59 protein-coding genes, 1 rRNA gene and 1 riboswitch (1 of these 61 running past the window's edge) are annotated in these 57671 nt (G+C 39.5%); of the genes, 29 read left to right on the top strand and 31 right to left on the bottom strand.

The window, feature by feature from the left end; translation table 11 throughout:
* The 3 genes from fumC to FTU36_RS10930 all read right to left on the bottom strand — a co-directional run.
* A protein-coding gene (fumC, locus tag FTU36_RS10940) for a class II fumarate hydratase (protein WP_180110934.1) crosses the window boundary here: on the bottom strand, positions 1-82 show its 5' end (the start). The gene continues 1313 nt to the left of window position 1, outside the view; 82 of the gene's 1395 nt are visible here — the first part of the coding sequence; the start codon lies at positions 80-82; the stop codon falls past the left edge of the window.
* A 198-nt stretch (positions 83-280) separates the two neighbouring features.
* Positions 281-1288 (bottom strand): SDR family NAD(P)-dependent oxidoreductase, encoded by a 1008-nt coding sequence (locus FTU36_RS10935; protein ID WP_180117882.1) that lies wholly within the window; start codon positions 1286-1288, stop codon positions 281-283.
* A gap of 516 nt (positions 1289-1804) precedes the next feature.
* Entirely contained in the window at positions 1805-2401 is a 597-nt protein-coding gene (locus FTU36_RS10930; protein ID WP_180022112.1) for a phosphatase PAP2 family protein, read from the bottom strand.
* A gap of 302 nt (positions 2402-2703) precedes the next feature.
* On the opposite strand from FTU36_RS10930, the gene tusD reads away from it, so the two are divergent.
* From tusD to FTU36_RS10910, 4 genes are read left to right on the top strand one after another with little or no spacing between them, the layout of a single operon-like run.
* Positions 2704-3072, top strand: coding sequence for a sulfurtransferase complex subunit TusD (gene tusD, locus FTU36_RS10925; protein ID WP_180035731.1), 369 nt, complete (start codon positions 2704-2706; stop codon positions 3070-3072).
* Positions 3073-3117: 45 nt separating this feature from the next.
* The gene (locus FTU36_RS10920) at positions 3118-3468 is read left to right on the top strand and encodes a hypothetical protein (protein ID WP_168378646.1); all 351 of its coding nucleotides are present in this window, start codon (positions 3118-3120) and stop codon (positions 3466-3468) included.
* Positions 3469-3481: 13 nt separating this feature from the next.
* Entirely contained in the window at positions 3482-3769 is a 288-nt protein-coding gene (locus tag FTU36_RS10915) for a DsrH/TusB family sulfur metabolism protein (RefSeq protein ID WP_078190986.1), read from the top strand.
* Between the two features lie 48 nt (positions 3770-3817).
* Positions 3818-4129 carry a TusE/DsrC/DsvC family sulfur relay protein gene (locus tag FTU36_RS10910; RefSeq protein ID WP_111884335.1) on the top strand — a complete coding sequence of 104 codons (312 nt, stop codon included), beginning with the start codon at positions 3818-3820 and terminating at the stop codon, positions 4127-4129.
* 82 nt (positions 4130-4211) lie between these two features.
* Here the strand turns inward: FTU36_RS10910 and FTU36_RS10905 are convergent, their stop codons facing one another.
* Together FTU36_RS10905 and FTU36_RS10900 are read right to left on the bottom strand one after the other, a co-directional pair.
* A complete protein-coding gene (locus FTU36_RS10905; RefSeq protein ID WP_180007850.1) occupies positions 4212-4691 on the bottom strand; it encodes a helix-turn-helix domain-containing protein in 480 nt (159 codons plus the stop codon).
* Positions 4692-4840: 149 nt separating this feature from the next.
* Positions 4841-5740 (bottom strand): LysR family transcriptional regulator, encoded by a 900-nt coding sequence (locus tag FTU36_RS10900; protein ID WP_180117880.1) that lies wholly within the window; start codon positions 5738-5740, stop codon positions 4841-4843.
* Positions 5741-5837: 97 nt separating this feature from the next.
* On the opposite strand from FTU36_RS10900, the gene FTU36_RS10895 reads away from it, so the two are divergent.
* Both FTU36_RS10895 and FTU36_RS10890 read left to right on the top strand, forming a co-directional pair.
* On the top strand, positions 5838-6290 hold the full coding sequence (locus FTU36_RS10895; RefSeq protein ID WP_180117878.1) for a CidA/LrgA family protein: 453 nt from the start codon (positions 5838-5840) through the stop codon (positions 6288-6290).
* On the top strand, positions 6287-6997 hold the full coding sequence (locus FTU36_RS10890; protein WP_180054855.1) for an LrgB family protein: 711 nt from the start codon (positions 6287-6289) through the stop codon (positions 6995-6997). The genes FTU36_RS10895 and FTU36_RS10890 overlap by 4 nt, the downstream gene beginning before the upstream one ends.
* A 67-nt stretch (positions 6998-7064) precedes the next feature.
* Here the strand turns inward: FTU36_RS10890 and FTU36_RS10885 are convergent, their stop codons facing one another.
* The 15 genes from FTU36_RS10885 to FTU36_RS10815 form a co-directional block, all read right to left on the bottom strand.
* Positions 7065-7811, bottom strand: coding sequence for an adenosylcobinamide-GDP ribazoletransferase (locus tag FTU36_RS10885; protein WP_180022108.1), 747 nt, complete (start codon positions 7809-7811; stop codon positions 7065-7067).
* Positions 7808-8431 carry a histidine phosphatase family protein gene (locus FTU36_RS10880; protein ID WP_180117876.1) on the bottom strand — a complete coding sequence of 208 codons (624 nt, stop codon included), beginning with the start codon at positions 8429-8431 and terminating at the stop codon, positions 7808-7810. The genes FTU36_RS10885 and FTU36_RS10880 overlap by 4 nt, the downstream gene beginning before the upstream one ends.
* Positions 8432-9484, bottom strand: a complete 1053-nt coding sequence (cobT, locus tag FTU36_RS10875) for a nicotinate-nucleotide--dimethylbenzimidazole phosphoribosyltransferase (protein WP_180117875.1) — start codon at positions 9482-9484, stop codon at positions 8432-8434.
* On the bottom strand, positions 9481-10002 hold the full coding sequence (gene cobU, locus FTU36_RS10870; protein WP_180117873.1) for a bifunctional adenosylcobinamide kinase/adenosylcobinamide-phosphate guanylyltransferase: 522 nt from the start codon (positions 10000-10002) through the stop codon (positions 9481-9483). The genes cobT and cobU overlap by 4 nt, the downstream gene beginning before the upstream one ends.
* Positions 9999-10673, bottom strand: coding sequence for a 2'-5' RNA ligase family protein (locus tag FTU36_RS10865; RefSeq protein ID WP_180117872.1), 675 nt, complete (start codon positions 10671-10673; stop codon positions 9999-10001). Before FTU36_RS10865 ends, cobU begins: the two co-directional genes overlap by 4 nt.
* 192 nt (positions 10674-10865) lie before the next feature.
* Positions 10866-13028 (bottom strand): bifunctional mannitol-1-phosphate dehydrogenase/phosphatase, encoded by a 2163-nt coding sequence (gene mtlD, locus FTU36_RS10860; RefSeq protein WP_180117870.1) that lies wholly within the window; start codon positions 13026-13028, stop codon positions 10866-10868.
* 234 nt (positions 13029-13262) lie between these two features.
* Positions 13263-14483 carry an MFS transporter gene (locus FTU36_RS10855; protein ID WP_180117868.1) on the bottom strand — a complete coding sequence of 407 codons (1221 nt, stop codon included), beginning with the start codon at positions 14481-14483 and terminating at the stop codon, positions 13263-13265.
* A 111-nt stretch (positions 14484-14594) separates the two neighbouring features.
* Positions 14595-16862 (bottom strand): TonB-dependent receptor, encoded by a 2268-nt coding sequence (locus FTU36_RS10850; protein ID WP_180117866.1) that lies wholly within the window; start codon positions 16860-16862, stop codon positions 14595-14597.
* A 15-nt stretch (positions 16863-16877) separates the two neighbouring features.
* The gene (locus tag FTU36_RS10845; RefSeq protein WP_257224838.1) at positions 16878-18149 is read right to left on the bottom strand and encodes an MFS transporter; all 1272 of its coding nucleotides are present in this window, start codon (positions 18147-18149) and stop codon (positions 16878-16880) included.
* Positions 18125-18517: a hypothetical protein gene (locus tag FTU36_RS10840; RefSeq protein ID WP_078190999.1), complete on the bottom strand. Its 393-nt coding sequence runs from the start codon at positions 18515-18517 to the stop codon at positions 18125-18127. Before FTU36_RS10840 ends, FTU36_RS10845 begins: the two co-directional genes overlap by 25 nt.
* Entirely contained in the window at positions 18514-19146 is a 633-nt protein-coding gene (locus FTU36_RS10835; protein ID WP_180117862.1) for a GNAT family N-acetyltransferase, read from the bottom strand. Before FTU36_RS10835 ends, FTU36_RS10840 begins: the two co-directional genes overlap by 4 nt.
* A 54-nt stretch (positions 19147-19200) precedes the next feature.
* A complete protein-coding gene (locus tag FTU36_RS10830) occupies positions 19201-21036 on the bottom strand; it encodes an IucA/IucC family siderophore biosynthesis protein (protein ID WP_180117860.1) in 1836 nt (611 codons plus the stop codon).
* A complete protein-coding gene (locus FTU36_RS10825) occupies positions 21036-22493 on the bottom strand; it encodes a lysine N(6)-hydroxylase/L-ornithine N(5)-oxygenase family protein (RefSeq protein ID WP_180117858.1) in 1458 nt (485 codons plus the stop codon). The genes FTU36_RS10830 and FTU36_RS10825 overlap by 1 nt, the downstream gene beginning before the upstream one ends.
* Entirely contained in the window at positions 22486-24270 is a 1785-nt protein-coding gene (locus FTU36_RS10820) for an IucA/IucC family siderophore biosynthesis protein (protein WP_180117856.1), read from the bottom strand. Before FTU36_RS10820 ends, FTU36_RS10825 begins: the two co-directional genes overlap by 8 nt.
* A gap of 584 nt (positions 24271-24854) precedes the next feature.
* Positions 24855-25124, bottom strand: a complete 270-nt coding sequence (locus FTU36_RS10815; RefSeq protein WP_180089929.1) for a hypothetical protein — start codon at positions 25122-25124, stop codon at positions 24855-24857.
* A 537-nt stretch (positions 25125-25661) separates the two neighbouring features.
* Here FTU36_RS10815 and FTU36_RS10810 point away from each other — a divergent pair.
* Genes FTU36_RS10810 through FTU36_RS10800 form a run of 3 tightly spaced genes read left to right on the top strand, consistent with a single transcriptional unit; the run spans position 25662 to position 27290 of the window.
* Positions 25662-26204: a PAAR domain-containing protein gene (locus FTU36_RS10810; RefSeq protein WP_171525891.1), complete on the top strand. Its 543-nt coding sequence runs from the start codon at positions 25662-25664 to the stop codon at positions 26202-26204.
* A 5-nt stretch (positions 26205-26209) separates the two neighbouring features.
* A complete protein-coding gene (locus FTU36_RS10805) occupies positions 26210-26806 on the top strand; it encodes a hypothetical protein (protein ID WP_168378664.1) in 597 nt (198 codons plus the stop codon).
* The gene (locus tag FTU36_RS10800) at positions 26799-27290 is read left to right on the top strand and encodes a hypothetical protein (RefSeq protein WP_168378665.1); all 492 of its coding nucleotides are present in this window, start codon (positions 26799-26801) and stop codon (positions 27288-27290) included. The genes FTU36_RS10805 and FTU36_RS10800 overlap by 8 nt, the downstream gene beginning before the upstream one ends.
* Before the next feature lie 125 nt (positions 27291-27415).
* Here the strand turns inward: FTU36_RS10800 and ybaK are convergent, their stop codons facing one another.
* Positions 27416-27883 carry a Cys-tRNA(Pro) deacylase gene (ybaK, locus tag FTU36_RS10795; RefSeq protein ID WP_180117890.1) on the bottom strand — a complete coding sequence of 156 codons (468 nt, stop codon included), beginning with the start codon at positions 27881-27883 and terminating at the stop codon, positions 27416-27418.
* A 153-nt stretch (positions 27884-28036) separates the two neighbouring features.
* On the opposite strand from ybaK, the gene FTU36_RS10790 reads away from it, so the two are divergent.
* The 7 genes from FTU36_RS10790 to FTU36_RS10760 all read left to right on the top strand — a co-directional run bounded on the left by FTU36_RS10790 (position 28037) and on the right by FTU36_RS10760 (position 34910).
* Positions 28037-28930 carry an acyl-CoA thioesterase II gene (locus tag FTU36_RS10790; RefSeq protein WP_180117854.1) on the top strand — a complete coding sequence of 298 codons (894 nt, stop codon included), beginning with the start codon at positions 28037-28039 and terminating at the stop codon, positions 28928-28930.
* A gap of 90 nt (positions 28931-29020) precedes the next feature.
* A complete protein-coding gene (locus tag FTU36_RS10785) occupies positions 29021-29656 on the top strand; it encodes a CDP-alcohol phosphatidyltransferase family protein (RefSeq protein ID WP_168378667.1) in 636 nt (211 codons plus the stop codon).
* 47 nt (positions 29657-29703) lie between these two features.
* Positions 29704-31458 carry a bifunctional alpha/beta hydrolase/class I SAM-dependent methyltransferase gene (locus FTU36_RS10780; protein ID WP_180117852.1) on the top strand — a complete coding sequence of 585 codons (1755 nt, stop codon included), beginning with the start codon at positions 29704-29706 and terminating at the stop codon, positions 31456-31458.
* Positions 31459-31476: 18 nt separating this feature from the next.
* Positions 31477-32829, top strand: coding sequence for a phosphatase PAP2/dual specificity phosphatase family protein (locus FTU36_RS10775; protein WP_180117851.1), 1353 nt, complete (start codon positions 31477-31479; stop codon positions 32827-32829).
* A complete protein-coding gene (locus FTU36_RS10770) occupies positions 32826-33254 on the top strand; it encodes a hypothetical protein (protein WP_180007868.1) in 429 nt (142 codons plus the stop codon). Before FTU36_RS10775 ends, FTU36_RS10770 begins: the two co-directional genes overlap by 4 nt.
* Positions 33255-33315: 61 nt before the next feature.
* A complete protein-coding gene (locus FTU36_RS10765) occupies positions 33316-33966 on the top strand; it encodes a 1-acyl-sn-glycerol-3-phosphate acyltransferase (protein ID WP_180117888.1) in 651 nt (216 codons plus the stop codon).
* On the top strand, positions 33966-34910 hold the full coding sequence (locus FTU36_RS10760) for a phosphatidate cytidylyltransferase (RefSeq protein WP_180107193.1): 945 nt from the start codon (positions 33966-33968) through the stop codon (positions 34908-34910). The genes FTU36_RS10765 and FTU36_RS10760 overlap by 1 nt, the downstream gene beginning before the upstream one ends.
* Positions 34911-35369: 459 nt before the next feature.
* On the opposite strand, the gene FTU36_RS10755 is transcribed toward FTU36_RS10760, so the two are convergent.
* Positions 35370-36575, bottom strand: a complete 1206-nt coding sequence (locus tag FTU36_RS10755; protein WP_180117849.1) for an alkane 1-monooxygenase — start codon at positions 36573-36575, stop codon at positions 35370-35372.
* 181 nt (positions 36576-36756) lie between these two features.
* Here FTU36_RS10755 and FTU36_RS10750 point away from each other — a divergent pair, with 181 nt between their 5' ends.
* The gene (locus FTU36_RS10750) at positions 36757-37707 is read left to right on the top strand and encodes an AraC family transcriptional regulator (RefSeq protein ID WP_180117847.1); all 951 of its coding nucleotides are present in this window, start codon (positions 36757-36759) and stop codon (positions 37705-37707) included.
* A 370-nt stretch (positions 37708-38077) separates the two neighbouring features.
* Here FTU36_RS10750 and lpxB read toward each other — a convergent pair whose 3' ends face one another.
* Complete coding sequence (lpxB, locus tag FTU36_RS10745; protein WP_180117845.1) at positions 38078-39250, bottom strand: lipid-A-disaccharide synthase; 1173 nt, start codon at positions 39248-39250, stop codon at positions 38078-38080.
* Positions 39251-39356: 106 nt separating this feature from the next.
* Positions 39357-39617 carry a helix-turn-helix domain-containing protein gene (locus FTU36_RS10740; RefSeq protein ID WP_180009501.1) on the bottom strand — a complete coding sequence of 87 codons (261 nt, stop codon included), beginning with the start codon at positions 39615-39617 and terminating at the stop codon, positions 39357-39359.
* Between the two features lie 389 nt (positions 39618-40006).
* Between FTU36_RS10740 and FTU36_RS10735 the strand changes: the two genes are divergently transcribed.
* From FTU36_RS10735 to FTU36_RS10725, 3 genes are all read left to right on the top strand, one after another.
* Positions 40007-40903: a sulfite exporter TauE/SafE family protein gene (locus FTU36_RS10735; RefSeq protein WP_180117843.1), complete on the top strand. Its 897-nt coding sequence runs from the start codon at positions 40007-40009 to the stop codon at positions 40901-40903.
* A 127-nt stretch (positions 40904-41030) separates the two neighbouring features.
* Positions 41031-42122: a 3-deoxy-7-phosphoheptulonate synthase gene (locus FTU36_RS10730; RefSeq protein WP_143221612.1), complete on the top strand. Its 1092-nt coding sequence runs from the start codon at positions 41031-41033 to the stop codon at positions 42120-42122.
* Between the two features lie 57 nt (positions 42123-42179).
* Entirely contained in the window at positions 42180-42704 is a 525-nt protein-coding gene (locus FTU36_RS10725) for a protein tyrosine phosphatase family protein (protein ID WP_180022778.1), read from the top strand.
* Here the strand turns inward: FTU36_RS10725 and ispF are convergent.
* Entirely contained in the window at positions 42692-43180 is a 489-nt protein-coding gene (ispF, locus tag FTU36_RS10720) for a 2-C-methyl-D-erythritol 2,4-cyclodiphosphate synthase (protein ID WP_168378679.1), read from the bottom strand. The two genes, FTU36_RS10725 and ispF, sit on opposite strands and share 13 nt — an antisense overlap.
* A gap of 100 nt (positions 43181-43280) precedes the next feature.
* Here ispF and FTU36_RS10715 point away from each other — a divergent pair, with 100 nt between their 5' ends.
* Complete coding sequence (locus tag FTU36_RS10715) at positions 43281-43931, top strand: hypothetical protein (protein ID WP_180022779.1); 651 nt, start codon at positions 43281-43283, stop codon at positions 43929-43931.
* Between the two features lie 76 nt (positions 43932-44007).
* Here the strand turns inward: FTU36_RS10715 and FTU36_RS10710 are convergent, their stop codons facing one another.
* The gene (locus FTU36_RS10710) at positions 44008-45249 is read right to left on the bottom strand and encodes a D-amino acid dehydrogenase (RefSeq protein ID WP_180117841.1); all 1242 of its coding nucleotides are present in this window, start codon (positions 45247-45249) and stop codon (positions 44008-44010) included.
* Positions 45250-45383: 134 nt separating this feature from the next.
* Positions 45384-45474: riboswitch (glycine riboswitch) on the bottom strand.
* A gap of 230 nt (positions 45475-45704) precedes the next feature.
* On the opposite strand from FTU36_RS10710, the gene FTU36_RS10705 reads away from it, so the two are divergent.
* Positions 45705-46478, top strand: coding sequence for a hypothetical protein (locus tag FTU36_RS10705; protein ID WP_180117839.1), 774 nt, complete (start codon positions 45705-45707; stop codon positions 46476-46478).
* Positions 46479-46651: 173 nt separating this feature from the next.
* The gene (locus FTU36_RS10700) at positions 46652-47179 is read left to right on the top strand and encodes a hypothetical protein (protein ID WP_180117837.1); all 528 of its coding nucleotides are present in this window, start codon (positions 46652-46654) and stop codon (positions 47177-47179) included.
* A gap of 102 nt (positions 47180-47281) precedes the next feature.
* On the opposite strand, the gene FTU36_RS10695 is transcribed toward FTU36_RS10700, so the two are convergent.
* From FTU36_RS10695 to prmB, 3 genes are all read right to left on the bottom strand, one after another.
* Positions 47282-47797: a GNAT family N-acetyltransferase gene (locus FTU36_RS10695; RefSeq protein ID WP_180005575.1), complete on the bottom strand. Its 516-nt coding sequence runs from the start codon at positions 47795-47797 to the stop codon at positions 47282-47284.
* A gap of 473 nt (positions 47798-48270) precedes the next feature.
* Entirely contained in the window at positions 48271-49365 is a 1095-nt protein-coding gene (gene aroC / locus FTU36_RS10690) for a chorismate synthase (RefSeq protein ID WP_180009499.1), read from the bottom strand.
* A gap of 13 nt (positions 49366-49378) precedes the next feature.
* Positions 49379-50389 (bottom strand): 50S ribosomal protein L3 N(5)-glutamine methyltransferase, encoded by a 1011-nt coding sequence (prmB, locus tag FTU36_RS10685; protein WP_180009498.1) that lies wholly within the window; start codon positions 50387-50389, stop codon positions 49379-49381.
* 311 nt (positions 50390-50700) lie between these two features.
* On the opposite strand from prmB, the gene FTU36_RS10680 reads away from it, so the two are divergent.
* The 6 genes from FTU36_RS10680 to FTU36_RS10655 all read left to right on the top strand — a co-directional run bounded on the left by FTU36_RS10680 (position 50701) and on the right by FTU36_RS10655 (position 56787).
* A complete protein-coding gene (locus tag FTU36_RS10680; protein ID WP_180117835.1) occupies positions 50701-51006 on the top strand; it encodes a hypothetical protein in 306 nt (101 codons plus the stop codon).
* A gap of 157 nt (positions 51007-51163) precedes the next feature.
* Positions 51164-52537 carry an AarF/ABC1/UbiB kinase family protein gene (locus tag FTU36_RS10675; RefSeq protein WP_180022785.1) on the top strand — a complete coding sequence of 458 codons (1374 nt, stop codon included), beginning with the start codon at positions 51164-51166 and terminating at the stop codon, positions 52535-52537.
* Between the two features lie 241 nt (positions 52538-52778).
* Positions 52779-54065 (top strand): acyl-CoA dehydrogenase family protein, encoded by a 1287-nt coding sequence (locus FTU36_RS10670; protein WP_180117886.1) that lies wholly within the window; start codon positions 52779-52781, stop codon positions 54063-54065.
* Positions 54066-54094: 29 nt separating this feature from the next.
* The gene (locus tag FTU36_RS10665) at positions 54095-55294 is read left to right on the top strand and encodes an acyl-CoA dehydrogenase family protein (protein ID WP_180009497.1); all 1200 of its coding nucleotides are present in this window, start codon (positions 54095-54097) and stop codon (positions 55292-55294) included.
* A gap of 88 nt (positions 55295-55382) precedes the next feature.
* Positions 55383-55868: a GNAT family N-acetyltransferase gene (locus tag FTU36_RS10660; RefSeq protein ID WP_180009505.1), complete on the top strand. Its 486-nt coding sequence runs from the start codon at positions 55383-55385 to the stop codon at positions 55866-55868.
* Between the two features lie 334 nt (positions 55869-56202).
* Entirely contained in the window at positions 56203-56787 is a 585-nt protein-coding gene (locus FTU36_RS10655) for a lytic transglycosylase domain-containing protein (RefSeq protein ID WP_180005579.1), read from the top strand.
* An 84-nt stretch (positions 56788-56871) separates the two neighbouring features.
* On the opposite strand, the gene FTU36_RS10650 is transcribed toward FTU36_RS10655, so the two are convergent.
* Complete coding sequence (locus FTU36_RS10650) at positions 56872-57312, bottom strand: hypothetical protein (RefSeq protein ID WP_180009496.1); 441 nt, start codon at positions 57310-57312, stop codon at positions 56872-56874.
* A 252-nt stretch (positions 57313-57564) separates the two neighbouring features.
* Positions 57565-57671 (bottom strand): 5S ribosomal RNA (gene rrf, locus FTU36_RS10645); the annotation flags it as partial.

Genomic DNA, 57671 nt, shown 5'->3' with positions numbered 1-57671 from the left:
TACGCTGTGTTTGTGCACCCCACATCGCATCGCTAGGTACTTCAACATCGCCCATTGTGTCATGTTCAATACGTGTTTGCATAAATGACCTCATATCCTTATCTATAAACTTGAACGTCTGTGCAGAATCAAACTCTGCTGATAAATACAGTTTAGGTAACTTGCTTAGATTTGTAAATAATAACCATTATCAATTATAAGTGGTTTATTTGATAATCTTTATCGTGATTTTATAAAGAAAATCATGCACGACGATTAAATTTACCCAATACAAGACGAGTTAATTCCCTCTTAATGTTTGTTGATAGAAACGCCATTCATCTTCTAGCATTTTCTTTAAATCTTGTTCAGGCTGCCAATCAAAAGTACTTTTCGCTTTCTGTGTACTTGCCCCAAGCTGGTCATATTCATGGCTTGGGTAAAAACTAGATTCGACCGTCTTAATCTCCGCCTGTGTCACTTCTGAAAGCGTATCCAACAGTTGCTGTATCGAAACCAATTCACCTGAAATATTAAAGGCCTCACAGCTGAATTGTTGCTGCGACAACCATTGCAAACATTGCCACACCGCCTTACAACAGTCGAGTACATGCAAGAAACTCCGTTCCACAGTACCATCTTCAGTTTTGGCTTGTTTGCGAAGTTCAATAAAATCTCGTTGTAAAGCCCCGACTTGCATCGCTAGCGGCACGATATTTTTTGGCAATGGCGCAACAAACTCACCTAAAACTGCATGTTCGAAAGCACCTGCGACGTTTCCTAAACGCAAAATCGCAATTTTCCACTCATTATCCGTACGTGCCGTATCCCGTATAATTTCTTCCACCATTTGTTGAGATTTCACGTAGGGATTTGGATAGGTAAAATTGATTTCTGTGTCTTCTGTTAATTCTGCCGACGACTGACCATATACCGCTAAACTTGATAAATGGATCAGTGTTCGTACACCTGTTCGCTGCATGGCACGCAGCAAACTCATGATACAACTGACATTATCATTATAATATTCAAGTGGTTTAAGGACGGATTCTTCCAATGACTTAAAGCCTGCCGTATGAATGACAGCATCGACGGTATATTGTTCAAATACTTTATTGAGTGCGGGAGTATTGCGAATATCGAGTTTGACAAAAGGCACATACATGCCTGAAATAAATTCTAGTCGTTCAAGTGTTTGTAAATTTGCATTGGATAAATTATCCACAATAATGACTTCTTGACCTTGAGCCATTAAACTCAAGGCTATATGTGAGCCTATAAAGCCTAAACCACCAGTCACTAAAATCATTGTTTAGATACTCCTTATAGTTATCAAGCTTTTACAAGTCTTTGGCATCATCTTGGTGTCGTCACCAACTTATCTACAGATCTAAATTTTGAAACTTCGCCTCAGCATTTTTCATGAGCCGAATAATCTGCAAGAGCATTCTAGTTTTATCTTACTGCTTTAGAATTTTGACTGTGTTGCAGTTATGGATATTAACTGTATTTGATTTACGACAAATGACCTCGCTAGCGATCAATTTTGAAGACATCACAAGTTTTCGTGGCATTTGAGTTGAAGGGTTTTTGAAGAAGATATTTAATAATAGTTACATTGCGAAGCATGTTAGACAGCAACAAAATATTAGAAATGATCTTATCGAATGAGCAAATTGAATTGAGCAGTCTGACTATTTTTGAGGTGGAGAAGCAGGATGTGAACGCCAGATGAATCATCAGAAATATTCATCTGGCAAGATGTTGCCAATGTAACTATAGCAGCAGCAAAAGTTTGAAATCGCAAATATCTAGCAAACTTAATTTAGCGGATATAGCCTTTTTTAATCATGGCTGAGAATAGGAACTCGTAAACTTTTAAGATCATGCTCACCAAATAAGACCCATATTTTCGCCATAAAGACAGTCCAACAAAATTCAGCAAAACCGCAATGATCAGCGCTCCCGCCATATCCATTGGATAATGCAAACCTAAATAGACTCTCGACCACGCCACAAGAAAAGCGAAAGCTAGAAATACATAGCCGACAGCTTTTTGCTTTGAAAAAATATAAGAAAATGCAATCGTACTAAAAAACAGCATATGATCACTCGGGAATGATCCATTCGGTGAATGTTCTATAATCGTGCGTCCAACATCCAAGACAAAGGGTCTAGGATAGTAAAAGAAACTTGAAATCACTTGGCTGATAAGAAAAGCGACGATAGTAAACACAGTGGCTTTAACGATTTGTTTTTTGATATCAAAATTGCCTTTAAACCAAGCCAAAAACATCAAAAGAATCACGATATAAAATAGATCATTGGCTATAAATATGGCAAAAGAAATGGTGAAATCTAAAGCATTGTCCGAAGCATTGATTGAATTAAATAAACTTAAGTTAAATTTCTCTATATTCATGAGTTGGTTTAAAAAATGAAAAGATCATAGCACTCTGTAAAATCAAAAATTGCGTTTTATTCATACAAAGATTTTTCAGTATGTAACCGCACAGTTTATTTATGAAAAGCTGACGGCTTGAAGCTGAATCCAAAATAAACCAAAAGTTATATTTGAAGAAAAATTGGCAATGACTTCGCCGCCCAAATAAGCAAAACTTTGCAAATATTCAGATCATTGAGTAAATCATTGTATACTAGCTTTTTCTTCTGAACTCAGAACAAACTGTCGATCTAGACCGTTTATTCATTTAGTGAATTTCGATGAGTACTCTATTACTAATTACCTCCTCACCCACTTCGATATTGGCTTGGCATGCTTTGGGCCTTGCCCAAGCGCTGAAGCAGAAAGGCGAAAACTTTCGGGTTTTTTTCTATCAAGATGGTGTAAATGTGGCAAATGCCCTGCAATGGGTGCCAGATGATCAACGCAAACTCAGTAGTGAATGGCAAAAACTCAGCATTCGCTTACCTGTTTGTGTAAGTGCAGCGCTCGCACGTGGGATCACAGATCAGGAAAATGCTCAGCGTCATAATATTCAGCAACATAATCTAGCTGAACAATTTGAACTTGTGGGCCTAGGCGAACTTGCCGATGCTGTACAAGCTGCTGACCGCTTATTGCAATTCTAAGTGTTTTGATTGCCGCGCATTTGTAGCATTGAAAAGGAAAATTACGTGAAATCTGTACTGGTTGTTTTAACCCATGCAAATCTTGCAAACTTACAAGTACATGAAAGTCTTTCTGCGACCATGGTGCTTGCAACCTTCGGTTGTGACGTTAAAGTGTTGCTCAAAGATGCTGCGCTGAGCTTACTTCAGGCAGAACAAGAGTTTAGTCAGCTCAAGCATGCGTTTAAACTCGCTTCCAACATGGTTGATAGCTTTGAGTTTTACGATCTCACCCCGATTTATATTGAACAAAAAAATTCACAGCATCCTTTTGTGATCAACAGTGAACAAGAACTAGAGTTTGTTCAATTCAATACTGAATTGATTCAACAATTTGATCATGTGTTGTATTGGTAAAAGAGGAATGATGATGTCAAATTCTACGCTGTATTTAGTCCAAGCCAGCTATGCCAATACCCTACAGCACATCCAGCAGTTAGCCAGTTTAATCAACCCTGAAGATGCAATCATCCTGATGGGTGAAGCAGTCTTACATATTGCAGATGAACAAATTCAGCAATTTGGCACATGTTATGTACTTGAAAATGATGCTGAAATTTTAGGTAAAAGTATGAATTATAGTCATATGAAAGTGATCGACTATGCCGCTTTTGCTGATCTATGCCTCAGATTTAAAAGATGTATTTCACTCAAATAATTTGAGTGAAAGCGATCCATTTCTACAATCTTCTCTTTTGGAACGAATATGAATCTTGAATTAGACCAAGATGGCCATTTGGTGGATTACACTATTTGGAATGAAGCTGTTGCCCAAGAACTGGCTAAAAGTTTAGAACTTGAGTTAAGCCCTTGGCATTTTGAAGTTTTACAAGCTGTGCGACAGTTTTATCAACAGTTTGGTCACTCGCCGGCAACTCGCCCACTCATTAAATTTTTAATGAAAACCGTGAGTGCAGATATTAATAATGCAGTATTACAAGACAAATTTAATACGGGCTTGGTCGCTCGACATTTAAGTCGTTTAGCGGGAATTCCTAAACCTGCAAATTGTTTGTAATTTTAAAGTAATCTAAATACTGCTTAGGCTATTTTGGCTATATGGATGCAAATCAGCATCTTGAAGAAAGCCATAAAACAGCTTAGGCAGGTTTTAATTGATTGAGAGCGATGTAATAGGCTTGGGTAAAAACTGGTTTGACCTGTTTGGCTTGGATCGGTTCTGCACAACATGAACACACTAAAACGGGTTTAAACTTTTCACCACATGTCTGATGGACATATTCAACAGGTGATCCCAAGCCCTGATCCATATATTGATCGGCCCAATGCGTCATGGCTAGAAGAATTGGATACAAGTCTAAGCCTTTTTGAGTCAGTCGATATTCAAAACGTTCCTGACGCTCGACATAAGCAACTTTGGTCAAAATACCTTCTTCGACCAAACGCTTTAGGCGGTCAGATAACACATGTCGAGTCACACCCAAATTTTGTTGAAAATCATCAAAACGTCGGATGCCCATAAATGCATTACGGATAATCAACATGGTCCAACGGTCCCCTAGCACAGAAAGCGCACGAGCGATTGAACACGGTTGTTGACCAATATCATCCCATTTCATTTTATGAACCATCAAAAATAACGACCAACACCCAATTTAATTCATGCATGTTGATTTTGCAAAATCCTTTTCAATAATCTTTGATGTACAAATCGTAAATCCACCTCCATTTCCAATCTTTTATTTCATCGACTTGATCTGTGAATGAACTAAAAATGTATTTTGTCTTTATTGTCTTCAATGATTTCTAGCCATGCACGCGTTGCGGGACTCATGGCAACAGTGGTATTCCAGGCCATGCTGAGTTTCCAGTCTAAGTTCGGATTTTCTAATTCAGCCACATGGTATTTTACCGCATCAAGTTGTTCACAATAAATTTTAGGCAGGAGTGCAATCCCAACATTTGAATCCACCATTTTGGCGATGAAGTCCCACTGGCTGCTTTTACATACCACATTGGGCTCAAATCCGACGTAATTTGCCGCCTGTATGATGATGTCATTGAGTGTGAAGGTATCGTCATACAATAAAAATGACTCTTCTTTTAATTCAATCAACGAAACGGTTTTTCGCTTTCGCCATTGTGAGTTTTTTTTGGATAATAAGCACAAAGGTGATTCCATGACTGGTATACCGCTTAATACCGGTTTCAAGTGCCCCAAAATAATTCCGACATCGACCTGTTTTTTTAAAATGGCACTTTCAATACCCGTCGCCCCTACCTCAAAAAAGCTCAGTTCAATATTGGGGTATTTTTTATGAAACAGCGCAATTAACTGACTGAACAATACCGATGCCAATGGCGGTAAACCTAGAGTCAATTTACCTTGTTTTAAGGCGCGAACTTGGGTGACAGTATCAAGCATCCGTTGTTGTTCATTCAAAATCACTAAAGCATGCTGATAAATCTGCTCTCCCATATAGGTGAGCTGTGCTTCCCTTTTTCGACCTGCTTCTCCTTTATGAAATAAAGGCACGCCGATCTCATCTTCTAACTGACGAATTAATTTACTAATGGTCGGCTGAGTGACAAAAAGCGCTTCAGCTGCATGACTGAAACTCTGTTTTTGTACGATGGTCACAAAGACTTTTAGGCTTTTAATGTCCATTATTATTCCATTTAAGCATAATTAATAATTAATTATTCATAATTATACAGGGTATGCACTTTTAAAATAGCGTCATCTCCTATTCTACTGTCGTCTCATGGATACGTTTCCACAATCTACTTCCAAATTTACCCAGTTTCTTAAAACTTTAGCGCAGCTAAGTTTATTGATATTGATCTGGTGGATCGGCTCTTGCATTCAATCATGGTTTAACTTGCCGATCTCTGCTGGCGTGATTGGTTTATTGCTGCTATTAGCTGCATTGTTGAGTGGTTTATTTAAAATGCAGTGGGTCAAACAAGGCTCAGATTTTATTTTGGCTGAACTGGTTCTATTCTTTATCCCCTGTGTAGTTGGATTAATTAAATATCAAGATTTATTACTCAGCTCTGGCTGGCAGTTAATTTTAGCCGTGGTACTGGGTACTGTCTGTGTCATGGTGTTTACAGCATTTACGGTTTATTGGGGCTTTAAACTCGAGGCAAAACTTAAAGCTAAACACCAAACTGCGATAGATCATGATGTCAACACAGCAGGAAAAACCTTATGAACGATTTTGGGTTGAACAGCATCTCTGTATTGTTTTTCGTCCTGACCCTAATCGGTTATATTTTGGCGAAAAAGCTACATCGTAAGTTACCGTATATGGTTCTTTCCCCTGCACTATTCGTCCCGTTTGTGCTGATTATACTCATGCTTTGCTTTCATATTTCATATGACACCTATATGCAAGAAAGCCAATGGATTGTATGGATGCTCGGCCCGGCCACTGTGGCCTTTGCTATCCCCATCTATGAATATCGACAAATTATCCGTCAGCATGCGCTGAGTATTAGTTTAGGCATCGTGATTGGCATGTTAGCTGGGATTATTAGTGCTTTTTATTTGGCACAGTTATTTCAATTTGACCAAGAAACGTCTTATAGCTTGATGGCACGTTCCATTTCTACGCCATTTGCCATGGAACTTACCTCAAATATTGGGGGCTCAGTAGAATTGGTGATTCTATTTACCATGATTACTGGGATTGCCGGCGTGGCTTTGGCTGACCTAGTTTTGGCTGGGCTTAAATTGCATTCACGCTTTGCGCAAGGTGCGGCTCTTGGCAATGCCGCACATGGATTTGGTACAAGTAAAGCATTATCACGTCATAAAGAAGAAGGTGTTGCAGCCTGCTTGAGCATGGTACTTGCTGGGGTCTTTATGGTATTGCTTGGGCCATCGCTTATTCATTTGGTCATTTATCTGTTGGGATAAAATAAAAAGCCCAGTGCAATAGCTGGGCTTTTTTTAAATCAGGAGTTAAGTCATTTCACTGTAAAAACTAAGCAATTACATAATGTAGTGCTATGACAAACGCTAAGAGACTCGACACTTCTGTAATTTCAATCGCTGCACCAATTGTATCTCCCGTTACGCCACCTATACGCTGAATAAATTTCCATCGCAAATACAGTAAAGTACAAATAAACGCGAATATACTCACCACTCCAGTCCAGCTAAAATACAAACATGCACTTAGGCAGAGTATAAAGACCAGGTATGCCGACTTTCGTGGAATAGTTGCTGCTATCGATGAGCCCAAGCCTTTTTCACGAACATACTGAGTTGTTAAAAACAAAAATAAAGGGGCTAAACGACCTAATACTGGAAATACAATTAATGCCAAATACATTTGCTGTTGTAGCAAAACATAAAGCGCCGACCATTTGAGTAAGCAAATCACGACGAGGCTCAACACACCAATCGGCCCACATGCAGGGTCTTTCATGATTTTAAGTGTACGTTCGGCATCACCAAAGCCACCGACCCATGCATCTGCCGTATCGGCTAAACCATCTAGATGTAACCCACCTGTGAGCCAAATCCAAACCACAAGCAAAATGCTACTGAGTAAGATGATTGGCAGGCTGTGAAATGTAAAAGCAAGCAAGGCAAGAATGCCACCGATCAGCAATCCCACCACTGGATAAAACAGTAAAGACTGTCCATTTTGCTGTTTCGATGGCATCGCTTTAAGTTGAATCGGAAAAGTCGTGAGAAACTGTAGAGCAATCCAAAAAGGTGTCATTCACTTTGCTCCAAAAGACGGATATTTGCGCGATTTTGAACAAGAAATGAATTTAATTGTCCCAATTCAGCCGTCATTTTTAATAAATCATCTAAGTGACTTTGCTGTGCCATACATTTTAATAATTTAATCACGCCGCCATGGGAAACCAATAAAACGCGGTGCCAATGATGCTGTTGAGCCTGCAAGACTAACTCATCTAGACCGCTTAATATCCGATGTTGAAATTGCTGAAGACTTTCTGCATTCGGTGGCGTAAATGTGCTGGGACTTTGCCAAAACTGTGCGAGTAACTCTGGAGTGTTTTCATAGATATGCTTGGTTGATACCGCTTCCCAGTCGCCAAAATGAATTTCTTGAAACTTCGCATTTTCAAACATTGGACATTTGAGTTGTTGAGATAAATCTAAAGCAAATAAACGGCAGCGCTGTAAGTCAGAAGTAATGATGACATCCCAGCTCGCTAAACCGTGTGTATGTATGACGTTCAATACATCATCTATGGTCTGCTGCATCTGCTGCCAACCTTTTTGCGTCAAAGTATCATCTGTAGAGCCACGTAAGGTATGGCTCAGTTCAGTCTCACCATGACGCAATATATCTAAACGGAAATGTTCCATTTAAACTTTTTCACCAATCACAGCAGCTTGCGCGAAAGTTGCCATGTTGTTATGTAAACGACATGCCAAACGAATTAAACCTAATGCCGCACCGGCACCGCTACCTTCACCTAAACGTAAATTCAACTTCAAAAGTGGTTCAGCTTCAAGGGCTTGGAGTAAACGTTGGTGCCCATATTCAGCCGATTGATGACCAAAAAGCATCCACTCACGTACAGCAGGATTTAAACGAACAGCGACCAAGGCAGAAACCGTACTAATAAATCCATCCACGACCATTGCTAGCCCCAATTGTGCACAGCGAATGTATGCTCCAACCATCGCGGCAATTTCCAAGCCACCAACAGCACAAAGAGCTTTAAAGACATCTTGGCCAACATAGTCCTGATGTAAAGCCAAGGCCTGATCAATCACTTGTTTCTTATGTGCCAATTGTTCAGCACGAATACCTGTACCAACACCTGTCAGTTTTTCGGCCGGCTCATTAAATAAAAAACATGCAACAGCAGAAGCCGAACAGGTATTACCAATGCCCATTTCCCCTGCGACATAAATAGACGCACCTGCAGCGATAGCATCTTCAACACTTTTACGACCAAGATTCATCGCTTCAATACATTGTGATTCGCTCATCGCAACAGTTTTAGCAAAATTTGCTGTACCCGCTGCAATACAGTAGCGCTCAACCCCTGCATATTCATAGGCTTCACCTACAGAGCCACAGTCAATCACTTGTAGTTTGGCTTGATACTCACGTGCAATGACACTAATACATGCACCACCGGTCGTGAAGTTTTGTAGCATTTGGCGTGTGACAGCTTGTGGGTAGGCCGAAATATTTTCTTCCATCACGCCATGATCACCTGCAAAGATGGTGATCCATGGAAAATCCATATTAGGCTGATCTGTATTTTGTAATGATGCAAGTTGCACCGCAACATTTTCAAGTTCTGAAAGCGAGCCCGTAGGTTTGGTTAGCTGTAACTGGTGATTTGACGCCTGTTGCTTAGCTTCGATACTTGGATTTTGACAGGGTTCTTGCCACCAGTTCATGCTTTATCTCCTTTTAATATCATTGGAAAACCTGCAACACAAAACACCACATGGTCAGCGATTTGACCAATTTGTTGATGTAAGCGCCCAGATTCATCGACGAATTTTCGACTGATTTGTCCCATGGGAACAACGCCTAGTCCAGTTTCGTTACTGACTAAAATAATGTCTGACTTTAATGTTGTCAGCACCGTAAGTAATTTTTGGCATTGATGCTGTTGAAAGTCTGCTTGTTCATGCATCAATAAATTACTCATCCACAGCGTTAAACAATCGATAAGAATGGTTTGATGAGCTTGGTCTATTTCAACTAAGCGATCGGATAAATACAAAGGCTCTTCAATCAGCCTCCAATGGTCAGGACGGTCTGCTTGATGATGCTGAATTCGCTCCTGCATTTCCTCATCATATGCTTGTGCTGTAGCCACATAGATCACGGCTTGAGCACTTTCTTTGGCTTTTTGTTCTGCAAGTCGGCTCTTACCTGAACGTGCCCCACCCAATATGAAATGAATCATGACTGTGCCATCTCTATATTTTGTCTAAACTGATGTTGATAATAAGGAGTCAACGTCCCTTGTAGTACTTGAGCCTGATAATGACCAAAAGTCAGTTGCTCGCTTTCAAAATCAAAGCTGTGCTGTTCAACTTGTTGGATTCTTTCAAAAATATCATCGCTATTCCATGCCTGTTTATACAAGCCCAATGTGATATGCGGACAATATTCGATCGGTGCAATTTCATTCGAACTTAAATTAAAAGCTTGACGTAGATGCTCTAACTTACGATCTAAATCCACAATTTCAATAAACAGCGCGCTTTGAAAGCTATTGATCTGACCTGTACGTAACCGAATATTAGATAGCGATAACTGTCGAAGTTGTTGTTGGTGCAGTGCCAATTCATCTGCTGAAAAATTATCATTCCATCGTTGTTCAGAATGATCGATTAATTGGGTTTTATTTAACTCTTCAAAAAAGCCACAAATAAACACAGTGATATGAAATTGGCGCGTATTCGGCGTGTATAAAAGATCTGAAAACTGCGCTTGAAGTGCTGTGAGATATGCCAATAATTCAGGATCCTGTATTTCTAGATACCACAAAGCATAGTGCTGACGACCTTGATGCCAATCGGGATAATCCTGATTGAGCGTCGGTACGACTTGCGTTGAAGGTTTTAAAAACACAGATAAATCACTTTAAATTCAATCTGCTTTATTAAAGCATGAATCAAAACAGACTTTGCCCAATTTTGATTTAGTAATATTCAGTTAGAACTGAAATTCATTCATCTAAGACATTTTTTTAAGAAAAAAAATGCCGAGTGATACTCAGCATTTTTGATTCAATATATATTGCATGCAGTTAAGCATTATATTTTAGGCCAATTTCGCTGCGCCTTTCTGCTCTTGCGTTTCAGTATGGTTGACCCGTGGATCGTTTAACTGTTCAGCACACTGCTGCAACTGTGTCATTACATTGGCCTCAATCTGATCAATCCGTTGCAGTTGTTCAAGCTCGTTGGTCTTTTTCAGTTCTGAAAATTGCAACTGGATAAAGTTGATAGCCTGATCCATCGAACATTGATTAACACTCACGGCATACATCAAACCATAGACAATACCTTGCTGTAGGTGCGTTGTCTCCAGTCCATATTTCACATTGGTCGCCAACGAGCCCAACACTCGTTCATTAATTGCAAGTTTACGTAAAGGATCTCGTGCCACACGCGCACATGGATCTTTATACGCATGTTCACAAGAGTTTATAAAGCTTTCTGCCAGTCGTGTTAGATCAAAAGCACGATTTGGTAAGCGTCGTGCTAAACCAGCCTGCACCTCGTCAATAAGTTCATGCATAAATTGATCAACCCGATTATCTGCAAGTGCCACACCTATGGTTTGATGATTGAACAGTGCTGATTGCCAAGCCAACATGGCATGTACGCCATTCCATAAGCGATTTTTAATTAATTGAATATCTTCAATATGATCGACCAAAATCATTTGACGCATTTTTTCTAACAAAGGACTGTTATTTTCTACATAGATCGGCATGTCAGATTCTGCGTTAAATAAAATTAAATCCATGCTTTGCAATATATGACTTGGGTGGAAATTTCGGCGCATATCCTCAACATATAAAGTGGCTTGACGTTCCTGATCAGGATTTAATTTCGTCGCATCTTCTAAGTCTAATTGAGCATTCACTTCAACTTCATCTAATTGAAATTGTTTGAAGATATTATATTTTATACGGAGCTGACGATATAAGTTTTGGTCACTTAACTTAGATACCATGCGGTTGACCACGGTATCGCAAAAATAGTGTTGTTGCATGATTTTCTCTGCAACAACCGCTCCAGCAAGCTCAGTTAAAGCCTGTTTTAAATGTGACATTAATAATTGTTTTGCTCCGACTTTGTTCAAAATGATCAGCATCGTTAGAGGTTCGATGGCTTTCTCATCATGTGCAATATGTCGTGCATACAGGCCTTGTGCAATGGTTTTGGCCTCTTCTGCAATCGCTTTTTCAGGCAAACAGATGGCAACCAAACTTGACTCTGTGTACATCTCTTGCATCTGCTGAATATTTTCAGCATCAATGACTGCCATGTTTTCAATGCGTTCGTCATAAGACAATTGACCATAGCGAATACAGTAGGTACCAAATGCATTGACCGCAGAGCGATATAGAGGGTTACGAGTCGATGCATAAATTTTTTTCGGGCGAGTATAACCATCCCAATGCGACAAAATTTGTGCTAAATAACCACCACCAATCGCCCCAAAACCATGAATACCAACAGTGAGCTGATTAAGGGTTTGTGGAAAAGCCTCTTGCACATGCGGCATCTCTAAATGCGCAGTGAACGGGTCAAGTTCCGTCAAACAGTCATACATACATTCATAATAATATTTGGATTTGGACAGCATGTTTTGATTGGGCGATTTAATATCTTTAAACAGTACGGTAATACCGCCAGCGTCAAAGGCCGAAGTCACACCATTTTCCGAGTCTTCAAACATCAAACAATCAGCAGGATTTAAATTCAGCTTTGCGGCAGCACGCATAAATATTTCAGGATGTGGCTTACCATTTTCAACTTCATCGCCACAGACTAAGACATCAAAGAACTTATACACATTGGCATTGATGAGATATTCTTCTGCGATTGCACGGCGACTCGATGTTGCCACGGCCATCCTCAGTCCTGACTTGCGTAAGCGTTCTAATACTTGAACCAAGCCTTTTTTGATCGGTACACCAAACTGACGAACATGCTCCAACTCTAATTCATCTGCGCGTTTGCGAATATCTGCGTATGGAATGTTTTCATCATATTCGGCTTGGGCCAATCGATGCGCGCTTTGTGCACTTAACCCCAAACAATTCATTAGATATGATTCGGAAAACTCAACACCGATCAATTCAAGAGATGCCTGTTTCAATGTTTGAAACCGTAAACGTTCAGTATCAAACATTGTTCCATCCATATCAAAAATGGCGCCCAGAACCAAATCATTATTAAATTTAAGCATTTAACCTCCGTTATTTTTTATGTGAAAAGAATAACGGAGAAAACTATTGATTCAGTACTTTGAGAATTAATGAAACAATTGTGGTTATTTTTTAATCAAAAAGCTTGCTTTTAAAATCTATTTTGTAAAATCAATCGCTGATCAAGTAACATCATGTAATCAAAACCCACTGTTGTCAGGATGGTACGGTCTACACAGTGATCTATTGCTGTAAATATACAATTCACTGCAATTTCACTCAGTAACTCGCTTCACGGTTTGAGTTTTGGTTTGAAATAAAAAGAATACGATTAAACCAAGCATCACTAAAAATAAAAAATAATACGGAAATTCTTTGTGCCACTGATATAAACCCGTACTAATCAGTGGCCCGACAACAAAGCTCAAAGCCTGAGTGGCTGTACACCAACTTGCCACCTTAGTCTGTAACGCACTGGGCGCCGTTTGCGCTGCACCCGTTGTAAATGCAGGGATTAAACATGCAACCGATATACCATATAAAAGATATGTAGCTTGAAATATCTGTAATTCAGTGGTGAAAACCGAAATCAGCAAGGCTGCTGCCATGCTAAACAGCCCAACCCACAGTAAGCGATATACGGACCAATTTAAATACTTAGAAATCAGCGTTTGCATAATCACCAAAGCAATACCTACGACGAGAGAACATTCTGCAAAATGCACTGCGCCTTCTGCAGCAGTCATATTAAAGCGGTCTTGAATATAAAACCCGGCCGTTAAATTCACGGTCACGATGGCAAGATAGAGACTGAATCCCAACATTAACCATGGATAGCATTGCTGAATGCTCAAATCTGTAGATGGTGACTCATGCTTTTCTGTCACTGGCTTTTCAACGCTATGCTGTTCTGTATGTCGGTCAAAGCTGAACACCAAGACCACAGAAATCAACGCTAAAATAATGATTGCTGCCCAAAGCGGCGTCATGATTCCACCAAAGCCCAGCAGCAAGGTGGTTAGAAATGGACCAATGATCACGCCTGCACTATTTAATGCACCGAATTTTGACATTGCTTGTGAACGCTGCTGCTCATTGCTAAAACGGGTCATCACATAAGTTTGCAAGGCAATCTGTGGCATCGCCATAAATACCCCAGTCGCTGCGCGTGACAACATTAATAAACTAAATAGCAGCAACATCCCTATATGAACAGTAAGGCCATACATCAACACGGCTGTAAATAGCCCCCATGTCACAGCCATGCCCACAAAACCGATACTCAAGAGTTGATAAATCGAAAACTTAGATTGATTTTTTGAAATGTAAATGGCACCAACAGCCATCAGCAGCGCACCGACGGAAACCATCGCACCGCCTTGTAGTTCAGAAAGTTTTAACTCACGAACCAATGGCGCCAACAGCGGCAATATCATCGAGAAACTTGCACCATTGGCAAGACTGGCAGCAATAAACAGTTTATTATTTCGATCCATTATTTTTGTTATCCATTTTTAATGGCTACGTTATAAACAATAGAGGTGACTTAAGCCACCTCTATTTTGTAAGTCACGATACCGTGCTTTAAACCCGATTCAGGATTTAAATTAGTATTTCACTGTATAACTTAAACCGTAGGTACGACCTTGAGCTGCTAGGCTAGAAATTGGGCCATAGACAGTTTCAACCGACTGGCTGTATACCGACTTATAATCCGTATTCCACACGTTGTAGACACCAAAGCCCACATTACCCGGTCCTACTTTTGCATTGGCAATCACGTCCATCGTTGCAAAGCCTTTAATTGCCGCTGCTGGAGCAGACCCATATTTCACAGCGTCTTTTTGGGCTTTGTCTGTACCGCCAATCGCTAAAGCTTGTACACGTAGGCTCATATCATTATCAAATTGCCATTCTGAAAATGCTGTTCCTTTTAAAGGTGCTACACGAATGGCATCCAATTCTTGCCAATCACCTTGGGTATTTTTAAATTGGCCCGTGGTATATGCAACTGTGCCCCCAACTGTCCAATTTGGTTGAACTTCATAACTGGCATTGGCTTCGACACCATAGATACGTTCATCGGTATCAATAACATCAATGGTGTAATTCGGCGCACCAAATTTCAGGCTTTTATCTGAGTCATTATAAAAAGCTGTCACTCCTGCATTTAAACCACCGGCATTTTGTACACGCCAACCGAGTTCATAGTTATTGACTTTAATCGGGTCAATGGTTTGGCTATTAATCACAGAATTTGCCGGCACATCGCGCAGCATACGTTGCACATCTGGCAAGTTTGAACCTTGTGAGAAATTGGCAAAGACTTGCTGTGCATCTGTTAAGTGATACACCGCGCCCACATTAAACAGCGTTGCATCATGTTTTACTTTGCCTCCATTCAGCGTTTTCGCCACATAGCCTGGGGTTAAGTCTGCAGTAATGGCTTCCATATAAGGCACAGATGAATCGACATCACTTTCTACCCGCTCATGGCGAATACCAGCTTGTAAGCCAAGTCGGTCAGTTAATTCATATTGTGCTTGAGCAAATACGCCGAGTTTTTCTGTTTCCACATCTGGGCCAAAAGCATAGTAGTTAAACGGTTTATAACTCAGACCATTACTTTGAATAAACGTTGCGCTGTCATACATTTGGATATTTTGTTGATCTTTTTCATTTTCATAGTCCACACCATAGGTTAGCCCCAGTTCACGACCATTTAAGTTAAGATCTTTTTGTAGAGCAACACGTGCGCCTAAAACATCAATATCGGTTTCTGACTGATACACCAAGAAGAGTTCAGGTGCCATTTGACGTGCCGATGGGAACCAACGCGCCTTTTCATTTCGATAATACGTTTCAGCGTTTAGACGATGCCCTAAAATATCCTGATTTTCATATTGCGCATTGACGCTATAACGTTCAGTTTGTGGTTGTTCAGCGAGTTGTAAGCCTTTTACCGCATTTAAAGACAACGGCAGCTTTCCACCCACGGGCTGCGAGCGCAGCGCATTTAAATTTGGACCATAGTCAGGGCCATAGTCACTATCTTGTTCATCATTATAATATTGCGCACCGAAACTCAGCGTTTGACCATCGGCAATTTTCCAACTGACACGACCATTTAGATCTAAAGTGTCGGTATCTTGACGGTCTGTTTGCGCAATTTCAGGTCCAATACGATTGCCATGACTATCTTGTATTTCACCACGTTTGGTATAGCTTGCACCTAAAGTTCCGCGTAAATTGCCTTGATTAAAGTTCATGGTTTGTGCAGCTTCATAAGCCAGCGCATCGGACTTAAAGTTATTACCAGAAGTGACACCGACTTTCGTTTCAAAACTCAGCGGCTCAGATCCACCACGTTTGGTGATGATATTGATAATACCGCCTGTCGCACCTGAACCATAAATACTACTTGCGCCAGAGACCACTTCAATTCGTTCAATCATCGACGGGCTAATACTCGCCAGTTGTCGAGATCCATCACGATATCCCGTTTGCGGCACACCATCGATCATGTATTGCACCACACGTCCACGCATGGTCATCCCATAGTTAGACGTTGTACCACTTGATGGAGTCAGTGATGGCACCAATAAACCGACAATATCAGCTGTGCTTTTACCTGCATTGGCTTGTTTTTCAATTTCTTCTTTAGGAATGCTGTACACCGTACCCGCAATATCTGCAATGCTTTTCGCAGAACGAGTTGCCGTCACAACAATCGGTGCCATTTTAGTAGCTTCTGCAGTTTGTGTTTCAACTGCAGTATTTTGTGCAGTGTCTGTCGTGACGTCTTGCGCATAAAGCTGAGTGCAAATTGCTAAGCTGAGACAAGTCAGTTGCATCGGTAGAGCTAAACGTTTCATATTCTTTTCCATTTCTTAGAGTTCCGATTGAGTCGGAAGTCTTTGAGTTTTAAAATTTTGTGTTTTTAAAACAATGCGCTGACTAATTAAGACGCTGATTACTGAGCCAATTGCCAATACCAAGTAAAAATGTCCATAGCCTAATGATTTTGCGAGAAAGCCTGAAAATGCACCGCCAATGAAGTAAACGAGCAATTCAAAGCACACTAATATGGTGAAATCGGTACCCGCCTGTTCTTTAGAACTGGTCTGCATGAAATAGGCATAGAGTGATGTCATGGCGATATAACGAATGGCTAGCATCAACACGACAAATAGACCTAAAAGCAGATGCCATTGATTCAACCACCCCAATACAACGGATGCCCCAATGACGGCATATAGCAATGTACGTAACCATCCTGCCCAGACCAACAATTGCGTTGCTTTGATTTTTTTCAGCAACATAGCTGCACTAACGGCTGCAATCAGACCGACACCGGCACCCACCACAGACATCAACACCCCAATCTGAGACAGTGACCATTTTTGATCGATCAACATGGGATTCAGCATTGCCATAGCGGGTGCTTCCACCACGCGATAACAAACGATGAGCAGCAAAGCCCAACGAATTTCAGGTCGTTTAAACGCTTGTCGTAGGCTTGGTTTGGCTTTGGTAATTTGAGTTTCTGGCTCTTCTTGAATAAAAAACACCGCAAACATGGTTAAAAATGTCAGCAGCGCTAAAGTTGTGAGCGCTGACTGCCAACCCCAATATTGGTAAATCCATAAAGTCGCAGCGCCACCGAGCATACTACCGACGGCTACCCCAATACTTTGTGCCATACTGCCCAGACGATAATTGCCTTCGGTAAATTTCTCAACGGTATAACCATCAATTGCAATATCTTGCGTTGCCGCAAACGTTGAAATCCATAAACCAACAATGACAAATAAAGTCAGCCCATAAGAAAACTGCGTAAAGGCTAAAACCAGTACCCCCAGTACCAATGCGATTTGCGTAAACAACAGCCATGTTTTACGTTTACCGAGTTTTTTGACATAGAGCTGATCGATCCAAGGCGCCCAAAAAAACTTGAATGCCCATGGAATGTAAAGCAGCGATAACATGCCGATCCAGCGTAAATCTACCCCTTGATGTCGTAAAATGGCAGGCAAAGCCACATTGTAAAAATACAAAGGCAATGCATGTGCTAAGTACAAAATAATCACGACGCTCAAACTCAGGACTGAAATTTGAGATGGTGAAATTGCATGATTTAATTTTCTTGAGTGTTGTTGCATATCCACCTCTGCACTGCCCATTGCAGCGCATCAGACTGTTCTAATGAAACGTAATAAGGCACACGCCACGCTGCATGCAGCGCGGGTGTATTTAAACGTTTGAAGTCATCTGGATCTTGCGCAATACGCACCAGACCCAAACAATATTGAAAAAAGAGATGTTTAAACTTCTTGTACCAAACGGCCTGTATTTGCCGATATTCTTCAGGAAAAGTCGTTCCCTCAGCCGTTTGCATAACCAAAACAAAGGGCTGACTTTTCAGAAAAAAGCGCTCAACTTGAGTCAACCATTGTTCAAACTCTTCCACTGAAACATGCGCTGAAAAGCGCATGTCCAGTATGTGCATGTGGGTGCAGCGATAACTCATGACACCGCCTTAGCTAGTTGCTGATGCTGAAATGCCTTGGAGTCGTTTAAGTAATGACCGAATTTTGCATAAAATGTTTCTCTAAAGCAGTAATACAACATGGCGGTCTTTTCAGGCATTGGGATTAGGCGCTGCGCTTCATAGCACATGTCTTCAACTACGACGGCATAAGGCTTCACACTATGATCAGGCTCTCCCACAATCTTGGCTGATGCAGCATTTTCAAAGATATAAAAACTCAATAAACGCATGACGGGACGTAAATAGCCTTTACCAAAAACGGACTTTTCACCAAATAACAAATGCCAACCTAGATCAAGCTCATCACCGTCGTAGTACAAACCTAATCGATCCCGTTTTCCCTCGTAAATCTCTGTGTAGCCCACATCTTCACCATTTACCCCCACAATCAAAATTCGGTGATGATCATCTGCCAGCATTTTTTCGTAATACACTTTTAGTTCAGTTTCTGACTTATTGAGCTGCCACTGTGGAATAACATGCGGTTCATGCATCCATTTATGAACCAAAGCCATATCTTCTGGATATTGCATTTGTCGTAAGTAGTATTGCGTCTCATTCTCATGGTATTCATAAAAATCAGGTAGTTGTCGTGATAACGTTGTCATGATGTCGTCCTTTAAATTTGTTTAATCTTTTCTGTTCTTAGCTCAAAAATCTGTTTATGACGCAATACGATTAGTTGTCGTTTTCTGTTCGGCGGTATGCTGTTGTTTCGCCCACTGATTTAAAGTGCTTGGACTCACAGGGTTTGCAATAGGATCTAAAAATACAGGTACTGGTCGTTCTGCTTCGTCGTTATAACTGGTGGTAAACAGTCGAACGCGGTTCAGACAAATTTTCTCGAAATTTGGACGGAACATACTGAATTTTTCAATACGATCTGCCAAATCAGGATGCGCCTGATGAAATTCATCGATCACGCTGGAGATGGTCTGCCAAAATTCAAGTTCTGTATGCTCTGGATAATCTTCAAGGAAGACATTACAGATATAGCGGTAATGCACCATGAATAAACCTGTAAAGATAAAGTGACTAAGTTCTTCAGCAGGATGGCGCAGTAAAATTTGCCCTTCAGGTGGTAAATTTTCGAGTTCAGGAAAATCTTCATCCACTAAATTGACATCATCAATAAAGTCCTTCAGCACCATTTTTTTCGGTAAGCCATTTTCATGGATCAACATGGTGTTTTCACCGTGCGGAGAAAAAGCCAAACCATATTTGTATAAGCAAATCAGTAACGGTGTTACACAAACTTCGGCAAAACGCTTCAGCCACTGCAAAGGCGTCAAACCTGAAGCCTGAATCAACACATATAAAATAGACTGACCATTTAGATCTCGATGCAACAAAGCTGCTTGGGAAAGCGCTAACTGATGTTCACCGATGTAAGGCTCTACACTTTCACGCCATAAGCAACCAAACAATTCTTTAAATTGATAAGGCGCACCGTCTATCTGATCAAAACACGGCTGTTGTAAAGTTAAACTTGCAACTTCCCCCAGAAATGCCACCTGTGTTTTTTGCAGGTCTACATCATGATGTTGAATGTCCTTCAGCCAAGCGGTCACCGCAGGTGCAGCTAAATTTCGTTTTGAAGGCAAACCTCGATAGACCGCGGTATTAAAGATACTGACGGGTAACTTCACATAATGCCGTTCAGGATGACTGGTATTGCATAAGGTACGAATTGATTGCATTGGCACATAATCATCTTGTCCAATGTCCAGCTCTACAATGCGCTGATCGACGATTTCATTGGCATAGGTCGGGATTAACCACTGATGCCACTGCCATGCATGTACAGGAATAAAGAAATACTCAGCAGCATCTAAGGCATTGTCCGCTAATTGCTGTTGAAAATCGTGTAATTGTGCAGAGTTCAACTCATGGCGATATAAGCTTTGCGCATCCCAAGCCTCGGTCGAACGAAACTCAGCTAAATCACGATGAACAGCTAACCATAAGACTTTGACTGTTGGAGAAATCTCTGGTGCGGAGCTTAAATAATCATCATAGCCAAAACCCATACGGCCTTTACTCATAATGAGCCATGGGTGTCCACGCAACATGCCTTCAATTTGATAGTGTGGCGCTGACAGCACAGCCTGACTCAGCAATCTTTGCTCATCAAAAACATGGGCTTCTGCTAACCATGTATTGTTCATTTCTTTAATCAAATAGGCCTTGGTAAATGGTTTCACCTCAGCTTGATTTGAAAAGGCACGAATAAATTCATGTAGATTCCATGCAGGCTCTGTTGTCGATTCACTTAAATCTCGAACACTCCCTTCAACAATATGCCAATGCCCAAGCAGAAACTGAGTCGCTTCAAATTGATACGTTTTGTCATCTAGTTTAAGTTGCCAAGTGTTATTTTCCACTGGCTGAATCTGAATAATTTCTTCATATAAAAATTCAGCAATCGCCATTTCAATCAGTCTTTGCCCTGCACGGCGCCACTGTGTTTGATTTATCTGTAATTTTGCAAATGTCATTATAATTTCTCGAGTTTAACCGTATTCTGTTCTTGCTTATTCGGCATGGTCGTATTGCGGTTCATTGCATAGTTGGCAATGGTTTTTTTAACGGATAAAGGTCTTTGGATATTGGTTGGCGCTGATTTCTTCACAATGCCCATACTGTGCATTTCAGCATTTTCACTGGGTGAAAAATGTTGGAAACTTTGAGCTTGATCACTCAAATCGTATAAGTTAAAACCCAATAATTGATTGGCAATGACTGCTGCACGGTGAGCACCCAACCCTAAATCTGGAGTTCCTACACCGTGGCTGTGCATTTCCTGATTTTGAACAAAAATTTCACCGACAGCGTCATGCTGTACGCGGTAGTCCTGACTGATTTTCCAGCGGCCGAATTCATCACATTGAATCAGTGGTTTTAGATATTTGAGATATTGCCACTCTGGACTGTGATATCCCGTTGAAGCCACGACTAAGTCCGCATCTAGATAGAACTGTTCTGCCGTGACTTTATGCTGAAACTGCAAACGGATGCCCGCGCCATGCGGCTCGGCAGCAACCAAACCCACCTGAGCATGTAAATGCGTCTGTTGAATATTTTGACCAATGCTCCGATAATATAGTTTTTGGTAAATATCACGGATGGTTTTTGCACTGATGCCCTTATATAACAAGCCTTGTTGCTTCAGTTGTTCGGCTTTATTTTCGGGACTTAGTTGATATAAATGCGCGGTATAATCTGGACTAAAATGCTCCAATCCAAGTGGTGCATATTCCATCGGGAAAAACCCACTCGAGCGGGTCAGCCAATGCAACTTAAACTGCGCTGTTGTGGTCTGATCCTGCAAATATTGACGATCAAACAGATCCATAAAGACTTCGGCCGAAGACTGGCCAGACCCCAGTACAACCACATTACCTTTCAAGTGATTTAACTCAGCATTGCAATAATTTGCAGAATGTAAGCAGCGCTCCGGATATTGCTGTTGTATGTCTTTTAGACACTGTGGTAAATGCGGAACATTCCCCGAACCAATGACCAGATTTCGGCATTGATAACGTCGAAAACGTCCATCTTGCTCAACCATGACCTCAAAGCCTTGCTCTTGGGCATAAATGGCTTTTACGGTTGATTGATATTGAATATGCTCTAGTTGATCTGCAACCCACTGACAATAATGATTATATTCACGTCTAGGAATCTGCGCTTGTTCTAAAAAATAGAATTTGTATAAACGTTGCTGCGTCTTTAAATAGTTTAAAAAACTAAAAGGACTGGTTGGATCGACCATGGAAACCAGATCGGCCATGAACGGCACTTGCAGCACTGTATTGGGCAATTGCATACCCGCATGCCAGTCGAACTGTGGTTTCTTTTCAAAAAATTGATACTGCAAATGATTTTGCTTATGTAGCAAACTCGCCAAACTAAGATTAAATGGCCCTAAGCCTATCCCAATAAAATCAAGCATATTGCACATCCTTCTGTTCCACACATAAAGGATTTGGCAACTGTACATAAACCGATTGCTGATCGACTGGGGCAATCAATTCATCCAGCTCGTACAAGCGCGTCAACAGATTGCCCTTATACGGCAAGGTTGGCTGATACAGTAATGAATGAATCAATGAACTTTCTGGATAAGCCTGATGTAAGGCCAACAGTTCATTTTGCAATATCGATATCAACACTTGCTCTGTGACATACCCAGTTGCACCGATTGCATTGATGATGCCGAATAAAGTATTACCAAAGAAATAATAGCTAAAGCGCTCATCGACAAAGGCTTTGGAACCCACGGCATGCGCTTTTTCTTCCAACTCTGGAAACGCTGTTAAGACTTCACCTGCAAGTTCTTCAATATAGTAAAAGCCTTGATTGTCACGCAGCCATAGATATTTAGGCATTGCATGTTCAAGCTCAAGCAAGACATTTTGCTGATGTGATTCAAAAGCCATTCCGTATTGGTGATACAAATACATCAGTGGTTTTAGACTGATAGCTAAGAATTGTTTAAACCAATTGATCGCAATGGCACTTTGATCAAGTTCAGGTTGTTGCTTTGCAATCTGTTCAAATAAGGCATTAAAACGGTTTTTCGGCTGTGCAGGATGATCTTGGCATAATGATGCAATACAACTCACCTGCTGCTTTTCACTAAAAGGCTGATCACGGAAGATACAAATCGTTTCTTCGACGATTTCATCATCTATGTTCAATGCCATCCAAGCAGAATCATTCACCGCTTTGAGCGTTGGGCATTGTTGTAAAATATGTTCACCGAGGCTTGAATGCCAAAGTCGATGGGTCATTTCACCACGGTGGCATTCTTTGGCCAGATTGACTCTAATTGAATTGGTGATCATTACCGATAGCGATGGTTTCAACATCCACGGTGCTGCAAAACTTGCCATGGTGCGTACCGAAGTTGTTGGGGAAAATGCCCAACCTTTCTCGCCAAAATCGATAATTTTTAATTTGGTTTTTAAGTTTTTAAACCATGTTTTTGACTGTAAATAACGTGCTTGCCAAGGATGCAAAGGCAATAACTTATAATGCGAATAAGCATTCAGTAGCGCTTGATCTGTTTCTGATAAATGCCATTGCAATTCGCTTTTCAATTGCGCTGATACAGCTTGATCTAAAGCAGAACCTTCTTGAATATATTCTGGAGCTACCAACCAATAATGCAGTTGGCTGAGACCTTTGGCTTCTGGTGAATACCTTTCCCAATCTTCATGCACAAAACCAACCCGACTTTTCGGTGCAGGATGCATGCTGTGCCCTAAAATTAAGGCCTGTTCTGATTCAATGAAACTTTGTTCCGCTTGGACCAAGGCCTCTAAATCATGTTCACGTAGTGTCAAAAATTGTGTAAGCGCTTCACGACTTTCGATCCAACGCTCTAATAATGATGAAGCATCCAGTGTATGACCTGACTCTTGTACGAGCTGTTCAAGCAATAAACTCGCGATCGCGGTGATACTAAATGACAGTTTCTGTCCTTTATTAAAAACGTATGGGAGATCTGCAAGACGATGTCTACCAACAAGGCTGACATAAGATAGTGGTACAAATAACTGTGATTGAATGCAATCTAAAGGGATGCATAACAACGTCAAGCCTTGGCTAAACGTCAATTGTGATGAATTCTGTTGATACTTTTCCAGCAAAATACCTTTACCGGTTTCTTGTGAGTATGCATTGACAAGATGCTGCATCGCCAAGCGATTAGCAAGCTCTTTCATCTGACCATATCCTCTATTTTTAAGCTTTTCCAAGCTTTGTCATGTAATTATGTTTCTTTAACTGTGCAAGTCATGCTTAGTACGCTGGCCAGCGTGAAACTATGTTAATGATAATCATTATTGTTAATAATTGCATTTTTGTGAAGATTTGCTACAGGATTGCAAATTTGGTCTTATCTCTATGTATTTAAAAATTAATTTTTTTAATATGAACTTTTCTGTTTTTATTTATACAATTTTCTGAAATGGAACTAAATGATAATTTTCTCATTTAGCATTGAACAAATAAATCATATTGCTTATTTTTTAGCCGAATTATCACATTGTGCAACTTAAACTAAAAACCCATGTCTTTTACATGGGTTTTTATATTCTGCTTTGAACCAAGCTTTTATTTAAATCAAGGAACGAAATGTGCAGTTAAATTTTAATCATTGAAGACTTTACTAACACCATACTGGCCATACATCCTTATTGCCAATTAGCATGTATTTCATAACAAACATCTACTGATTTCTGATCTATATCTTCTATTCAGACTGGTTATACAGCATGAATTATGTACTCCAACGATTTGGTTGAAATCAATCAATTGATTTAACAACCCAATCCAAAAACTTGTGCTTATCAAAAAAGTCAGGCGCAGCATTCGCAAATACACTTTTTTCTCTGTTGTTAAAGATTCCTTTGTAATAAAAAGACCTATCTGCGGTAAATTTTGACTCATCCCCTTCATGCAATTCTCTAAAGAAAATCGATAACTGCATAAATCGACTTTTAGACGCTAAACCATGTTTTTCTAATACAAAATTATAGATTTGCTCAATAATCGCTTTAGTATTTGAATAAGGCATTTTGTTGTCTCTTTATTAGATCGCACTTTCAAATTACAGCTTTTAAATTAAAATACAACTGTTTTAGTCGGATTTTAAATACCTATTTTTATAGGTATTTTTTACGTTTAAATATAATTAAGCACTGTTAATGAATTAACCTCTAACATGAAGTTTTACTAAATTTTACTTCTGTAACTTCATGCATTTTCGTTATTCAAAGCTAAATCTGAAAACAACAAAAAAGCCCACATTACTTTGAGCTCTAATGTGCAACGCTTCTAAAGTCGGGAGTGTCACAAGTTTCCTTGCTAAACTGATCCGCAACGCTGGTTGCCAGCTTAATATTATTCTATCGTATATTTTATACAAAAAATCCACTTTTGGGACGAGCTTTTGAACTTAATGAATGAGTATCAATTCATCCACTATTGCAGATACCCTGTACAAGCTCAACTCTTATCGAAATTTTACAAAAACCAAAAAGAACTAACTAAATCTAACAGATAACATTCACTTTCTATTTTTTAATTTCGATATAAAAACGAGTCATACATAATGCAAGCCGTAATAACAATTGGCGATAAAACTACTCATGGCGGAATTGTAACCGAAGTAGATAATACTTTTGTTATCCAAGGAAAAGCCTCACATCTTCAGGGCATGAAACACTTCTGTCCTAAATGCAAAACAATAGTTACAGCAATAGCAAGCAATAACCTTGTTGTTATTAATGGCAAGGCCATGATAGTTGCAGGAGATAAAACTACCTGTGGTGCTACATTTTTACCTAGTCAAAATTTAGTTGGAAAACAAAATGGCGGAATTAATAGTTCAATATTAAGTTATAACTCTACTACATCTAACAACAGCTTTATGGATAGTCAACAAGTTTATACAGCCCAATTTGAATTTAAAAATGAAACTTCTAGAGATCCATTAAGTAATTATTTTTATATATTAACGCTCCCAAATGGTGAAAAGATTGAAAACTTTACTGGTAGTGATGGTAAAACATTAGTTCATGAGATCGGTTATGAACCATCTGAAGTGCAGATTGAAACCTTTGATTTATCAAAACCTATGAAACCATTTGAGTAAATTTTATGAGTGATACATTAGGACCAAATACTGATTCAGTTCCAGGAAATGCTAAAGCTTGGTCCGGCTTTCCTGATAAGGTTGAAAGCTGTTCGGTTAGACAACCATTTTGTTTATTAGAGTTTAATAGAAAGATAGTACAACCGTATAACTTTATGATGCCAAGTCATATGTGGGAACATGTATATAATACAAATAAATTAGAATATGCTTTAGCCATTCGTTTCGGATTAGAAAATGATGTCTCAGATGTTGAAAACTTAATATCCACTACTGGATACCACACTCGAATGTACGTCTTATTTCAGAAATATTTAAGAAAACACATTGTTAAAGAAGCAGCACTTATCGTTGCAGAGTTTAAGAGCAATGAGTTCAAAACTAGATTTGGTACAACGTTTGCTATTCAGGATTTAGTTGGTTTAAAAGGCACATTAGATGATCTTAATATAGGGGAAGTATTAGCTGGTGCTGCCAAACTACAGATGCTCAGAGGTGGTGAAAAGATCAACCGCAATATGTACAAAATGCTTTTTAACCAAGATTACAATCCTAAAATGTTAAAAGTTTTAGCTGAACAAGGAATTCACCCAGATGCGTAACAAAATTTTAAAGTTTATAAGTATTCTCATTTTTAGTAGTATTTTAACAACAGGATGTAAATCTTCACCGTCTCCTCAGCAAGAATTAGATATACAGGCAAACTTTTTCCCGTCTATGTTGAGAATTGATGGAAATCTCTTTGCCCTTGCTAATCAAACACCTCCTAACGATTTAACTATGGAATTATTTAAATCAACACTACTCAAAGCAACTATGCTGAGAAAATACGAAGTTGAAGCTAAAAATAATTTTAGTTTAGAAAAAAATAGAAATCCAATTGAGCTGAATTCAATGTGTTTGATGACTAAATTTCTTCTAAATAAATCATATATTCAAAAAGCTAATCTCAATCCTGAATTTTATGAAGATATTTATAGTTGGATTAAAACAAAGAATAGTTCTTGGGAAAACTTACTTAAAGAGACTAAACCCGGAGAGTTCGAGTATTCATGTGTGATTTCTCCTTCAAATATCCCTAATTAAGATGTGTCATCGAACTACAAAGCCGCTCAATGCGGCTTTTGTTATTTTAGTGGTTTGGGAATAGTGGATAATATTGTAAGTAACACCGTAAAATTCAATTGATTTTAGGGAATCATAAACTCCGTTTAGACATCTATCACATCAGCAAAGTTTGCACCCAAAACTTTTGCTAAATCTTCGGGTTTTAAACCAATATCCAAACCACGCTTACCGCCACTCACATAGATTTTAGCTAAGTTCTGTGCAGAAACATCGATCACAGTTTTTAAGCGTTTTTTCTGTCCAACTGGACTAATACCACCAACCAAATAACCGGTTAAACGCTCTGCATCTTTTGGGTCTGCCATTTTTAGTTTTTTACAGCCAAATGCTGTGGCCACTTTTTTCAAATTCAGCTGATATTCCACTGGCAATACGGCAACAAAGTAATTTTTATCGTCCGTAACCATCAAGGTTTTAAACACTTCTTCGGCGGTTAAACCAAGTTTTTCCGCAGCTTCTAAACCAAAACTTTTTGCTTCTGGGTCATGATCATATTCATGAATTGTAAAGTCGATTTTATTAGATTTTAAGAGTTTACATGCAGGTGTCATTGCTTTTTCGTCATTCCATTCGGACAACTAGGAAAACTCGATTATAAGCCTATTCTAGAAAGACCGGCGAACACTTTTATATTTTTCAAGTACACGACTTGTGTAATAAGTTTGAGTTGAATACATTTAAACAAAGCAAAAATTTTAAAAAATATGACAACACTGACTCAAGACCTCATCCAATTATTATCTGTAGTGCCCAAAGATCAGGGCTACTTTTTGGCACAGAGCAAACCTCTGTTTAGTGACCATATTTTTGGCGGACAATTACTTGGTCAGAGCATAATCAGTGCATCCTATACCTGCACACTCCCACTTCACTCTTTACATGCCAACTTTATTTCTGCGGGTCATGCAAATCAGCCCGTATTATTTAAAGTCGAAAATTTACGTGATAGCCATAGTTTTTCTACACGACAATTGACCGCCATACAGCATGGCAAACCAATATATATGGTGATGTTGTCCTATATGAATAACGAAACGGGTATGGAGTATCAAATACCTGAACCAGATCTGATCCAACAGTTTCCACCAAGTATGCTCAAAGAGGAGCAATTCTATAAATCGCAAATCCAATCATCTATTTCACCTGAATATCTATCCACATTTTTACAGCCTTTTCAGCTTCTATCTAAACCAATTGAATACGTGCTGACAGATTTTCCACCCTCCGGTCAAGCTTCTGTCTTAAATCAAAATCAATATGCAGAATATTTAAAACTCCATGATGCCTTGGATGCACAATTTGACCAACTTCATATACATCAGGCCATTGCAGCATATTATTCAGACTATAATTTATATTCTGCGGCGCTCAAAACACATGGTTTAAATTATCGGTCTCCTGAACTCTTCGCAACTAGCCTTGATCATTCGATGTATTTTCATCATGCCTTTCGGGTGGATGATTGGGTTTTCTATGACATTAATACCACCCGAACCTCCCAATCACGTGGGCTTAGTCATGGGCAAATGTGGCAAGATGGAAAATTAGTCGCAAGTACTACACAAGAAAACCTAATGCGTTATACAGGCGAATATTGAGGCCTGTGACAATCTTTAACATTCAAATTCTTGTTAAGTTAAGCATCAAGCGTATAAAATTCATGCAAATCATACCGCTATAACAATAATATGCCTTCGATCTACCAACTTAAGCCTGCATTTCAAAACCTGCTTCGACCTTTGGTTAAATCACTTCATCATCTTGGTATTACAGCAAATCAAGTAACACTACTGGCAATGTTCATTTCGCTAGCTGTGGCATTTTTTATTTATATCTATTTTTCTCACAACGGTATTGGCATTTTACTGTTGATTTTCCCCGTGTGGATGCTTATTCGTATGGGTTTCAATGCTATAGATGGCATGCTGGCACGTGAGTTCAACCAACAATCCAAACTCGGTGCTTTTTATAATGAATTATGTGATGTGATTTCTGACTCAGCACTCTATTTTAGTTTAATTTGTTTTGCTTTTATTCAAGCTGAATTACTTATTTTAACCTGTTTTCTCGCCATACTTGCCGAATATACCGGTGTGATGGCGCCATTAGTGGGGCAAGAACGTCGTTACGATGGTCCAATGGGAAAAAGTGACCGCGCTTTTGTATTTAGCATCATCTGCGTCATCATCGTGACCTCTTCTATATTGAATGTTGGCTTAAATACATTGTCTCTTATCTGCAATAGTATTTTGATTATTACCATCTTTTTATTATTTATTACGATTTATAACCGCATTAAAAATAGCATTATCAACCCACAATAAATTTCAGTTTAGATCGTCAGTCGATTCATTATTTTGAGAACAACACAATGTATAACAATACTCAGCATACCTTTACGAGCCATGATGGAACATCCTTGTTTTATCAACATTGGGAAAATAGCAGTTTAAAAAGCAACCGTAAGAAAAAAGCGGTGATCTTATTTCATCGTGGCCATGAACATTCGGGACGAATGGCGCATTTGGTCAATGAATTGAATTTGCCTGATTTTGATTTTTTCGCTTGGGATGCGCGAGGTCACGGTAATACTCCTGGTGAACGAGGAGATGCACCGAGCTTTTCTGCATGCGTTCAAGACATTCAATATTTTGTTCAGCATATAGAACAAAATTACCAAATTCGATCAGAAAATATAGCAATTGTAGCTCAAAGCGTTGGTGCTGTTTTAGCCGCGACCTGGGTGCATGATTATGCCCCTAAAATTCGTGCTTTATGCCTTGCCTCGCCTGCATTTGACATCAAACTCTATGTGCCTTTTGCAAAACCTGGCTTAACACTCCTCAACAAATTCGCTGGCAACTTTTTTATTAATAGTTATGTCAAAGCCAAAATGTTGACGCACGATACTGCACGTGCGCAAAGTTATGACACAGACCCAAAAATCGCTCGAGCCATTTCAGTCCGGATGCTGCTGGGGCTATACGCAGCTTCAGATCGAATCGTTAAAGATGCACAAAATATTTTTGTTCCTACTCAAGTCTTATGTTCAGGATCTGACTTCGTGGTGCATCAAAAACCGCAATTGGCGTTTTATCAAAAACTCCCTCATCCATTGAAGGAATTTCACGTCTTAGATGGTTTTTATCATGATACTTTGGGTGAAAAACATCGCAAAATCGCCACAGATAAAATCCATCGCTTTATTCAACAATGTTTTAAACAACCCTATTCCGCACCTAAACTTTTAGATGCAGATAAAATTGGCCCGAGCTGTGCTGTAGCAGAAACCTTAAGTTCAACGCTTCCAAAACACTCTTTAAAACATGCATTTTGGAGCTTAACCAAACAAAATCTTAAAATTGGTAGTCTCTTTTCCAAGGGCTTAAAAATTGGTGAAGAGACAGGATATGACTCTGGCAGCACCTTAGATTTTGTTTATCGAGATCAATCAGAAAGCCAAAATGCTCTTGGTAACATCATCGATCGACAGTATTTAAATGCGATTGGTTGGCGTGGCATTCGCCTTAGAAAACAAAATATTGAAGCGCTATTAACGAAATATGCTTCTAAGTTACATGATGACCAACACGCGGTACGGATTATGGATATTGCTGCAGGCCATGGCCGATATATTTTAGATGCTGTACAAAAACTGCCTGAGCATCCTGAATCCATCCTGCTTAGAGACTATAGCTCGATCAATGTACAAGCAGGTCAAGTAATGATTGAGCAAAGAGGTTTAAGCCAGATTGCCAAATTTGTAGAAGCGGATGCCTTTGATACCACATCACTAGCCAGTGTTGAACCTAAACCGACTTTAGCCGTGGTCTCAGGTTTATACGAATTATTTAGTGATAATGATTTGCTTAGACAGTCTTTAACCGGCTTAAGTCAGGCCATTGAGAAAGATGGTTATCTCATCTACACAGGTCAAATTTGGCATCCGCAACAAGAGTTTATCGCCCGTGCCCTGACCTCACATCGCCAAGGAGATGCATGGGTGATGCGTTTACGCTCACAAGCAGAAATGGATACATTAGTTGAGCAAGCTGGTTTCAAAAAAATCGATCAAGTTATTGATGAGTTTGGTATTTTCACCGTTTCCGTTGCACAAAAAATTTAAGCTTGGACGGTCAATCTTATGCATAAACTGGATACTGAAAAAGGAACTTGGAAATACGGCCTACTGTGTTTGACATTTCTGGCACCTTTTTTCTTCTTAAGTTATGGTTTTGCCAATCAATACGCTGCGGGCTTAGCTTCCGTACCTGTTATCGTCTTTGAATGGGAAAAATATATTCCACTTTGGCCATGGAGTATTGTGCCTTATTGGTCGATTGATCTGTTCTATGGTTTGTCTTTATTACTTTGTTGGAATAAGTTTGAATTAAAACAACATGTACTGCGACTATTTTCAGCACAAATCCTTTCAATCAGCTGCTTTTTACTTTTCCCGCTACGTTTTAGCTTTGAGCGCCCCGAACTCACAGGTTTTTTCGGGCTGTGGTTTGATGTCTTGATGGGCTTTGATAAACCGTTTAATCAAGCACCTTCCCTGCACATTGTGCTACTGGTGATACTTTGGGATTTTTTCCGTCGGCATAGCACAGGTAAGCTAAAATATCTGGTAGATGGTTGGTCCTTTTTGATTGGTCTCTCAGTTCTAACCACTTGGCAGCACCATTTTATAGATATTCCAACAGGTTTATTGGTCGGTGCCTTTTGTTTATGGCTATTCCCGATGGCTGGCTCTGCGCCATGGGTTCAAAATAAACAAAGTCGGCTAAGCTTAAAGCACATTAAAATCGGGATCCTTTATCTGTTTGCTGCCTTATTTTGTAGCGCAATCGCACATGCAAAAGGTTGGTGGCTTTGGCTGCTCTATCCTGCAAGCAGTCTGCTTTTAGTTTCGTTTGCATATTTATTCAATCGACCCCATTTTTTTCAAAAACTCAGTCATGGTGATATGACCATTGCTGCAAAAATATTGTTTGCGCCTTACTTTGTATTTGCTTGGATCAATAGCCGAATCTGGACTTATCGCCATCCTGAAGATTCTAAAATCATCAAAATCAATCAGAGTTATATTTATTTAGGTCGCTATCCGTCCAAACAGGTCATGCAACAATATGATGCTTTACTCGATTGTTGCGCAGAATTGCCCACTTATCCAAAGTGCTCATATGCCCAAAACTTGAGTTTAGACCTGATTCCTTTACAGGCCAATCAGCTGCATCATGCTGTAGAGTCTTTAGAACTATTATTGAACTCTAAAAAAAGTGATGAAGCACAAAACATCTTGGTCTTCTGTGCTTTGGGATATTCACGAAGTAGTGCTGTAGTGGCCGCATTATTATTGAAACAACATCCTGAATATTCAGTCGAAGATGTTTTAAGGATTATTCGCCATAACCGCCCTTGGGTCGTGCTTAAAACACCGCAAATAAAACATTTAAATACTTATCGTTTAAAACTTAAAGGACTTGCACCATGAATTTACAACTTGTGGTGCTATCAAAGTTGTTGCAATCCACCACTGGATTGCTCATTTCAGCTTATGTAGCAGCGATCCTCACGCTCTGGCTCATTATCCAGTTTGGTAATGTGATGCTATTCGATTTGCTATATATATTAATTTGTCTAGTTTTGCTCGGAATACAACATTATTTAAGCCTGAGAATCAAATTTGATTCGGCACTTTTAGCCACTGTCGCTGAATACAGCCAAACTCAAAACCTTGAACAAACCACCAAAGAGTTGGACTTAAGTTTAATCAATCTAAAATTAATGCCTGCAAATAAATGTGGTCGCGCATGGGAGCTGCGTGAATTAGGTTGTCTGGCTTTATTTAAATGGCAGATCTTTGTGCTTTGCTTGCAATACATCGCATTCATCTGCATATTTTTACTGTATAAATAATTCACAATAATTTGAAACCATGCCAAATCCATTAGACACTTCAGGGAATGCTCACTCACCAATGAAAGGTAATTTTTTAAGCCGTTCAATTGCTCGCTATATTGCCTTTCTCACTCGTCGTGGTGCGCGGCTGCTCACGGGTGCGCGGAGTCTATGGGTCGGGTGCAAACCGGTTATGAAACAGCGTATTTATTATGCAAATCATAATAGCCATATCGATTTTATTTTGCTTTGGTCATCACTGCCGACAGATCTCAGACGGAGGACCCGTCCTGTAGCAGCATCAGATTATTGGCTAAAAGATGGCTTTCGACGTTTTCTCATTCAAGATACGTTTACTGGCGTCACTATTCAACGAAATCGAGAGCAAAATCAAGATCCCTTAGAACCGATCAAAACCGTTTTAGCGCAAGGTGACTCAATTATTTTCTTTCCTGAGGGTACTCGAAATTTAAATGATGACGTTGAATTATTAGAGTTTAAAAGCGGCTTATTTCATCTCAAAAATCAATTTCCTGATGTTGAAATCGTACCGGTATGGATCTCAAATTTAAAACGTGTCATGCCTAAAGGCGCGCTTATACCACTCCCCCTATTATCTACCGTTATATTTGGTAAGCCTTTAGAAGCCCATAATGAACAGAGTAAAACTGAGTTTTTAAACTACGCTCAGGATGAATTACTCAAATTAAAAGCATTGGAGTATCAATAATGGAATTCACCAATGCGCAAATGACCTATGTATTGTTTGGTATTTTTGCAGTTATTTTGATTATTGCCTCAACCATTGGCTCAATACTAAAATTTAAAGCGGGTTATGCACCTGCACCAGTTATCGACAATTTAAATGCACGGATCAATGCATGGTGGGTCATGCTGTTGGTACTTGGTGTAGCAATTTCATTAGGCAAAATCGCCTTTGTGATGCTGTTTGCGTTGATTTCACTCTTTGCTTTACGTGAATTTATCAGCTTGCTCCCAACCCGTCGCGGTGATTATCTTCCTTTGCTGATCGCTTTTTATTTTGTCATTCCTTACCAGTATTACTTGGTGTATATCGACTGGTACGGGCTATATTCTATTTTTATTCCGCTGTATGTATTTCTTCTTATCCCTATTGCTACACTTAAAGCCGAAGATACCACGCGATTTTTAGAGCGCAGTTCAAAAATTCAATGGGGTCTGATGATCAGCGTATTCTGTATTTCGCATGTGCCTGCGCTATTAAATCTTAAACTTCCCGGATTTGAAGGTGAAAAAATTTGGCTAGCGATCTGGCTGATCATGGTGGTACAAGCCTCCGATGTCTTACAATATGTCTGTGGCAAGCTATTTGGAAAACACAAAGTCGCACCGATACTTTCACCATCTAAGACCGTAGAAGGATTAATCGGAGGCATTGCTTTAGCCACTGCATTAGGCGTTGCTATGTCATGGCTTACACCCTTTAGCTATCTACAGGCTGCATGTATTGGTTTTATTGTTTGTATATTTGGTTTCTTTGGTGGACTTGTCATGTCAGCCATTAAACGCGATCGTGGTGTAAAAGATTGGGGACAGCTCATCCAAGGCCATGGTGGCATGCTCGACCGAATTGATTCCATCTGCTTTTCAGCACCGATTTTTTTCCACATTTTGCGCTATTGGTGGTCTTAAGAAATGACTAAGTTTTAAACAGAAAATTTGGGATTTTAAATGATGTTACGCACGTAGAATTACTTTTACATTTTAAAGATGATTTTTAAGTCTATTCGACGGAGTCATACATCTAAGGATTGAATAAAGATCTTAGCCTTCGGCTGGAGATACTCTTACGAAGCGTTGTTTCTTATTCGGCAAAATGAGAAGCGTGCTTCATAAGGAAACCATCTTGCGGAGCATTGCTCCTCACCGTAAAAATAGTTCACTAGCGGCAAATTATTCAAAGTATCGCAGAAACATTTTTGATTACAATAAGTCTTGTCTCAAACAATTGCGGATGATGTTGCCGTGTATCGTTCTTTTATTTGAATCAACGTGCGCTTCTGATGTTACTGCGTAGCATCGGTTAATAATACACACAATAAAAAAATCCCAAGCAAACAAGCTTGGGATTCTTCTCATCAGGTATTCGATTTAAACGACTGAAATTGCAAACTTTTTAAAAATACTTGCACGACGTTTAGGATGAATATTGGCTTTAGTTAAATCACCTTGATAGTGATCATAGACACGTTTATCCATCATCTTAAACCAAATAGAGGGTACTAAAGCAGGAATTAGCATAGTGGCATAGCCGCTAGGCAACTCTGGCGCTTCGTCAAAATGTCTTAAAGCCTGAAATGGACGAGTCGGATATGCATGATGGTCTGAATGTCGCTGTAATTGATACAAAAATAGATTGGTCACAATATTATTGTTATTCCAACTATGTTCAGGCATGGTTCGCGCATAACTTCCATCCGGTTTTTGCTCACGCTTCAGGCCATAATGTTCAATATAATTAATAATTTCAAAAAGGCTGATTCCATAAAAGGCCTGTGTAACTAAATACGGTGTCACGCCTTTACCAAACATTTTCAGCATCGAGGCATGAAAACCTGCACTCATCGCCCAACCATGAAACAGTTCATTTTCCTTCGAAAAGAAACTTAAACCTTTACGTTTTAAACGTTGTTTCTCAATCTGCACCGCCGATTTAATTCCACCAAATACAGTGCGTGACCAAAACTCATAAAAAGTTTCGCCCATTTTTGAAGATGCAGGATCTTCAGGCGTTGCCGCACGTTTATGGTGCCCATAAGGATGTTCAATGCGGAAATGGCTATAACCCAAAGGCGCGAGAGTCGCATGTGCCCAATAATGGTCTTTTTTATGTGGTCGATGGCAAAGTTCATGTGCTGTATTTACACCAACACCATTGATGGCACCCATCGAAATCCCAAGTAGAACTTGATCTAATAATGAAACATCTTTACGGGTAACCACATAGCCAGCAAAAGCATTCGCTGCCATTTGCAGTGGAATAAATAATTTGACGATCCGATCATAATAGGGATCATTCACTAAAACTTTGATGTCATCATCTGTCGGGTTATTGGCATCATCACCGATCAGTGCATCTAGTGCAGGAATAATGACATGCAGTAGAAGCGGCCCGCCCATGGCAAATAGTTTTTTTGTCGGTTTTGGACCAAAATGATAACCCGCCAAGATCCCCATACCAATGACTGGTAAACCTGGACTCAATAGCCAACCATAACGTTTTTTATCTAAAACACTACCGATTTTGCTTTCTAACTGAGCGAGCTGCTGTTCATTTAATTTTACTGGTGCATTCATGCGCTAGACTTCCCTAATTACTTCTTCTGTGTTTATATTCGTAAAATATGGGCAGCCAGAACAGTTTTAAGCGTCCAAAAAAACTATGTGATCGTCTTTGGCATTTAAGGATAAATGTTGACCTTTAAGCACATAGTGACCATCTATAAATACAAAATTGATATGAGTAAATATTTGAAATATGGATGCTTTAAGTAAAATTTTTGATGATATTCATCTCCACCGATCTGAATATATTTATTTGAGATCAAAGCATCCTTGGGCTTTTCATTTTCAAGATCACAATGCCATGGTTGCGTATGTGGTGATTCAAGGTCAGTGTGTTTTGCATATAGATCAAGAGCAGGTTTTGCTTGAAGCTGGCGATCTTTGCCTTATTCCCTCAGGGCAAAACCACCACTGCAAATCTATACAGTCTGATGTCTTGGTCGAATCAATAAACATCACGCCACTGTTTCAAGAGCAACGAAATAAAACCATTGAATTAAATTCTGCCGAATCTCATGAAGCAGAAGAATTATTTGTACTAGCGATCCGTGGACATGTCGACAGCATTATGGCAAAGCCTTTAGTGAATGCCCTCCCCACGCTGTTACATACATCACATATCATGAGCAGTACCGCACCGGAATGGTTGCAAATTGGCTTACATTTTCTGGCCGTTGAAGCGCATCAGATCCGTCCAGGCCGTGACAAAATTTTGGATCATTTGGTGAGTATTTTATTTATCGAATGTGTGCGTGATTATATTGCAGCCTTGTCAGATTCAAGCAGTTGGTTGCATGCCTTGAGTCATCCTGAATTATCCAACGCTTTGGCCGCGATTCATGAACAACCGCAGCATGCTTGGACCGTCGAAAGTTTGGCAGAACAATGTTGTATGTCGCGTTCTAAATTTGCCAGTTTATTTACTCAAATGCTCGGTGAATCACCACTCGCCTATTTGCAGCAACATCGTTTGCGACTGGCAACACAGCACTTACAAATGGGGCAACTCACTATTCAGCAAATTGCCCATCGTATAGGTTACTCATCTGAAACGGCATTTAGCCAAACTTTTAAAAAGTTTTACGATTTCACACCGAGCCAGTATCGACAGCAGCATCAGCTCGCAAAAACTGAGTCACCTTAGAGGTTTATTTAACTGACGTTACGCACATAAAAGTAATTTTGCATTTTTAAAATGATTTTTAATTTTATTCGACGGAGTCTTACATCTAGGGATTGAATAAAGGGATTAGCCTTCGGCTGGAGGTACTCTTACGAAACGTTGTTTCTCATTCGGCAAAATGAGAAGCGAAGCTTCGCAAGGAAACCATCTTACGGTGCAATGCACCTCACCAACAAAACTCGTTCACTAGCGTCAAATTACTCAAAGTATCGCAAAAACTTTTTTGATTAGAAGTAGTCCTGCGTCGAACAGTTGCGGATGACGTTACCGTGTATCATACTTTTATTTAAATTAAATTACGCTCCTGATGTTACTGCGTAACATCAGTTATTTAATTTAAAAGCTTTAAAATCGCTTCCACAGGGTTTTCACTGTTGCCTGAAAGCAGTTGTTTATGCATGGTGATGTGCTGCATCACTTGAATTTGCGATTTTTCAACATCCATCAAGCTTTCAATTTCTGCTGCTAATTTTTCAGGCGTTGCATCATGTTGGATGAGTTCCTGAATCACCTTTTTGCCCGCAATAATATTTGGCAATGAATAATACGGAATTTTGATCAGCAATTTCACCACATGGTAAGTCAGCCAATTTAACTTATAAAAGGTCACCATTGGACGGTGTAAAAGCATCGCTTCTAAAGTCGCTGTACCCGAAGCCAAAGCGACAATATTCGATGCGTTCATCACCTGACGGCCAATTTTAGATTCGGTATCGTTGTTTTCCATCAAGCGAACTTTGGCTTGTAATGCTTCAGGGTACTGCTTGAGCAACAATTCGATTTGCTGTTTACGTGCATCATTGATTGCAGGAATCAGGAACACATAGTCTGGATGCTGCTCCGTCAAAATCTGTGCGGCGGACAGTACCAAAGGCCCTAAGCGCTCAATTTCACCGCGACGGCTGCCCGGAAGTACTGCAATGTGTTTTTGATGCTCATCTAAGCCTAACTCGTGTTTAGCCGCAACGAGTGGATTATCTAAAGGCAACTGACTTGCCAATGGATGTCCGACAAATGCAGCCGGAACTTGCCATTTTTGGAAAAACGCTTTTTCGAAAGGAAATAAGCAAAGGACTAAATCGATACTCGCCTTGATGCCATGTACACGGCCTTGTCGCCATGCCCACACAGAAGGGCTGACATATTGCACTGTTTTAATTGGTAGCTGTTTTTGCTTTAAGCTCTTAGATAAACGCAAATTAAAATCCGGTGCATCTATCCCTACAAAAACATCGACAGGGTTTTCAGTCCATTTTTCAACCAGACCATCGCGTACAGCAAAGAGTTTTTTAATATCTTTTAAGACCTCAACAATCCCCATTACCGATAAAATATCCATCGGATAATAGCTATTAAAACCTTCTGCAATCATTTGCGGACCGCCGATGCCTTCAAATTCCGCATCAATCCCTTGCTCTCGAAAACTGCGGATAAGCTTGGCGCCTAATGTATCCCCGGATACTTCCCCAACCACGATGCCAATTTTCAGTTTCCGATTTTGCAAAAGTCTGTCCTTTTAACTCAATGTTCTTTAGCTATAGATTCTATACGAGTCCTTCACAAAGTTAATAGATTTCCAAAAAAAAGCTGCACGTTTTTAATTCAACATTTTAGGAATATTCATCACTGCTATTTAGCTGCTGATTAAAATTTTTCCGCCAATGGTTCGGATTTGTGCCGTATTTATTCTTAAACAATTTACGAAATAGCACTGCGGTATTAAAACCTGCGCTTTCCGCAATTTTATCAATCGAATAATCTGTCACTTCAAGCAATTCAGCCGCATATCGCAGTCTTTCATTGTTTAACCAAGTGACAATAGGCAGCCCTGTTGCATGTTTAAAATGTCTGGTCAGTGTCCTTCTACTCATATTGGAATAATGGCGAAACCTTATCTTTTTAAGGAGTATTAGATTTTGCAGGAATGGACTTTAAGTTCACAGTCGCCTATATCGATAAATAACAAATTGAAGATTAGGAATATAAAATCTACGGTGCGTTTTAGACATTGGATATCTATTTTCAGATCGTCACTCCTTTATATTCTTAATACATGATTTCACTGCAGCATAATCTCCATTTGAACTATCCCCCACGTGAGAAAGCCGAAATCAATAACTTAGCTTATTTAAAATCCATTATTTTCCAAATTAAAACCACTCTTTATCTATTTTTTTCACAAGCAAATCACTAATCGAGACAACGACTTATATCAATTAGTCATAAGATATGCACGTTTTTTGATATTTGGCATTCAGCGATGGTCGGTCCTTTAGAGTTCATTCTGGCAGGTGTAATTGTAGGTTTCTGCGTAGGTATTACCGGCGTTGGCGGTGGTTCATTGATGACCCCGATCCTGATCAGCCTGTATAAAATTGAACCCCATATTGCGATTGGCACAGACCTACTATATGCCGCAATTTCAAAATTTTGTGGTTCTTTAGTTCATGCACGTAAAATGAATATTGTATGGACCATTGTTATTTGGCTTGCAGTCGGCAGTATCCCTGCGTCTTTTGCGACCCATTGGGTACTTGAAAACTTTCTGAGCCAATCGACACATTACAAAACCGTCTTAACCATGTTTTTAGGTTTTATGCTGACGATTACTGGGATCTCAATTATTTTCCGTGGTCATATCGAAAAATTCTTTAATAAATTTCGAAAAACTGATCAGTTGGATGATATGAGTGCTGATCTGGAGCGTATCAATTTCCAAGCTAAAAATAAGCGTGCATATATCATCATCATGGGGATTATTTTAGGCGTATTCGTTACTCTATCGTCTGTTGGTGCAGGTGCCTTCGGTATTATGGCTTTGGTGCTTATGTTCCCGAACTTACCGATGATTCGTATTATCGGCTCTGACGTCGTACATGCCGTGCTTCTTACACTGGTTGCAGGCTTGGGTCATATGAGCTCAGGTAATGTCGATTTTCATTTATTGGGTTGGTTATTGGTGGGTTCTATTCCTGCAATTGTGGTCGGAACTTTAATCAGCTCACGTTTACCTGAAAAAGTCATTCGTAAAGTCTTAGGCATTACCTTGTTTGTTTTAGGCATGAATTTCATCATTAATCCAGTAAAATCAAAACCTGTCGAAAAACCAACAACTGCAATGTTGATCGCACCGACAGTGAATAGTCAGCAGGTTTAAATTAACTGCCCGATTCATCACTTTTTTTTCAGAGACTTATTGATCTTTTTTATAACATTTGAATGCTATATTCATGTTATATTCGGCTCACGAAACAACCTTTTGTATAATCAAACCAGTGACGGCAATGAATACTTTACAGTCAAATTCTATTACCCAAAACGACATTGATGACGTGAATGTAAAAAGCATTCAGCCTCTTGTTACTCCTGCAGAACTAAAAAAAGAGCTACCTCTGACTGAAACTGCCTATCAAACAGTCCTTAAGGGCCGTGAAACTGTACGTAATATTTTAGATGGAAATGACAAACGTCTTTTTGTTGTCATTGGTCCATGTTCAATTCACGACACAGTCGCTGCACATGATTATGCTGACCGTTTAAAAGTTTTAAGCGACAAAATCCAAGATACGATCTATGTCGTGATGCGAGTGTATTTTGAAAAACCACGTACCACTGTGGGTTGGAAAGGTTTAATTAATGACCCTGACATGAACGATTCTTTCAACATCGAAAAAGGCTTACGTATTGGTCGTAAACTTTTACTTGAATTGAATGAAAAAGGTTTGCCTTGTGCAACTGAAGCACTCGATCCAAACTCACCACAGTACTACCAAGATCTTATCTCTTGGTCAGCGATTGGTGCGCGTACCACTGAAAGCCAAACACATCGTGAAATGTCTTCTGGCCTTTCTTCACCTGTGGGCTTTAAAAATGGTACAGATGGCGGTTTAACCGTTGCGACCAATGCCATGCAATCTGTTAAACATGGTCATAGCTTCTTGGGCTTAAGCGACCAAGGTCAAGTTTCTGTTATTCGTACAAGTGGTAACCCTTATGCACACGTTGTACTTCGTGGCGGTAACGGTAAACCAAACTACGACGCAGGTTCTGTTGCAGATGCAGAGGCGGCATTAGCCAAAGCAAAAGTTAGTGGCAAAATCATGATTGATACCAGTCATGCAAACTCAAACAAAGACCCGTACCTACAACCCCTTGTTCTCAAAAATATTACTGAACAAATCCTTGACGGAAACAAGTCAATCGTGGGTATTATGGTAGAAAGTCACTTAAAAGGTGGTCGTCAGGATATTCCTGCCAACCTCTGTGACCTCGAATATGGTAAATCAGTGACTGATGGCTGTATCGATTGGGATACGACTGAAAAAGTCTTGTTAGAGATGCATGAAGCACTTAAAGACGTGTTACCGACACGCTAAGTGAATGAAAAACGCCATCTTCGAGATGGCGTTTTACTTTGAAGGATTATTTGTCAGATGAATGAAATCGAAAATGCGTTAAGTCACATTGAAAACTTCCAATATATACATGAACACTTATTAACGTCCGGTCAACCATCTCCTTCTGAGCTTCAAACGATCAAAGAATATGGTGTTTCAACGGTTATCAATTTAGCACTGACCGATGCATCCAATCATATCGAGCATGAAGACCGCATTTGCCTAGATCTAGGCCTGAACTATATCCAAGTTCCGATCTCTTGGGATACCCCTTCAGATGATCAATGCCTTTTAGTACTCGATATGATTGACCATTTGGTTCAAGGTCAAACGGTTTGGCTACACTGTGCGAAAAACTTCCGTGTCAGCTGTTTGATGTATTTATATCGTCAATACTATATGGATGTTGATATGCCAAAGGCTCAAGATTTGATGCATCAAATTTGGGAACCCAATGAAACATGGACAGGTTTAATCCATGCGGTTGCCTTACAACTTCAAGGCCGTAAAGCAACTCAAGATTTACAACATGCACTGATCCATCCAGATCATTTTGCGTGAGAAATCAGTACTGTTGCAGTAGAAAGAATACCTTCTTGGCGACCAGTAAACCCTAATTTTTCGGTGGTGGTCGCTTTGATGCTAATTTGTGTAACTTCAACATCCATAACATCTGCGATACTTTGACGCATTTCTAAATTATGTTTTGCTAGTTTAGGGCGCTCACAAGCCACGGTAATATCAGCATTATTAAGTACATATCCACGATCTAAAATCAGTTGGTAGACGTGTTTTAAAAGTACTCGACTATCGGCACCTTTAAATTTTGGATCTGTATCTGGAAAATGCTGACCAATATCTCCAAGTGCCAAAGCTCCTAATAATGCATCACAAAGCGCATGCAATACCACATCACCATCTGAATGTGCTTTGAGTCCATGTGTATGTGGAATTTGAACACCAGCAAGCGTTACAAAGTCACCTTCTTCAAATGCATGCACATCCATGCCCTGACCGATACGAATTTGAGCTATCATGCTTGAGTTCCTTGAGAAAATAATGATTGAAATCTTGTATTCACGCTTTCTATTTCGCTATAGTGTGGGCAAGCGCAACATAGTGAAAGTATAAGCGATCATGCTGTTGAAAACTGAAATAAATATCATCAAAAAATTCGGACTGGTTCTGCTAATAGGTTCTAGCCTAGCGATGTTTACGCATGCAGAAAAGATAGACTGTGATCAGGCCAATACTCAGGCAAAAAAAAATTACTGTTCTAACGGTTTTGAAGAACAACGTGAAAAGCTAGATGGGCTTTTTTTAACAGCGCAGTTGATTACCGATGCCCCAATACGCTTACTGATAGATACGCAAAAATTATGGTATAGCCGAGTTCAGCAATGCAAAAACTTGGAGTGTTTTAAACAACAATTTGAGCTTCGCCATGAAGATTTGAATATTTATACCTCGATGAACCAAAGTTTAACGCAGCATTATCTGAAATTTGAAAATGGTCATTTTGCGACATCACCTGTACATTTAAAGGTACATCAACTGGGCAAAGACAGCATCAAAATTGAAGGCATTGCCTATCGTAATCCTAACAATCGAGTCGAAACACAAACCATCCCATTTTTAGCTTACACAACACCCGAACAAAAAAATCAAATCACCGATAATGAACACGACTGCAAATATCAGTTCAATTACAGTAAAGCCTTACTCTCAGTAAAAACTGAACAAAAAGGCTGTGAACGTTTTGCAGGGATTTATCGTTTATATGATTAAGATCAAATTCGAATGACTTAGAAAAATACAAAAAAGCCTCAACATTGAGGCTTTTTTGATGTCTAAAATATGTCAGTTAAATCGGATGTGTTTGCTGCACTTGCTGGCTAATCATTGCAGCTGTTGCCGCAGACAAGGTCCATCCAAGGTGACCATGCCCTGTATTATAGAAAATATGATCTCGCTTACCTGCATGTACTACAGGCATCATATTGGGCATCATTGGTCGTAAACCCGCCCATGGCACCACATGTTCTGTAGAGAGATTAAAGTTACGATTTGACCAATCTATTAAGGGCTGAATGCGATCTGCACGAATGTCTCGGTTATAGCCATTAAACTCTGCCGTGCCTGCAACACGGAGTCGATTTGCACCTAAGCGTGAAGTGACAATTTTAGCACTTTCATCTAATAGACTTACCCAAGGCGCATTAACCTGACTTAGTTCATCATTTAAATTAATGGTGATTGAATATCCTTTGACTGGATAGACATTTACGCGATCACCGAGTTTATGCGCAAGTTCATAGCTACCTACACCACCACAGACCACCACAGCATCTGCTTCAAGTATAGTATCAGCATCAGGGTGTTCCATATTTTCATCACTGGCTTTTAACTGTACATTGACACCTTGTGCATGATGTTCAAAGTCAGTCACCTCAAAGCCGCACATATATTTCACATCAAAGCGTTCTGTTGCTTTAGCAAGCTGCGTTGTAAATTTGTGGATATCTCCAGTGGCATCCCCCGGACAATAAAAACCACCATAGTATTCACCTCTCAGACTAGGCTCAATATCACGGATTTCAGCTAATGTCACAGGATGACGCTCTAAGCCACCCTCACAGAGCATATTATTAACTTGAGTCGCTACCTCATAATCATGTTGATTATGAAAGAAATGTAAAATGCCGCGTTTTTCTAAATCAAACTGTAAGTTTTCATGCTCAGCTATTTCAAATAAACGCTTACGTGCCATCAATGCGAGACGTACAGTCTCGTGAGTATTTTCACGATAATCTTTAATATGTCCCATAAACTCAAAGAGCCATGAATATTTGTGTAGATTAAAACTTGGATTTAATAATAATGGCGCGGTTTTTTGTGACATCCATTTGATGCCTTTCACCACCGTTGCTTTTTGGTTCCAGACTTCAGCATTACATGCTGATAATTGACCACCATTGGCAAAAGAAGTTTCCATTGCAGGATAAAGATGTTTATCGACCACGGTGACACGATAACCGAGTAATCCGAGTTCGTAAGCTGTCGTTACCCCAGTAATACCTGCACCAATCACAACAATATGACACATATAGGCTCCTTGGAAATTATATTTCCTATGTTTGCCCCATCTGTCATTGGTACCTGAGAGCTTTGGTTCCTTGCGAAGCAATGTGAACATTCCCCTTCGGTGAGTAGGTCTAGCCCACTTCTCTCCAGATTTTTTATATGATTACAGTCCTTTTGCCTGAGAGTTTCCTGGGGGAACTTGCTCCTTCGGCGAGCACGATCTGTGCTTCTCTCCTGCAATCATCCATTCATTTTTATTCGGCATTCATCTTGGTATTGCCTTAGTTAGATATGAGCAATATTTGTACCAAATCTCAAGTCCTATTTGGGTCAATATTGTTAAATATTATTTTTATATCGATTTAAGTTGTTAGTCTATAAATTTAAAATCATTTTTTTCTACACCTAAATACTTCATCTTTAAAATAAAGGTTTAAAATACTGAATGAAATTTATACCTAGAAAGATTGAAGTTTTATGTCGGATTCTACGCTTTTCTCTCGCTTTGCATCTGTGATCAAAACACATTCTATTGAAGAATTAACCCAAAGTGATTTACTCCTTCTTAAGACTCTGGGGCCTGTTCAAAGTTTTTATGCACCATTCGAGGCCATAAATCATGATGCAAAAGTGGTCATCGTCGGCATCTGCCCAGGCCAGCAACAATGGCGTAATGCATTAATTGCAGCGAAAGACGGCTTAGAACAGCAATTATCTGAGGAAAACATTCTTAAACTTGCCAAGAATAGTGGTGCTTTTAGTGGCCCTATTCGTAAAAATTTAACTCAACTGCTAGATCATATTGGATTACACAATCAATTAGGCATACAGACCACTGCTGAGCTATTTAGCAATCATCAAGATATAGTGCAAATGTGCTCGGTTTTACAGCAATGCATTTTGGTCAATGGAAAAAATTATGCAGGTTCAACGCCCGCAATGCTAAAAAATGAATTATTAAAACAACATATTGATGATTATTTTATTCCTATGGTTCAACAGCTTCCGAACGCAATTTACATCCCGCTAGGCAAAGGTGTAGATGAGGTTTTAAATTATGTAAGCAGCTTAGGCTATTTAAATGATCAGCAGATTCTAGCGGGACTTCCCCATCCATCAGGTGCAAATGCTGAACGCATCAAATATTTTTTAGGCGAAAAACCACGTAACCAATTGTCTCGACAAACCAATCCCGATCAGATTGATAACGCAAAATCACAAATCTTGCTTAAATTATCCAATCTTCAATAAAGTCCGCTTAACATCACTGAAAATATTATTTATTTGAATATCCGCTACTTATATTAATGCATCACTCGAACAAAACTAGAAAAGTGTGATGTATTTTACTTTTTTGTTTTTCTGTGTGAATATGCGCCAAAATAAATATTGCTCATAAAAATAACGCTAACATGGAAATACACATGAAAAATTATTTAGTTCTAGGATTTGCACTCCTACTACTCACGGGTTGTATTACCGTACCTAAAAATAAACCTGAAACAAGAACATTGAAGCTAAATGGTGTAAATACCGTTGAAAACAGTAACGTAATCCAACGAACCATTACTCGAGATCAGTTACTATGTGAAGCTGGGCAAAAATGTCCTGAACTTGCAATTGATTGGCAAAAAAACAAAGGTGAATATGCACTTTCACTGCATTCGTATGATCAACAGCAGCTTGATATGAATGAAATATCTTTTGTGATCGACGGCAAAGTATTGTCTTATTCTGCAATAGGTCAAACAAATTATCGTCGCTTAGAAAATTCAAATGTGATTGATTCTTCTAATACCGTGATGATTCCAGATACTGTGCTTAAACAATTTCGGGACGCAAAAAATATTGCTGTGATTATGAATACCAACCAAGGTGAAATCGCACACTATATGTTAAAAAACCAAAAATCTTCAGATGCCTACCGACTATTTTTGCGTGCTTATTCTTAAGCCCAAATAGTCTAAAATAAAAATCCCAAAAGTTAGTGTATGTTTTTTGGGGATTTTTTATTCATCTCGCTTTATAAATTGATCAAATGCATCACATGGTCTTTATTTTATTCGTTTAATTAATTGTTTAATTGTCAGTTCACAAATCGGTTGACCTACCTCTAGATGAAGAGGATAGGCTTGATTTTCATCTGTAAGCTTATAGCCACGTCGTTGATAATATTTTATTAATTCTAAACGCCGATCAATCACATACATCACAAATTCTTCAACATTGGGTTCAATCAACATCGCTTGCTGTTCTGCAAATTGCAATAATTTTTTTCCTAAGCCCTGAGCTTGCTCATTTGGATGAATTGCAAAATGACCAATTTCACAGCTCTTCCCCTGCATTTGAATACCAATACACCCCATGATCTGCGCATGTACCGACTCAATCACATATAAATGAAAATCCCTTTTTTGTAAGAGTTGACTGAGTTGAGACACATTTATTCGATTTCCTCGAACAATATGATGTTCTGTCGTCCAACTCTTGGGATGATTTTCCCGATAGGCTGTATTCATTAAGCTTTCAAGCTGCTGAATATCACCAAGTAAAGCATTTCGTATATTCATATTTTTTTGCTATTTATTTTCATAGGCCTAGTTTACCGAAATAAAAAAACCAGACAATTGTCTGGTTTTTTTATGCAATTTGCTCATCAGTGTGACTTGCTAAAGCTATTCACCAACCGCGTTCGGAACAAAGCAGCGCTTTGTTATTTATCCACTGTGACTCGCTAACGCTACTCACCAACCGCGTTCGGAACAAAGCAACGCTTTGTTATTTATACACTGTGACTTGCTAAAGCTATTCACTAACCGCGTTCGGAACAAAGCAACGCTTTGTTATTTATCCACTGTGACTCGCTAACGCTATTCACTAACCGCGTTCGGAACAAAGCAACGCTTTGTTATTTATCTACTGTGACTCGCTAACGCTACTCACCAACCGCGTTCGGAACAAAGCAGCGCTTTGTTATTTATCTACTGTGACTCGCTAACGCTACTCACCAACCGCGTTCGGAACAAAGCAGCGCTTTGTTTCCTCACTTGGGTTCAATTGGGGCAAATGGTGCGACTACATCCGCATTTTGTGCGCGGTTACGCATGAAGTGATCCATAAGCACAATTGCCAACATCGCCTCTGCAATTGGTGTCGCACGAACACCGACACAAGGATCATGGCGACCTTTGGTCAACACATCTGTATCTTCACGATTAATCGTAATGGTTTTACCCGGCGTAGTAATGGAAGCTGTTGGTTTCAAGGCGATCGCAACACGAATGTCCTGACCACTCGAAATACCACCCAAAATGCCGCCAGCATGGTTTGCCAAGAAACCATCCGTAGTTAACTCATCACGGGTTTCATGACCAAACTGCTCGGCAACACCAAAGCCATCACCAATTTCAACACCTTTTACAGCGTTGATGGACATCATAGCATGTGCAATATCTGCATCTAAACGATCAAATACAGGCTCGCCCCAGCCAACTGGCACTTGTGTCGCAATAATTTCCAGTTTAGCGCCACAGCTCGTTCCTTGTTCACGAAGTGACGTTACGAGAGCTTCAAAACGTGGGACGGCATCTGCATCACCACAGAAAAATGGGTTATTCGGAACTTCATTCCAGTCCAATTTCTGTGCTTTTTCGGTACCAATTTGCGTTACATGACCACGAATTTCGATGCCGAATTTCTCAAACAAGTATTTTTTAGCAATCGCACCTGCAGCAACACGCATCGCAGTTTCACGAGCACTCGAACGGCCACCACCACGATAATCACGGAAACCATACTTATGTGTATACGTATAGTCTGCATGACCCGGACGGAAGGTTTGCGCAATGTTGCCATAATCTTTTGATTTTTGATCTGTGTTACGGATCAATAGACCAATCGATGTACCGGTTGTTTTGCCTTCAAATACGCCTGAAATAATTTCAACTTCATCGGGTTCTTTACGCTGAGTCGCAAACTTAGATGTGCCCGGCTTACGACGATCCAAATCCTTTTGCAAATCGGCTTCAGTCAGTTCAATACCCGGTGGAACCCCATCTACAATGGCCATCAGACCAACGCCATGAGATTCACCACAAGTCGTTACACGGAAGAGTTGCCCTATACTATTACCTGCCATGTCAAACGACTCCTTATGCTTGAACAGATTGAATGAATAAATCTCGGTATTCGCGGCATTGAGCAGCAGTCAATGCAAAGATACCTGTACCGCCTTTTTGGAACTGTAACCAATAAAAATCAACGGTATTGAAGTTTTGACGCATTGCCCATTCTGAGTTACCCACTTCGATCACAATTAAGCCATCTTCAGTCAGGTAATCTGCAGCTTGTGCCAACATTTTACGGACAAGATCCAAACCATCTTGACCCGCAGCAAGCGCCATTTCAGGTTCATGGTGGAATTCTTCTGGTAAATCTGCCATGTCTTCAGCATCCACATACGGTGGATTCGACACGATTAAATCATATTGATTTTCTGCTGGAATTTTGGCGAATAAATCAGACTCAAGTAAAGCCACTTGATATTGTTTATTGTGGTGTTCACAGTTAATTTGCGCCACTTCAAGTGCATCTTTAGATAAATCTGTTGCATCAACTTCAGCATCTGGGAATGCATAAGCTAAAGCAATCGCGATACAACCTGAACCCGTACACATATCTAAAATGCGCTGAGGAGTTTTTGGACTGGCATTTTCAGGTAGATTATTAACCGCAGCACCCATTTCGCCATTTTCACCTAAGCAATATGGCGCAAAACGGTTTTCAATTAACTCTGCAATTGGAGAACGTGGAATCAGTACACGTTCATCGACATAAAATGGCTTACCAAAGAAATATGACAAGTTTAGTAAATAAGACGTCGGAACTTTTTCATTAATACGACGTTCTAACAATGCTAAAAATTCTGCAACTTCACTTGGCAATAATTTCGCATCTAAGATTTCCGCATCTGCATTCCAATCTAGAGATAACGTTTGTAAAACCAATGCTGAGCTTTCAGCAAAATAGTCTTCTGTACCTTGTCCTAAGTGGGCATCATATTGACGTAAAGCTGTTACCCCAAAGCGGATATAATCACGAATTGTTGATAGGTTTTCAGCTGCTTCCTGTAAATGTTCAGGGCTAATAGTCGGTCGATCCACTTAAGGCGTCTCCAGTTCATAATTTTTTAAACGCCCTATGATACCTTGTTTTAATGCTATTTATAATAAAAATACGGCATTATTCACCGCTTGAAAGCATTTCATAACCGTATATATGAGGTCTGATACATTCGCTGAAATGAAATGTGTACTTTAGGCCTTTCTTCAGCATTTTATAAAACCAAATAGATGAAAATTACGAATAAAAACCAATTCAAGCTCAATTGTTTAGCAATTTGTACTTGATCCCAAGCTTTAATTTTATAAAATTATCCCCATACAAACAGTTAAATTTTAAATGCGGAGCTCCAATGAGCTATAAGCACAATAACCTCATGGCTATGCGTCAGAGCTATTGGGAAGACACTCAGTCTTTAAATGTGCAAACTGAAAAGGCATTTTTTCAGCAACTACTGATCGAACATCAAGTTTTCCCTGATGCGAGTCTAGAAAACGCACGCACCCTATTTTTTAGCTTACCGAGCATTATTATTGTCAAAGGTTATGCTTCCGGATTTCAAGACGAATCTGTCCAACATCTTATTCATCAACATATTGAAAAACATAAAGCCGCATTGATGCAAAACGATACGGTAAAAATCAAATATCGTTTATAGTTTTCTTTCCAATGTGCCTGTCTACGCGGCATCTTGCTTAAGTTTGCAAATGCTTACTGCATATTCAGTAAGTTGAACTATTTTAATACGTTAAGAAACGTTAAAATTAGCTACAATGTATTTTTCTGCGAATTGCTGATTAAAGGATTTAATTTACATGTCAGATCAGAACGATAAGCTCAAACACTTGAAAACGTCTTCTATGGATCGACGCTTATCTATCGCAAAGGCATCGCTACTTGCGGGAACTCGTTGGGCAGCATCAAACGCCACTTCTATTTTTTCGAGTGAAGAAGAAAAAGAGAAAAAGCGTAAAAAAGCCATGAAAGATCAGGCTGAATATCTCGTCGCAGAAATTGGTAAATTAAAAGGTTCAATTGTAAAAATTGGGCAAATGATGGCATTGTATGGTGAACATTTTCTGCCTGAAGAAATCACCCAAGCCCTCAACACCCTGAACAATCAAACAGTTGCATTGGCATGGCCAGCCATCAAAGTCCAATTACAAAATCAACTTGGCTCAAAGCTTGATGATCTCGTGATTGATCATGAGCCACTTGGTACAGCATCTTTGGCACAAGTTCACCGTGCAAAACGTAAATCTGATGGTTTAGAACTGGTATTAAAAATCCAGTATCCGGGTGTGGCTGATGCTATCGATTCAGATATGAATCTATTCAAAAACATGCTCAAACTGACACGAATGGTGCCCCAAACGCGTGAATTTGATCAGTGGTTTGATGAAGTTCGTGAAATGATGCATCGTGAAGTAAATTATAAAATCGAAGCAGATACCACACGCCGTTTTGCTGCACGCTTAAAAGAAGATCCACGATATATCGTCCCGCAAATCATTGAAGGATATTCAACACCTCAAGTGCTGTGTATGACTTTTGAACGTGGTGTGCCGATTAACAGCCCAGTAATGCTGTCACTTCCTCAAGAGCGCCGTAACGCCTTAGGTGAAGCATCACTTGAAATTGCCGTACGCGAAATTTTTGAATGGGGTGAAATGCAAACCGACCCTAACTTCGGAAACTATTTGGTGCGTTTGGGCAATGGTGCGGATGTGCCAGATAAAATTGTTCTCCTCGACTTTGGTGCGATCCGTCAGTTCGATGAGCATCTATTAGGCGTTGCACGTAATTTGATTACCGCGGGTTATCACCATAGCTCTGAGCAAATGGTCAAAGCGATGACAGGTTATGAGTTCTTTGATGGTATTCCACAAAGTATTAAACCTGATATGGCTAAAGTCTTTTTGTTAGCGACAGAGGCATTTAGTAGCACTGCAAATAACCCGGACATCCCTGCTGGTGTTATGGACGAACAACAACGCTATGATTGGAAAAAAAGCCAATTACATAGCCGTGTGATGCAACAAGCTTCAAAATCGATGGCATCTCGCTACTTCTCAGTTCCACCTAAAGAGTTTATGTTTATCAGCCGTAAATTTATCGGTGCATATACCTTTATGACCGTCATTGAAGCGAAAACCAATGTTCGTCGTATGATTCAAAAATATCAATAATCATTCAATGCACACTTCAAGACTTGGCTGACTCAAATGTCAGCCAAGTCAATTTTAAAATAAAAATCCTTTTAAGCCTTTTTACTTTTCTATTCTTAATTAATCATTTAGCTATCGAATCCCACCTAATCTCGCCGTTTATCTTTGACAATCATGCATGTCATTTATGACATGGTTTTTCTATCTTTGGCATGTCAGCATTAAATAAGAACAACGCAAATGGAAAACAACAATGACCAATATGGTAAACAAGGCACAAGGATTTGGACTCTCACTTTTAACTAAAATTGCCGGAAGTGATGTACTCGATCAGTTTAAACTGCGCAAATTTGTTGAAAAATCTTTGTATCAGAGCTCAAAAGCTGGTTTTAAAACCTTGAGCCAAACGCAAAAAGTATTTCAGACCAACAAAGATGTGCATAAGCAACGTTTGCCTAATCAACAAAAATCATTATTTGATTTAAACCTGACTGAAGAACAGCAAATGACTGCTGATGCGATGCAGCAGTTTGCCACAGAAGTCTTGTATCCACTTGCTCATCAAGCCGATCAAGAGGAAAGATTTCCTGAAGCGTTATGGCAACATATCCAAGATCTAGGTCTAAATTATTATGCCTTACCTGAAGATTTGGGTGGCGTCGCGGCAGAAAAAAATATCATTAGCAATATCTTAATTGCTGAACAATTGGCTGAAGGTGACTTTAGTTTAACAGCAGGTTTACTGTCGACATTTAGCTGTATCAACGCCATTACCCAATGGGGTTCCGAATCTGTTCAAGCAACCTATTTAGCGGCATTTGCAGATGATTCAGCCCTACGTGCAAGCTTTGCGGTTCAAGAGGCAACAGCGGCATTTAATCCCTATCAACTTAAAACTCACGCGATTGCTGATGGCCAGCAGTATAAAATCAGTGGGGAGAAAACCTTAGTCCTTCTAGGCGAACAGGCAGATGTGCTGTTAGTGAGTGCCATGCTCAATGGACAGCCTGAAGTTTTTATTGTGCAACGCGACCAGAGCATTAGCGCAAAAAAAACACCTGCTATGGGTTTGAAAGCCACTGAAACGGTAACTTTAAAATTTGATCAGACCCCTGCCCAACGCTTAGGCGATCAAGATTTCAATTACACCTCATTTATCGATCTTGGCAATTTAATGTGGTGTGCCATGGCTGTTGGTACCGCAACTGCAGTCAAAAAATATTGCATTGAATATGCAAACGAGCGTACAGCTTTTGGGGAGCCAATTTCGCACCGTCAAAGTGTGGCATTTATGATTGCAGATATGGCAATCGAAATTGATGCCATGCATATGCTCATCCTCAATGCAGCAAGCCTAGCCGAAGCCGGCAAGCCTTTTCATCGTGAAGCCTATTTAGCTCGCGTGCTATGTGCTGAAAAATCGATGAAAATTGGGACCGATGGCGTGCAAATATTAGGTGGTCACGGCTTTACCAAAGAACATCCCGTAGAACGTTGGTATCGAGACTTACGTGCCACAGCGATTCTTCAATCTGGCTTGCATGCTTAATTCAGCAAAATAAAAACAAGGAAATGTCCATGAACTTACAAAATCCGAAAAAATTTAAATTGCTGATCGACCAAGCCCATGAAGTCGCATTAAATGTTCTACGTCCTATTTCACGTAAATATGACAAAGCCGAACATGCCTATCCTAAAGAGTTAGACATGTTATCTTCCCTCGTCGACGGTATGAATGATGGCGGAGATGGCATGAATGCAGGTGCTGCCGTCAATAAACGTGGTGACACAGACACTGGTAATAAAAACGGTGTCAATATGTCGACAGCCCTCAGTATCATCGAGATGTGCTATGGAGATACAGGCCTGTTGCTCAGTATGCCTCGACAAGGGCTTGGAAATTCGGCTATTGCAGCAGTAGCCAATGATGAACAACTAGAACGCTTAAAAGGAACTTGGGCCGCTATGGCCATTACAGAACCCAATTGCGGCTCTGATTCTGCTGCTATTCGGACAACAGCGACGAAAGATGGCGATGAATACATTCTCAATGGGGAAAAAATCTTTGTCACCTCGGGTGAGCGTGCTGATTCCGTGGTGGTTTGGGCAACGCTAGATAAAAAATTAGGCCGTGCAGCGATTAAATCCTTTGTTGTTGAAAAAGGTACGCTGGGCATGACTGTAGAACGCCTAGAACATAAATTGGGTATTAAAGCTTCTGATACGGCTGCCATTAGCTTTGTAGATTGTCGTGTCCCTGCTGCAAACTTATTAGGCAATGCTGAAATTGATGTAGCAAAGGGTTTTGCTGGGGTTATGGAAACTTTTGATAATACTCGCCCACTCGTTGCCGCGATGGCTATTGGCTGTGCCAAGGCATCTTTAGAGCGAATTAAAGAAATCTTTAAAGATGAATTAGATGAGCAGTATTCAACACCGATCTTACAAAGCTCGAATATTGCTGCACAAATATATCGAATGGAAGCAGACTGGGAAGCAGCACGTCTCCTCATGCTCAAAGCCGCATGGATGGCCGACAACAAAAAACCAAACTCACGTGAAGCATCCATCGCTAAAGCAAAAGCAGGCCGTGTAGGTAATGAAATCACGTTAAAGTGTGTAGAACTCGCAGCGGCTGTCGGCTATAGCGAAGATGAATTATTAGAAAAATGGGCACGTGATTCAAAAATCCTCGATATATTTGAAGGCACACAGCAAATTCAACAATTAATCGTTGCACGTCGTGAACTGGGTAAAAGTTCAAGCGAATTAAAGTAATTTTTTGCTTGAGTAATTTTAAACTTAGAGATGGATTTTTTTATAGGATCAGTCTATAAACAATCCATCTTTTTGTTTTTCGATGATTATGTTTCAGATCCGACCACTTCAACTTGAAGACAATGTAAGCATTGCCAATGTCATTCGCACAGTTTCCAAAGAATTTGGATTAGCACCTGAATCAGGATTTGCCGTTGCAGATCCAATTTTAGATGATTTATATCACGTCTATACGCAAGCAAATGCACAATATTGGGTTATTGAAAATCAACACGGTACAATTTTAGGTGGTGGGGGCCTTTCTCCTTTAGTTGGAGACTCAAGCATTTTAGAAATCCAAAAAATGTATTTTATGCCTGAATTACGTGGTCATGGCTTAGCCAAAGATATTTTAGAACTTTGTTTTCAATTCGCCAAAGATCATAATTTTAAAGCGTGTTATTTAGAAACTACACATACACTTGGGCAAGCAGTGAAACTTTATGAAAAAGTAGGATTTCAACACTTACAAGCTCCCAAGGGCAATACAGGTCATAGCCAAGCATGCGAAATTTGGATGCTTAAAACGCTTTAAACTCAGATTCCACTAATACCTCTGAAAAGAGTTATAGCTTTTCCAAATAGGGATATTTAATGAGTGGATATTCTAGTTTTTTATAACTAAAGTTCTCGGGATTTGAATGCCCCACAATCTTAAGTAAGAATGTAAAGAGAGAAATACTGACTCAATTAACACGATCTGTTTTTCTCTCTTCACTTAAAAAATCATGTAATTTGAGTACATTTCCATCAATTCTTACAATTTCACTGTACAGAGCATCTTAAGAAAATATTGACCTCTAAGTCTCCAGTTCATAATATCGCTTTAGAAATTACACTTAGCCATGATTATTTTAAAGTGAATATAAATGCAGAATGTACTGAATAAAACTCGCCTTTCAACTCGTCTTTCGTCGCTCCTAAACGCTCACAGCTTAAAGTTTTCAACTGTTATTATATCTGTAACCCTGATTTCTGGATGTTCATCACTAGGTGGTGGCTCTGTAGAAAAACGTGCAGTTAAACTTTCATCAGGGATCCAAAAGGCCTATTCAGTCAATCCTGAAACTGCAAATCGAGTGTCACCCTACATTGTGCAAACTGCCGATCAATACAACTTAGATCCTTTACTACTGGCTGCCGTTATTCGCCAAGAATCAACTTTCCGCCCTTATGTCAGTTCTCCTGCAGGTGCAGTCGGTTTAACTCAGGTGATGCCACGTTATTGGCAAGCAACATGCCCTGGGGATTTATATGACGAATTAACCAATATTAATTGTGGGTCATTTATTTTAACTAAATATAAAAATGCGGCAGGTAGTATTCCAAAAGCTTTAGCCTACTATAATGTCGGACCTACTGCTTATAACACCAATCGAAAAATGAAAAAACAAGGCAAACGTTATGCAAAACAAGTTAAAGAACATCAAAATAATTTAAAAAGTTCCTTATAATTTCTAAAAATTTAATCTTTTATTTAACCATATAGACCTAACTAAGCTTAAGAGGATAAATTTTGTTAGGTCTAATCTCTTCAATTATTTCATAGATTGACGCATTTTATCTTCATCAAAATATTGCGCAAATGATGCAATACGTTTTTCAACAATTGGATTTTTCATCAGATTTTCAGCTGCACGATTTCCCAATAGTTCAAATGCTTTACCTAGAGCATTTGTTCCTTCATTTTCTGTAACAGCTTTGATTTCAGCATTACAACGTTTAGTAAATAAATCTTGAAATAGAATAGCCATATTTTTATCAATTTTTTGTATCTCAACTGGCGTTACTTTACTATATTTAGAAATTTCTGGATGTGCTGAAAATGCCAAATAAATCCAAGCTGTTAAGTTCTGACTCTCTTTTGCTGAAATTTTATTTACCAAACATTCACTTAGTTTACCCTGATACACACCGGCTGTAGTATTGAAAGAAACAAATGCAAATAAAACTGTAGCTAATAATTTTTTTAAAAACATCTTAAATACCCTATATATTATTAAAGAGACAAACGATTTTATTATATTGATTTATTACACATTTTCATTAGCAAAACATTTTAAATGATATAAAAGAGTTCTAGACGAGTTTATTGTTGATCGGCCTTATTCTTTTTAAATATCTATCATTTCCCTGTTTTTTCTTCTGCTTTTCTTATTATTTTTTTCTTCCCTTTTCATCACGCATAAAAAAACACCCCCTTCGCTTTGAAGGGGGTGTTTCGAATAATGAGCTGGCGATGACTTACTCTCACATGGGTAACCCCACACTACCATCAGCGCTAAGAGGTTTCACTTCTGAGTTCGGGAAGGGATCAGGTGGTTCACTCTTGCTATTG

It is taken from the genome of Acinetobacter sp. YH12096 (assembly GCF_013419215.1).
Lineage (GTDB): Bacteria > Pseudomonadota > Gammaproteobacteria > Pseudomonadales > Moraxellaceae > Acinetobacter > Acinetobacter amyesii.
The sequence above is the reverse complement of the archived record's forward strand: the minus strand, read 5'-3'. Positions and strand labels throughout refer to the sequence as shown.

Excerpts from the sequence above, each read along its gene's own strand:
- FTU36_RS10935 (WP_180117882.1), bottom strand. The coding sequence starts at position 1,288 with ATGATTTTAGTGACTGGTGGTTTAGGCTTTATAGGCTCACATATAGCC.
- FTU36_RS10930 (WP_180022112.1), bottom strand. The coding sequence starts at position 2,401 with ATGAATATAGAGAAATTTAACTTAAGTTTATTTAATTCAATCAATGCT.
- tusD (WP_180035731.1), top strand. The coding sequence starts at position 2,704 with ATGAGTACTCTATTACTAATTACCTCCTCACCCACTTCGATATTGGCT.
- FTU36_RS10915 (WP_078190986.1), top strand. The coding sequence starts at position 3,482 with ATGTCAAATTCTACGCTGTATTTAGTCCAAGCCAGCTATGCCAATACC.
- FTU36_RS10910 (WP_111884335.1), top strand. The coding sequence starts at position 3,818 with ATGAATCTTGAATTAGACCAAGATGGCCATTTGGTGGATTACACTATT.
- FTU36_RS10905 (WP_180007850.1), bottom strand. The coding sequence starts at position 4,691 with ATGAAATGGGATGATATTGGTCAACAACCGTGTTCAATCGCTCGTGCG.
- FTU36_RS10900 (WP_180117880.1), bottom strand. The coding sequence starts at position 5,740 with ATGGACATTAAAAGCCTAAAAGTCTTTGTGACCATCGTACAAAAACAG.
- FTU36_RS10895 (WP_180117878.1), top strand. The coding sequence starts at position 5,838 with ATGGATACGTTTCCACAATCTACTTCCAAATTTACCCAGTTTCTTAAA.
- FTU36_RS10890 (WP_180054855.1), top strand. The coding sequence starts at position 6,287 with ATGAACGATTTTGGGTTGAACAGCATCTCTGTATTGTTTTTCGTCCTG.
- FTU36_RS10885 (WP_180022108.1), bottom strand. The coding sequence starts at position 7,811 with ATGACACCTTTTTGGATTGCTCTACAGTTTCTCACGACTTTTCCGATT.
- FTU36_RS10880 (WP_180117876.1), bottom strand. The coding sequence starts at position 8,431 with ATGGAACATTTCCGTTTAGATATATTGCGTCATGGTGAGACTGAACTG.
- cobT (WP_180117875.1), bottom strand. The coding sequence starts at position 9,484 with ATGAACTGGTGGCAAGAACCCTGTCAAAATCCAAGTATCGAAGCTAAG.
- cobU (WP_180117873.1), bottom strand. The coding sequence starts at position 10,002 with ATGATTCATTTCATATTGGGTGGGGCACGTTCAGGTAAGAGCCGACTT.
- mtlD (WP_180117870.1), bottom strand. The coding sequence starts at position 13,028 with ATGCTTAAATTTAATAATGATTTGGTTCTGGGCGCCATTTTTGATATG.
- FTU36_RS10855 (WP_180117868.1), bottom strand. The coding sequence starts at position 14,483 with ATGGATCGAAATAATAAACTGTTTATTGCTGCCAGTCTTGCCAATGGT.
- FTU36_RS10850 (WP_180117866.1), bottom strand. The coding sequence starts at position 16,862 with ATGAAACGTTTAGCTCTACCGATGCAACTGACTTGTCTCAGCTTAGCA.
- FTU36_RS10845 (WP_257224838.1), bottom strand. The coding sequence starts at position 18,149 with ATGCAACAACACTCAAGAAAATTAAATCATGCAATTTCACCATCTCAA.
- FTU36_RS10840 (WP_078190999.1), bottom strand. The coding sequence starts at position 18,517 with ATGAGTTATCGCTGCACCCACATGCACATACTGGACATGCGCTTTTCA.
- FTU36_RS10835 (WP_180117862.1), bottom strand. The coding sequence starts at position 19,146 with ATGACAACGTTATCACGACAACTACCTGATTTTTATGAATACCATGAG.
- FTU36_RS10830 (WP_180117860.1), bottom strand. The coding sequence starts at position 21,036 with ATGACATTTGCAAAATTACAGATAAATCAAACACAGTGGCGCCGTGCA.
- FTU36_RS10825 (WP_180117858.1), bottom strand. The coding sequence starts at position 22,493 with ATGCTTGATTTTATTGGGATAGGCTTAGGGCCATTTAATCTTAGTTTG.
- FTU36_RS10820 (WP_180117856.1), bottom strand. The coding sequence starts at position 24,270 with ATGAAAGAGCTTGCTAATCGCTTGGCGATGCAGCATCTTGTCAATGCA.
- FTU36_RS10815 (WP_180089929.1), bottom strand. The coding sequence starts at position 25,124 with ATGCCTTATTCAAATACTAAAGCGATTATTGAGCAAATCTATAATTTT.
- FTU36_RS10810 (WP_171525891.1), top strand. The coding sequence starts at position 25,662 with ATGCAAGCCGTAATAACAATTGGCGATAAAACTACTCATGGCGGAATT.
- FTU36_RS10805 (WP_168378664.1), top strand. The coding sequence starts at position 26,210 with ATGAGTGATACATTAGGACCAAATACTGATTCAGTTCCAGGAAATGCT.
- FTU36_RS10800 (WP_168378665.1), top strand. The coding sequence starts at position 26,799 with ATGCGTAACAAAATTTTAAAGTTTATAAGTATTCTCATTTTTAGTAGT.
- ybaK (WP_180117890.1), bottom strand. The coding sequence starts at position 27,883 with ATGACACCTGCATGTAAACTCTTAAAATCTAATAAAATCGACTTTACA.
- FTU36_RS10790 (WP_180117854.1), top strand. The coding sequence starts at position 28,037 with ATGACAACACTGACTCAAGACCTCATCCAATTATTATCTGTAGTGCCC.
- FTU36_RS10785 (WP_168378667.1), top strand. The coding sequence starts at position 29,021 with ATGCCTTCGATCTACCAACTTAAGCCTGCATTTCAAAACCTGCTTCGA.
- FTU36_RS10780 (WP_180117852.1), top strand. The coding sequence starts at position 29,704 with ATGTATAACAATACTCAGCATACCTTTACGAGCCATGATGGAACATCC.
- FTU36_RS10775 (WP_180117851.1), top strand. The coding sequence starts at position 31,477 with ATGCATAAACTGGATACTGAAAAAGGAACTTGGAAATACGGCCTACTG.
- FTU36_RS10770 (WP_180007868.1), top strand. The coding sequence starts at position 32,826 with ATGAATTTACAACTTGTGGTGCTATCAAAGTTGTTGCAATCCACCACT.
- FTU36_RS10765 (WP_180117888.1), top strand. The coding sequence starts at position 33,316 with ATGAAAGGTAATTTTTTAAGCCGTTCAATTGCTCGCTATATTGCCTTT.
- FTU36_RS10760 (WP_180107193.1), top strand. The coding sequence starts at position 33,966 with ATGGAATTCACCAATGCGCAAATGACCTATGTATTGTTTGGTATTTTT.
- FTU36_RS10755 (WP_180117849.1), bottom strand. The coding sequence starts at position 36,575 with ATGAATGCACCAGTAAAATTAAATGAACAGCAGCTCGCTCAGTTAGAA.
- FTU36_RS10750 (WP_180117847.1), top strand. The coding sequence starts at position 36,757 with ATGGATGCTTTAAGTAAAATTTTTGATGATATTCATCTCCACCGATCT.
- FTU36_RS10740 (WP_180009501.1), bottom strand. The coding sequence starts at position 39,617 with ATGAGTAGAAGGACACTGACCAGACATTTTAAACATGCAACAGGGCTG.
- FTU36_RS10735 (WP_180117843.1), top strand. The coding sequence starts at position 40,007 with ATGGTCGGTCCTTTAGAGTTCATTCTGGCAGGTGTAATTGTAGGTTTC.
- FTU36_RS10730 (WP_143221612.1), top strand. The coding sequence starts at position 41,031 with ATGAATACTTTACAGTCAAATTCTATTACCCAAAACGACATTGATGAC.
- FTU36_RS10725 (WP_180022778.1), top strand. The coding sequence starts at position 42,180 with ATGAATGAAATCGAAAATGCGTTAAGTCACATTGAAAACTTCCAATAT.
- ispF (WP_168378679.1), bottom strand. The coding sequence starts at position 43,180 with ATGATAGCTCAAATTCGTATCGGTCAGGGCATGGATGTGCATGCATTT.
- FTU36_RS10715 (WP_180022779.1), top strand. The coding sequence starts at position 43,281 with ATGCTGTTGAAAACTGAAATAAATATCATCAAAAAATTCGGACTGGTT.
- FTU36_RS10710 (WP_180117841.1), bottom strand. The coding sequence starts at position 45,249 with ATGTGTCATATTGTTGTGATTGGTGCAGGTATTACTGGGGTAACGACA.
- FTU36_RS10705 (WP_180117839.1), top strand. The coding sequence starts at position 45,705 with ATGTCGGATTCTACGCTTTTCTCTCGCTTTGCATCTGTGATCAAAACA.
- FTU36_RS10700 (WP_180117837.1), top strand. The coding sequence starts at position 46,652 with ATGAAAAATTATTTAGTTCTAGGATTTGCACTCCTACTACTCACGGGT.
- FTU36_RS10695 (WP_180005575.1), bottom strand. The coding sequence starts at position 47,797 with ATGAATATACGAAATGCTTTACTTGGTGATATTCAGCAGCTTGAAAGC.
- aroC (WP_180009499.1), bottom strand. The coding sequence starts at position 49,365 with ATGGCAGGTAATAGTATAGGGCAACTCTTCCGTGTAACGACTTGTGGT.
- FTU36_RS10680 (WP_180117835.1), top strand. The coding sequence starts at position 50,701 with ATGAGCTATAAGCACAATAACCTCATGGCTATGCGTCAGAGCTATTGG.
- FTU36_RS10675 (WP_180022785.1), top strand. The coding sequence starts at position 51,164 with ATGTCAGATCAGAACGATAAGCTCAAACACTTGAAAACGTCTTCTATG.
- FTU36_RS10670 (WP_180117886.1), top strand. The coding sequence starts at position 52,779 with ATGGTAAACAAGGCACAAGGATTTGGACTCTCACTTTTAACTAAAATT.
- FTU36_RS10665 (WP_180009497.1), top strand. The coding sequence starts at position 54,095 with ATGAACTTACAAAATCCGAAAAAATTTAAATTGCTGATCGACCAAGCC.
- FTU36_RS10660 (WP_180009505.1), top strand. The coding sequence starts at position 55,383 with ATGTTTCAGATCCGACCACTTCAACTTGAAGACAATGTAAGCATTGCC.
- FTU36_RS10655 (WP_180005579.1), top strand. The coding sequence starts at position 56,203 with ATGCAGAATGTACTGAATAAAACTCGCCTTTCAACTCGTCTTTCGTCG.
- FTU36_RS10650 (WP_180009496.1), bottom strand. The coding sequence starts at position 57,312 with ATGTTTTTAAAAAAATTATTAGCTACAGTTTTATTTGCATTTGTTTCT.